Annotated in this window: 40 protein-coding genes and 1 pseudogene (1 of these 41 cut by a window edge); 24 read left to right on the top strand and 17 right to left on the bottom strand. The window is 47.1% G+C overall.

The genetic code is table 11. The annotated features are described in order from the left end of the window. Nucleotides 1–135 precede the first annotated feature (135 nt). A complete protein-coding gene (locus tag VV1_RS22185; protein ID WP_011082376.1) occupies nt 136–882 on the top strand; it encodes a flagellar brake protein in 747 nt (248 codons plus the stop codon). 71 nt (nt 883–953) lie between these two features. On the opposite strand, the gene VV1_RS22180 is transcribed toward VV1_RS22185, so the two are convergent. Then, a complete protein-coding gene (locus VV1_RS22180; protein ID WP_011082375.1) occupies nt 954–2,582 on the bottom strand; it encodes a methyl-accepting chemotaxis protein in 1,629 nt (542 codons plus the stop codon). Between the two features lie 208 nt (nt 2,583–2,790). Next, nucleotides 2,791–3,138, bottom strand: a complete 348-nt coding sequence (locus VV1_RS22175) for a hypothetical protein (RefSeq protein WP_011082374.1) — start codon at nt 3,136–3,138, stop codon at nt 2,791–2,793. Nucleotides 3,139–3,397: 259 nt separating this feature from the next. Between VV1_RS22175 and VV1_RS22170 the strand changes: the two genes are divergently transcribed. Further along, nucleotides 3,398–4,501 carry a mechanosensitive ion channel family protein gene (locus tag VV1_RS22170; protein ID WP_011082373.1) on the top strand — a complete coding sequence of 368 codons (1,104 nt, stop codon included), beginning with the start codon at nt 3,398–3,400 and terminating at the stop codon, nt 4,499–4,501. A 128-nt stretch (nt 4,502–4,629) separates the two neighbouring features. Here VV1_RS22170 and VV1_RS22165 read toward each other — a convergent pair whose 3' ends face one another. The 7 genes from VV1_RS22165 to VV1_RS22135 form a co-directional block, all read right to left on the bottom strand. Further along, nucleotides 4,630–5,352, bottom strand: coding sequence for a carbonic anhydrase (locus VV1_RS22165; RefSeq protein WP_011082372.1), 723 nt, complete (start codon nt 5,350–5,352; stop codon nt 4,630–4,632). A gap of 232 nt (nt 5,353–5,584) precedes the next feature. Continuing rightward, on the bottom strand, nt 5,585–6,493 hold the full coding sequence (locus tag VV1_RS22160; protein WP_011082371.1) for a PstS family phosphate ABC transporter substrate-binding protein: 909 nt from the start codon (nt 6,491–6,493) through the stop codon (nt 5,585–5,587). 27 nt (nt 6,494–6,520) lie between these two features. Further along, nucleotides 6,521–7,135 carry an OmpA family protein gene (locus VV1_RS22155; RefSeq protein WP_011082370.1) on the bottom strand — a complete coding sequence of 205 codons (615 nt, stop codon included), beginning with the start codon at nt 7,133–7,135 and terminating at the stop codon, nt 6,521–6,523. A 1-nt stretch (nt 7,136) separates the two neighbouring features. After that, entirely contained in the window at nt 7,137–8,447 is a 1,311-nt protein-coding gene (locus tag VV1_RS22150) for a TolC family outer membrane protein (RefSeq protein WP_011082369.1), read from the bottom strand. A gap of 17 nt (nt 8,448–8,464) precedes the next feature. After that, nucleotides 8,465–9,793, bottom strand: a complete 1,329-nt coding sequence (locus tag VV1_RS22145) for an HlyD family type I secretion periplasmic adaptor subunit (RefSeq protein WP_011082368.1) — start codon at nt 9,791–9,793, stop codon at nt 8,465–8,467. Then, complete coding sequence (locus VV1_RS22140; protein WP_011082367.1) at nt 9,790–11,943, bottom strand: type I secretion system permease/ATPase; 2,154 nt, start codon at nt 11,941–11,943, stop codon at nt 9,790–9,792. Before VV1_RS22140 ends, VV1_RS22145 begins: the two co-directional genes overlap by 4 nt. Before the next feature lie 11 nt (nt 11,944–11,954). Continuing rightward, nucleotides 11,955–25,919, bottom strand: coding sequence for a T1SS-143 repeat domain-containing protein (locus VV1_RS22135; protein ID WP_043921223.1), 13,965 nt, complete (start codon nt 25,917–25,919; stop codon nt 11,955–11,957). Between the two features lie 302 nt (nt 25,920–26,221). Between VV1_RS22135 and VV1_RS22130 the strand changes: the two genes are divergently transcribed. The 5 genes and pseudogenes from VV1_RS22130 to VV1_RS22110 all read left to right on the top strand — a co-directional run bounded on the left by VV1_RS22130 (nt 26,222) and on the right by VV1_RS22110 (nt 33,636). Continuing rightward, entirely contained in the window at nt 26,222–26,584 is a 363-nt protein-coding gene (locus VV1_RS22130; protein ID WP_040110539.1) for a YgiW/YdeI family stress tolerance OB fold protein, read from the top strand. Between the two features lie 360 nt (nt 26,585–26,944). Then, nucleotides 26,945–30,598, top strand: a complete 3,654-nt coding sequence (locus VV1_RS22125) for an ATP-binding protein (RefSeq protein WP_011082364.1) — start codon at nt 26,945–26,947, stop codon at nt 30,596–30,598. Continuing rightward, nucleotides 30,591–31,751: an EAL domain-containing response regulator gene (locus VV1_RS22120; RefSeq protein WP_011082363.1), complete on the top strand. Its 1,161-nt coding sequence runs from the start codon at nt 30,591–30,593 to the stop codon at nt 31,749–31,751. The genes VV1_RS22125 and VV1_RS22120 overlap by 8 nt, the downstream gene beginning before the upstream one ends. A 1-nt stretch (nt 31,752) precedes the next feature. Then, nucleotides 31,753–32,246: pseudogene (locus VV1_RS22115) on the top strand (LuxR C-terminal-related transcriptional regulator). A gap of 34 nt (nt 32,247–32,280) precedes the next feature. After that, nucleotides 32,281–33,636, top strand: coding sequence for a GGDEF domain-containing protein (locus VV1_RS22110; RefSeq protein ID WP_011082361.1), 1,356 nt, complete (start codon nt 32,281–32,283; stop codon nt 33,634–33,636). A gap of 83 nt (nt 33,637–33,719) precedes the next feature. Here the strand turns inward: VV1_RS22110 and VV1_RS22105 are convergent, their stop codons facing one another. Further along, the gene (locus VV1_RS22105; protein ID WP_011082360.1) at nt 33,720–34,307 is read right to left on the bottom strand and encodes a response regulator transcription factor; all 588 of its coding nucleotides are present in this window, start codon (nt 34,305–34,307) and stop codon (nt 33,720–33,722) included. 436 nt (nt 34,308–34,743) lie between these two features. On the opposite strand from VV1_RS22105, the gene VV1_RS22100 reads away from it, so the two are divergent. From VV1_RS22100 to VV1_RS22090, 3 genes are all read left to right on the top strand, one after another. Next, on the top strand, nt 34,744–35,166 hold the full coding sequence (locus VV1_RS22100) for a hypothetical protein (RefSeq protein WP_011082359.1): 423 nt from the start codon (nt 34,744–34,746) through the stop codon (nt 35,164–35,166). 234 nt (nt 35,167–35,400) lie between these two features. Next, nucleotides 35,401–36,927 (top strand): FAD-dependent oxidoreductase, encoded by a 1,527-nt coding sequence (locus VV1_RS22095; RefSeq protein WP_011082358.1) that lies wholly within the window; start codon nt 35,401–35,403, stop codon nt 36,925–36,927. After that, entirely contained in the window at nt 36,914–37,714 is an 801-nt protein-coding gene (locus VV1_RS22090) for a hypothetical protein (protein WP_043921222.1), read from the top strand. Before VV1_RS22095 ends, VV1_RS22090 begins: the two co-directional genes overlap by 14 nt. Nucleotides 37,715–37,827: 113 nt before the next feature. On the opposite strand, the gene VV1_RS22085 is transcribed toward VV1_RS22090, so the two are convergent. Next, nucleotides 37,828–38,760, bottom strand: a complete 933-nt coding sequence (locus VV1_RS22085; RefSeq protein WP_011082356.1) for a LysR family transcriptional regulator — start codon at nt 38,758–38,760, stop codon at nt 37,828–37,830. A 112-nt stretch (nt 38,761–38,872) separates the two neighbouring features. Here VV1_RS22085 and VV1_RS22080 point away from each other — a divergent pair, with 112 nt between their 5' ends. The 7 genes from VV1_RS22080 (at nt 38,873) to VV1_RS24785 (ending at nt 45,556) form a co-directional block, all read left to right on the top strand. Continuing rightward, a complete protein-coding gene (locus VV1_RS22080) occupies nt 38,873–40,003 on the top strand; it encodes a VarG family subclass B1-like metallo-beta-lactamase (protein ID WP_043921221.1) in 1,131 nt (376 codons plus the stop codon). 214 nt (nt 40,004–40,217) lie between these two features. Next, nucleotides 40,218–40,946, top strand: a complete 729-nt coding sequence (locus VV1_RS22075; protein ID WP_011082354.1) for a MipA/OmpV family protein — start codon at nt 40,218–40,220, stop codon at nt 40,944–40,946. Between the two features lie 217 nt (nt 40,947–41,163). Continuing rightward, on the top strand, nt 41,164–41,679 hold the full coding sequence (locus VV1_RS22070) for a lipocalin family protein (RefSeq protein ID WP_011082353.1): 516 nt from the start codon (nt 41,164–41,166) through the stop codon (nt 41,677–41,679). 890 nt (nt 41,680–42,569) lie between these two features. Beyond that, on the top strand, nt 42,570–44,216 hold the full coding sequence (locus VV1_RS22065; RefSeq protein ID WP_011082352.1) for a P-loop ATPase, Sll1717 family: 1,647 nt from the start codon (nt 42,570–42,572) through the stop codon (nt 44,214–44,216). Nucleotides 44,217–44,502: 286 nt separating this feature from the next. Further along, nucleotides 44,503–45,003, top strand: coding sequence for a hypothetical protein (locus VV1_RS22060; protein ID WP_038939959.1), 501 nt, complete (start codon nt 44,503–44,505; stop codon nt 45,001–45,003). Nucleotides 45,004–45,012: 9 nt separating this feature from the next. Next, nucleotides 45,013–45,270: a C40 family peptidase gene (locus tag VV1_RS22055; protein ID WP_011082350.1), complete on the top strand. Its 258-nt coding sequence runs from the start codon at nt 45,013–45,015 to the stop codon at nt 45,268–45,270. A gap of 4 nt (nt 45,271–45,274) precedes the next feature. Next, nucleotides 45,275–45,556, top strand: a complete 282-nt coding sequence (locus tag VV1_RS24785) for a C40 family peptidase (protein WP_133295540.1) — start codon at nt 45,275–45,277, stop codon at nt 45,554–45,556. 149 nt (nt 45,557–45,705) lie between these two features. On the opposite strand, the gene VV1_RS22050 is transcribed toward VV1_RS24785, so the two are convergent. Next, nucleotides 45,706–45,984, bottom strand: coding sequence for a type II toxin-antitoxin system RelE/ParE family toxin (locus tag VV1_RS22050; RefSeq protein WP_011082349.1), 279 nt, complete (start codon nt 45,982–45,984; stop codon nt 45,706–45,708). After that, nucleotides 45,981–46,265: a type II toxin-antitoxin system TacA family antitoxin gene (locus tag VV1_RS22045; protein WP_011082348.1), complete on the bottom strand. Its 285-nt coding sequence runs from the start codon at nt 46,263–46,265 to the stop codon at nt 45,981–45,983. The genes VV1_RS22050 and VV1_RS22045 overlap by 4 nt, the downstream gene beginning before the upstream one ends. Before the next feature lie 215 nt (nt 46,266–46,480). On the opposite strand from VV1_RS22045, the gene VV1_RS22040 reads away from it, so the two are divergent. The 5 genes from VV1_RS22040 to VV1_RS22020 all read left to right on the top strand — a co-directional run bounded on the left by VV1_RS22040 (nt 46,481) and on the right by VV1_RS22020 (nt 49,720). Next, the gene (locus tag VV1_RS22040; protein ID WP_225454766.1) at nt 46,481–47,308 is read left to right on the top strand and encodes a formylglycine-generating enzyme family protein; all 828 of its coding nucleotides are present in this window, start codon (nt 46,481–46,483) and stop codon (nt 47,306–47,308) included. A gap of 237 nt (nt 47,309–47,545) precedes the next feature. Then, entirely contained in the window at nt 47,546–47,809 is a 264-nt protein-coding gene (locus tag VV1_RS22035) for a hypothetical protein (RefSeq protein WP_011082346.1), read from the top strand. Between the two features lie 76 nt (nt 47,810–47,885). Further along, on the top strand, nt 47,886–48,395 hold the full coding sequence (locus VV1_RS22030) for an opioid growth factor receptor-related protein (RefSeq protein ID WP_011082345.1): 510 nt from the start codon (nt 47,886–47,888) through the stop codon (nt 48,393–48,395). A gap of 316 nt (nt 48,396–48,711) precedes the next feature. Next, nucleotides 48,712–49,197, top strand: coding sequence for a hypothetical protein (locus tag VV1_RS22025; protein WP_103186040.1), 486 nt, complete (start codon nt 48,712–48,714; stop codon nt 49,195–49,197). Nucleotides 49,198–49,264: 67 nt separating this feature from the next. Next, complete coding sequence (locus VV1_RS22020; protein ID WP_224635347.1) at nt 49,265–49,720, top strand: hypothetical protein; 456 nt, start codon at nt 49,265–49,267, stop codon at nt 49,718–49,720. A 71-nt stretch (nt 49,721–49,791) separates the two neighbouring features. Here the strand turns inward: VV1_RS22020 and tdh are convergent, their stop codons facing one another. The 3 genes from tdh to VV1_RS22005 form a co-directional block, all read right to left on the bottom strand. Further along, complete coding sequence (tdh, locus tag VV1_RS22015; RefSeq protein WP_011082342.1) at nt 49,792–50,823, bottom strand: L-threonine 3-dehydrogenase; 1,032 nt, start codon at nt 50,821–50,823, stop codon at nt 49,792–49,794. Nucleotides 50,824–50,874: 51 nt separating this feature from the next. Further along, nucleotides 50,875–52,068, bottom strand: a complete 1,194-nt coding sequence (locus tag VV1_RS22010) for a glycine C-acetyltransferase (RefSeq protein WP_011082341.1) — start codon at nt 52,066–52,068, stop codon at nt 50,875–50,877. 274 nt (nt 52,069–52,342) lie between these two features. Next, nucleotides 52,343–53,596: an SGNH/GDSL hydrolase family protein gene (locus VV1_RS22005; protein WP_011082340.1), complete on the bottom strand. Its 1,254-nt coding sequence runs from the start codon at nt 53,594–53,596 to the stop codon at nt 52,343–52,345. 440 nt (nt 53,597–54,036) lie between these two features. Here VV1_RS22005 and VV1_RS22000 point away from each other — a divergent pair, with 440 nt between their 5' ends. Both VV1_RS22000 and VV1_RS21995 read left to right on the top strand, forming a co-directional pair. After that, nucleotides 54,037–56,061 carry a S8 family serine peptidase gene (locus VV1_RS22000; protein WP_011082339.1) on the top strand — a complete coding sequence of 675 codons (2,025 nt, stop codon included), beginning with the start codon at nt 54,037–54,039 and terminating at the stop codon, nt 56,059–56,061. A gap of 6 nt (nt 56,062–56,067) precedes the next feature. Beyond that, nucleotides 56,068–56,415 carry a hypothetical protein gene (locus tag VV1_RS21995; protein ID WP_011082338.1) on the top strand — a complete coding sequence of 116 codons (348 nt, stop codon included), beginning with the start codon at nt 56,068–56,070 and terminating at the stop codon, nt 56,413–56,415. A gap of 50 nt (nt 56,416–56,465) precedes the next feature. On the opposite strand, the gene VV1_RS21990 is transcribed toward VV1_RS21995, so the two are convergent. Beyond that, nucleotides 56,466–57,671: the 3' portion of an IS4-like element ISVvu3 family transposase gene (locus tag VV1_RS21990; RefSeq protein WP_011080785.1), read on the bottom strand. The gene runs 132 nt beyond the window's last position; 1,206 of the gene's 1,338 nt are visible here — the last part of the coding sequence; the start codon falls outside the window, past its right edge — the gene reads right to left on this strand; it ends in the stop codon at nt 56,466–56,468.

Genomic DNA, 57,671 nt, shown 5'->3' with positions numbered 1-57,671 from the left:
AACAGCTAAATAAAATCTTTAACTGAACATATACACTAAACTTATTAAGCTAGATTCATTCAGTGTAGATGAACTTTTGCGCTATGAATCCGCACAATTACAACGTTGCAGGCCGTTTCATTAGGATAAGGAACAATGAATTTACCTATGGCTAAACTCCAAGGACGCAATCACGCATTAGCGCCAAATCATGCTCAGCGCTTAACGAGCACTTTCAACAGTACCGATGCGCTTGCAATGATTGAACATGGTAGTGAAATCACACTCAATGTAACGACGCCAGTTGGAACCAAATTTTTAACCACAAGCCTATTTGTTGGGTCACATTCTGGCAATGCCATGCTGGTTGAGATACCGCAGATTTCTGAAGACGATCTTAAGTTTTACTTCCAAGAAGGCTTTTGGATAAACGTTAAAGCCCTTTCTCACCGAGGTGAAGGCGCCATCATCCATTTTCGTAGTCAACTGACTCACCGTTTAGGCGACCCATTCCCCGTTCTCGTACTCAGCGTGCCAAGCACCATGCAAGTGGCTCAGCTTCGCAAAGAGACGCGCTACGAGGTTAACCTCCCGGCGAAAGCTTACGTTAATGACTATAAGGTGGAATGTGAAATTCGCGACCTCTCTCGTGGCGGGTGTCGCTTTGTCACGGCGCCAATGAGCCGAACTTTCACTGTGGGTGATGAAGTGTCATTGGAGATTCTACTCGGGAAAGCAGGTGGGCCAACCTTAGCGCCGCTGAAAGGAAAAGTCTGTAATTTACAGCGTTCAACGCATTACGCGCGTTACGGTGTCGAATTTGATGATTTCGGCAAGCACAATGCGAAAAACTTACTTGGTCATTTGAAGTTTGACGGAACCAAGCTCAAGCTCAAACGTTAGGCGTGCCGATAAGTTGCTTGTCGATAAAAGAAAACCGTCGCTAGGACGGTTTTCTTCGTTTTGAATGGTGATTACAGACGGAAGAAGCTCAATTGGGCTTTTTGTTTTTCCGCTAGATGAGAGAGTTCGTTACTTGCGCTGGCGCTTTGGCTGATACCCGCTACGTTTTGGTTCACCAGTTCAGACATGTTCACGACGTTGCGGTTGATGTCTTGTGTCACTTGTGATTGTTCTTCCGCTGCCGTTGCCACTTGTGCGTTCGAATCATTAATGTTCGCGACAGCTTCAGTAATACCAACCAAAGCATCATTTGCTCGTTGAGTCAGTTCGTTGTTGCGCTCTAGCATGTTCAAGCTCTCTTGCATGCTGTCATTGGCTAGGCCAGATTGCAGTTGAAGCTGCTCAATGATCTCTTGAATTTCTTTGGTTGAATCTTGCGTACGAGCCGCCAACATACGTACTTCGTCTGCCACTACCGCAAAACCACGGCCAGATTCACCAGCACGGGCAGCTTCAATTGCCGCATTCAGCGCTAGCAGGTTGGTTTGCTCAGAAACGCCACGAATCACTTCAATCACATCGTTGATCTGCACGGATTGCTCTTTCAAGCTCAATACCACGCGTGCGGCATCGTTCAGTGCCGATGACATCTGTTGGCTTGCTTCGGCACTCTCTTTAAAGATCGCCAAACCCGATTTCGCTAAACCGTCTGTTTCACGAGCAGTTGCATCCGCCGAGGTCGCGTTATCGCTAACGTTGTTCGCGGTACTTGCAAGCTCGTTCACGGCAGAAGCGACTTGTTCAATTTCCGCCAACTCTTGTTGCGCGTTTGCTTCAGATTGTGTCATGACAGCGGCAAGCTCTGTTGATGCCGATGCCACTTCTTCAGAAATACGGATCAGGTGTTCCACCGTGCTGTGCAACTGGCTCGCTGTGGTGTTCACGTCTTTGCTAAGGTGCGCAATTTCATTGTCGCCATCGACGTCCGCACGAACAGAAAGGTTACCTTGTGAGAGTTCACGCATCACCGCTTGTAGCTTGATCACGGGTGTCACAATCATGCCAGAGAGGAACCATGCCACCAACAAGGAGAGCGCCAACACACCAAGGACCGTAATGGTTGCCATGTTTTGTACATGAACGTTATCACGGTTACTTTTCGCCATTGTTTCAGAAGCAACACGGTTCACTTTCTGCGACATCGCGTTGATAGCTGATACCATGTCATCGCCCACTTTGCGGTAATCCGCGATAAAGCGGTTGTATTCTGCCGCCGAGACAGTGCCTTGATCATGGCGACCAAAGAAGCTCACTGCACTGGTCGAATAGTCGATGTAGTTGTTGATCGCTTTACGCACTTCAGCCGCTTCTGTGCGGAAGTCGCCCTGCTTCGCCATCTGATCCAAATCCAGATTGATCTCTTTCGCACCTTGCTTAAGTTGCGCTAGGAATGCATCACGACGGTTCGCATCGTAAATGGCGTAAACCGCGCTAATTCGCAACGGGTAAACCGCGTCGTCAATCTTTGCCAATGTGTCTTTGTAGAAAACCAGAGAATTGGTGTTATGAGTGATGATATCTTGCTCTGCTTGCAGCTTGTCTTTGGTGATCCAAAGAGAAATCAGCAAAGCCAGTGCAGTCAACATAACAGGAACTAAAACTTGGGTTCGAACGGACAAGTTTTTTAGAGAAAATTGCATTTAACGCCTCAATCTATCAAATGTTCGCTTCCGTGCTCTGGGAACAAAGCCAAAAGTTGGAAAGACGAAATTCTAGATCTTGGTCACGTTTTTGTCTATATAAAATGCTAATAATTTCATAAGGTTAACGCCATAAAAATGACAAACGCCAAATTTACGACCATATAAAAGCAAATGAAGAAATGTAGAAGAATATGCATTTACAGCATCAATTAATTGGATGCTCATATTCAATAATGACCTGATTACCTTCCACATACACGTTGCGGATCACCCCATCAACCGTGACCTTGTTTTGCAAAAAGATCGTCTGCGACGTTGAGAGGTCACGACGAGAAAGTGAAGGAATCACTTTGAAAGGTTGCACGTGGAGCTGCTCGCACAGTTGGTTGATAAAACCCAATGTCAGCGGCGTATCGCCACGTAAATAAGCAGAGAATTCGTGATGATTAAGGCCAAGACGTCGCGTCATTTCCATCTGCGTAATATGCATTTTTGCTTTTTGCGACATCCAGATATCGTAAAGCGCAATACGATCCTTCTCAGTAAATTCCATCACTTTTCCCCAATCATCCAATCTGAGTAGAAAACTCTCATGAATTAATAACTAAAGTGTTAGTTATAAGTCAAAAAACAGGCTGTTTTCTGCTTCAGAAACGGTACTTGTTGCACAAAACTCGATCATGTTCACACACAGCGGCTATAGGCAAAGCCAATCATTGACCCGCAAATCACTTTTTCTCATCGCTTTTTTGGGTTATTCATCGATTTTCTGATACCTTTCGGGTTTTGATTCAAACGATGAGTTTTTCAATATGAATGATTGGTTAATTGAGCTGCAACGAGCACTCTTTAGTAATCACAAGGATTGGTTCGGCAGTGTCCTGTTTATTACAGGTTGCAGCGCCATCGCATGGATCGTCTGGCGCGTCGTCGCATCGCGCTTGCATCAGTTGGCAGAGAAAACCCGACTTCACTGGGATGATCTTCTGCTGGAAGCTTTTAGAACCCCTATCAGCACTTTTATCTGGCTTTGGCCAGGAACCATCTCTCTTGGCATTATCGTCCAAAGCCAAACCGGCCAAAGCTTAGCTTGGCTTGGCACCGCGAAACTCATCATGGTGATTTCGCTGCTAGTTTGGATTGTCATGCGCTTTGTCAATCGCGCAGAAGAGTATGTTTTGGCTGCTCAAAGCTACGACGAGACCACAGTGCAAGCCACTGCTAAGGTGGCGAGGTTATTTATTCTTACCATCGGCACGCTGACCATGATGCAGGTGTTTGGCCTGAGTTTGTCTGGCTTGTTAACCTTCGGTGGCGTGGGTGGTTTGATCGTCGGTTTAGCGGCCAAAGACCTTCTTTCAAACTTCTTTGGTGGTTTGATGATCTACTTTGACCGTCCATTCAAAGTGGGAGATTGGGTACGATCTCCGGATCGCCAAATTGAAGGCACCGTCGAGCGCATCGGTTGGCGAATGACCATTATTCGCACCTTTGATAAACGCCCATTGTATGTACCCAATTCGGTGTTTAGCAATATTGTGGTGGAAAACCCTTCGCGCATGCTCAATCGTCGTATTTACGAAACCATTGGTGTGCGTTATGACGATTGTAATAAGCTACCTCAAATCATTGAGCAAGTGCGTGAGATGCTGAAACATCACCCCGATATCGATGCAAATCAGACCTTGATCGTGAATTTTAATAGCTTTGGTTCTTCGTCACTCAACTTCTTTGTCTACACGTTTACCAAAACGGTGAACTGGGTGGAATACCACGGTGTGAAGCAAGATGTACTACTCAAAGTGATGGAAATTATTCAGAAAAACGGTGCAGATATTGCCTTCCCGACTCAAACATTGAAGTTTGACCCCGTTCAAGCTGGGCTGATGGAATCCAACCGCTCTCAATCGGAGTAACGTTCACCTTAGAACAAAACACCAAATAAACAACAAAGCCCGTGCTTGATGATTCAGCGCGGGCTTTTTAATTAAATACGTGGCGCCAACTGACGGTGAATCACCAGTCAAAATGCCATCTTCAATCGTTACTCTTTGCTTAATACAACACGAGCATTAAGTGGCTGAACCGGGCGGTTATTTTGGCCCATAGCCTGCATCAATACGTGCGTCTGAGTGGGTGACAGCTCACTGGCTTCCTTAATCACGAGCCAACGAACGCCCTCGCTACAAGGAGGCGTAGTGAGTGAACCGTTAAAGCGATAGTACTCGGAGTGCGCAGGAATCAAGTCGTTAACGTCAAACGCTTGGGCTAGTTTTACTTCCTCACCCGCTTTTGGCACTTTTGCAATCAACGAGTTCAACGCTTGGTTTTGGCTACCCGACTCAAACATCACAGCCACCACCGCCAAGTTGCCCGCTTTGTCTGCATGCACAAAGTGCGCCTCTAGCGGATATTGCTTACCTTGGATCAAGTTTTCAGATGGCGTATGGAAGTGAAATTGTTTCAGTTCAAAGCTTTTACCGTCAATATCCAGTACATTCTCGCCAGATAGGCTTCCCTGCAATGTGTGGCCATTGTTACTCAGTGCAATCACTTGGCCTGAATAGTGCAGGTCTAAACCTTTGAGATCAGCTTGTGTTGGCTGACGGATATCAATCGGGCTTTGGTTTTTCCCCATCGCACACTCTTTGGCAATCTCTCCCCAGTGCTCTGGTCCATGTTTACCCTCATAACCCCATTCGGCGGCATGGCATCCCATCGCCGTTAGACCGGTCGCAAGCACTGCGGCTATCACTGTTTTTTTCATTTTCTTTCCTTGCTTTCGTTGTGTTTTATAGAACCGCGCCATGGTAATCACAAACGATCAGAATCGGGCAACGTGCAATCTTTGTTTGCTGTCGAGATTTGGAAGCAGACACAATCATGGTGTAACTGAGATGATGATTAATTGGTAAGCGAGTGAGTTCGATTCCATAAAATAAGCCGAGATTTCTCTCGGCTCATCGTGATCATGTTGCTTCTATCTGCACGTTTTAAGGCTACTTGTAGCCACCATACACAATTGGTGCGTCAAGCGAGAGGCGGACTCGATTACGATGAATTGCCTCTGGCGGCAAACTAATGAAGCCGTGCTCTGCAATGGTTTCCTGCCCCTCTTCTCCTAATGTTAAACCGACGAAATACTTCTCCGCATCGGTGAGGTAATTGCGATTGGGCGGCAAATTAAGGTAAAGATAATAGACGTTAGACAATGGATAGCGGCCAGACAAAATCGTCTCTTTGTTGAGGTCAAAACGTTCGCCATTGCGGTTGATGATATCAAGGCGGCGTACACCACTCTCAAGCTCTGCATAAACGGTGTAACCCATCAGGTTCTTGTCATCGGCGATGGCCTCAATAAGTTGCTCACGCTCAGGATAATACTGGGTAAGCGAGCTTTGAGGCGATTCACACTCCACCAGCTTAGAAAAGTTGAGATGCTTAGCCAGTTCGTTTTCTACTGCCACAGGTTTGATGGTTTGATACTCTTCACCAAGAATCTTATTCCACTGCATCTGTTCAGGTTGGTCATGACAACCGAAGATCAACTCCAACTCGTCAATGGTTACCCCACCAATCGGATTCTCCTCATTTACCAAGATGGTAATGACGTCTGAAGTGAAAAACAGTTCAGTCGGGCGATAACCATACTTGTGTTCAAACAAGGCGATTTCACTGTCGAGCCATTTACGTGAGCTGATACCCAGATGCGCTTGGTTGTCGATCATTGCGCCTTGCACATCGGCACTTTTTCGCGCGGTGATATCGAGCTCTGCCGATTGGATTAAATCGTTAGCAACCGCCATCAATTCTTGCTCAACCAAAATACGTGAACTTTCCTCAGCCCAAACTCCCGCACTCAACGACAACCCAGCCAATGTGGTGATACAACCATTGATTAATTTCATTTTTGCTCCCTTCATGATTGCCACCCGTTATTGACGAACAGTTCGTTTGAGATTGGACGATTCTTGCTCTGAGGTATAAATCGTCCACTTCGCTTCGGTTTTCATATCTGGCTGGGTGATCACCGCGATGGTACGGCGTTTGCGGTCTTTGAGTTTCTCCGTCAACGCGGTCACTTGGGTAAATTCCTGCTCAGAAATGCGCTCTGGTGCGATGCCGTTTTCGATTAACGCCTCTTTTAATACCGAGGTGCGCTTTTTCGCCAACACTTGGTTGTACTCGTCGCTGCCTTCAGGGCTGGTGTCGCCGACCAGAATGACTTTTGCTTCTGTGCCCTGATTTAAAAGTGCCAGCAACTCGTCAAACTCGCTCGATTGATCGAGACGAATATGGGCATCGTCAAAATTGAAGTAAACGGTTTTGATGTCCACTTTTTGATAAATCGTCCAACGAGTACAGCCTTTGCTGTCGACTTCAGTGCCCAATGGTGTGTCTGCACAAATGTCACGCTGGTTGATCACACCATCTTTATCGCTGTCGCGCAGATCATCGATTTGATGACGAGTCATGGTGGTATCCGGCATTTGCGCGCAAGCCGTAAGCAACATAGGCAACACTGCGCAGGCTAATAAATTCAGTCTCATATTATTTCTCCTTTGCCTGCCATTCTTGTGGATGTTCTACGCGTAACGCATAGGTAAGCAGCCCCATTGCATTGAGTAATCGATACGCAGACAAGGTGTGGTCATACTGTGCAGCCACGCAGTTTCTGCGGGCCAAGAACACTTCCACTTTCGCATCCAGCACATCCAGTAGACTGCGTCTTCCGACCGAAAATTGTTGAATGTAGCCCTGCTCAGCCACTTTGGCGGAATCCACGTTTTGTTGCAGCAGTTGCTTTTGCTTGGCCAGCATGTCGTAGGCGTGCCAAGCCAATTCCGTTCCTTCTCTCACTTGACGTTCTGTGCGAATGCGAATTGCACGAGCTTGCTCTGCTCGCCATGCCGAAGACTCCACCCGTGCATTAGTTGAACCGCCATTAAACAGATCGTAATCGAGGGTCAACATGATGCGCGCATCTTCATCACGCCCTTCCGCACCACCGATGTTCTCGTTTTTGTTGGCTTGCAGCTCCAGTTTGATCTCTGGGTAATAGCCACTTTTCTCGCGCTTGATCTCTTTACGCGCCGCTTCAATATCTTGAATGGCGGCGCGAATTTCCGGATGGTTGTCTACCGCTTGTTGCACCGCTACCTCACGACTAGGTGGCAGTAGCGCAAGATCAAATACCGGATCCACCAACTCACGAGCGGGTTTGCCAACCAAACGAATAAACTGGGTTTCTAAATCATAAAGGTTGTTCTGCGCGGCAATCATGGACGATTTACTGGTCGCCACTCGTGCTGAAATCTGCGCCAAATCAGAATGGCTACTCAAGCCTTTGCCCGTTCTTTCCAGAATATCTTGATAGATCTCTTCATGTTCGCTGACATTACGCTCGGCCAGATCCAGCATGGTTTGTGCTTTAAGGTATTCTAAATAAACCTTCACCACATCCAAGGCAACGTTTTCTGCATCGGAGAGTAATGCCAAACGTTCAGATTCCGCTTCAAAGCTGAGACGGTCGACATTGGCGGTGGTTTTCATTCCATCAAACAACAGCTGCGACACTTTCACCCCAAGCTCACTGCGCGTGAGACCACGATCTTCGTCATCGATTTTTCGACCACTGTTGTAGTAGGTTTCCTCGTAGCCGATCGCGCCGTAGAGCTTCACTTGTGGCAGATAAAAGCCCTCGGCACCGTCCATATCTCGGATGACCGATTGATAGCGCGAGTACTGGGCAAGCACTTCTGGGCTGTAATCAATGGCCGATGCCACCGACTCCTCCAGTGAGATTGCATGCGCATGTGGCAGCGCCAGTGCCCATGACACCATGAGTAATTTTGAACGCATTCCCTTTCCTTTTCTGTTTATGGCTCTCTTAACGCCGTCTCTTTGGCTCTGAGAAGCGGCTTAAGCCAATAGCTCAATACGGTTTTCTCTCCCGACAATATGTCGACCATCGCCTGCATACCGGGGATAATCCTAAAATTCTGTTGTGATGCGTCATCGGTCATCAATTCAATATGAGCACGATAATACGGGTCGCCTTCTTCGGTTTTGAGTGAGTCAGCACTCACATACACCACTTTGCCTTTCTGCCCACCATAGATAACGAAGTCATAAGCGGTAAACTTGACCGTGGCTTCTAAACCAACTTTGACGTACGCAATATCTTGTGGCGCAATTCTCGCTTCCACAATTAAGCGGCTATCGAGCGGCACCAACTCCATAATCGGTTCACCCGGGCGCACCACACCACCAATCGAGCGGATCAAGACATCTTTTACCGTGCCATCCACCGGTGACAAAATTTCCGTGCGGCGCAATTGGTCGGCTATCGCCGATTGGCTCTCCTGCAAGCGCGCGAGCTCTGCCACCACTTCATTCAACTGACCCCGCGCTTTGGTGCGAAAATCGAGCGCAATGCCGCGATAATCCGCAATCGACTCGGAATAGGCCGCTTTTTGTTTCTGTGCCAGCACTTTTGCACTAGAAATATCGCCTTGCAGCTTGACGTAGTCGCGCTTGAGTTTAAGCAGCTCCACTTCGGCCACTGCCCCTGTTTTCACGACATCTTCCAGCATGTTGAGCTCTTTCTGTACAATCGCCATGCTGTTTTCCAAGGTGCGAATGTTGTTTAACGTATCTTGATAGGCTTGAGACTGCTGCTCAATACGCAGGGCGGATTCTTCCAGTTCCGAGTCCAACTGTTCCAAACGTTGATGGTAGTTTTCTCGCGCATTAAACTCGGCGCGAGTGACTTCATCTTGCCCACTTGGGTAAGGTTGCTTGGCAATGCGCACTTGTTGCTGCCAATCCGTGGCTCGCCCGTCAACCACAATGCTTTGCAGCTCGAGATCCAAACGCTTTTTCTGCGCGAGCAAGGTTTGCAATTGTTGATCCGACTCTTGGTAAGAAGCGCGAAAGCGGGTGTCATCGAGAACCATCAACGGCTGCCCTTTCACCACTTGTTCCCCTTGCGACACCAGCACTTGCTTAATGATGCCGCCTTCCAAACTTTGTATGGTTTGAATCGACAAGCTTGGCACCACTTTGCCGTCGCCTACCACTACCTCATCTAGGGTCGCCCATGAGGCCCAAACCCCTATCGCCAACACCAACGCAGCGCAAAGCCAAATGAGACGACGAGAACGGTAAGCAATGCGGTTATTCGACCACATGATCTGACTGCTCATGATTGCCCTCCTTTGACCACACTCACTGATTTCACTCGGCTGCGCACTCTTGCCGAACCTTGTTGCGTGAAGATCTCATGCGGGGTGCCTTGTGCCACCAATTTACCTTTATCGAGCACTAAAATGCGATCGCAAAGGGTAAGAAAACTCTGCTTATGTGAACTGATGACCAAGGTTTTGTCCGCTGGCAAACGCTGTAAAGCGTGGAAAAAACACTCTTCTGCCGCTTTGTCTAATGCACTGGTGGGTTCGTCCAAAAGCAACATTGCAGGATCGCGATAGATCGCGCGAGCGATCGCCACCGCCTGACGCTGCCCCCCAGAGAGAAAACGCCCCTGCTCACCCACCTGAGTTTCTAAGCCATTCGCTAAGCGAGGCATGTAATCATTGAGGCCAGAGAGCATCACCGCGTTGAGTAATCTTTGCTCATCAATGCTTTGGTCGCCAAAGGTGATGTTTTCATAGATGGTGCCATAAATCAGCCCAGGGTTTTGACCAACCCAGCCAATCCCCGCACGAATAACGCTGGGCGGCCATAACTGCGCATCAATGGTTTCGTAATACATTTGCCCAGCGGTTGGCAGCAACTGACGAGCAAGCAACGCCATTAAAGTAGACTTTCCTGAGCCAGCATTGCCGATAACACCGATTTTCTCTCCCGCTTTGATATCTAGTGAGATCGCTTCCAACGCGTGGATCTGCATCTCTGGGTAGGCGAAGCTGACGTTTCGCAAAGCGACATTCCCGTGGAACTCGCCTCTGTCCATCACTTGATGTGACGTAGATTCTTGAGGCGTGGCCATGATCTGGTTGAGCCCTTCCATTGCGGTTTGCGTCTGCTGGTAACGCAGCATCAGCATAGAAAGCTGGTTAATCGAAGACGCTGCACGCCCGCTGAGCATCACAATGGCAATCAAGCCTCCCATGCTCAATAGCCCTTCGGCAATCTGATACACGCCGAAAATGATCAAGGCGATCGTCACCACTTGCTGGCTCGACATAATGGAGTGAGAAACGATGTTGGAATAAAAACGCGAACGGGTTTGCCATTCCGACAACGCAGAAACCGTCTGTTCCCAGCGTTTTTGTGTCATCCCTTCAGCATTGTTTTGCTTGATGTCCGTCAGCGCTGACAGGCTATCGTAGACATGGGCTTGGCGTTGCGTAGAAAGACGCGCCGATTCAGTAAAGGTTTGTGCAAGGCGACCTTTCATCACAAAACTGAGCAGCAATAACGCCGCCATGACCGCCAGCGGGATCAACATCATCGCGCCGCCTAACCAGCCAATCAGCAGGAGGAAGAACAGCGTAAACGGTAGATCCACTAAAGTAACCAGTGACACTGAGGTGAGGAAATCTTTGACGCTATCGAAATCTTGCAACTGGCGGGCAAATGCCCCCACCGACTGAGGTCGCTGCTCAAGGCGCATCCCCAACACTTTTTGGAACAATTGCGCTGACAGTTTGTTTTCGACATAGCGACCCGCCATATCGGTCACTGAGCTGCGCGCTTCTCGTAATACCCAATCAAACACCACCACGATGATGACACCGACAGAAAGCACCCAAAGGGTATGGAAGGCTTGATTCGGCACCACGCGGTCGTACACATTCATAGTAAACAGCGGCACGACCATCGCCAGTAGGTTAATGACAAACGAGGCCAGTAAGAGATCACGATACCAAGGCCGCACTTCCATCAGCACTTGGCGAAACCAATGAACGGGCTTTTCTTCAATCAAACTTTCAACACGGCCATCAGCGGCAACCTGTGTCGAAAGCTGCCATATGCCCTCTTTCACTTGCGTTTTCAGCTCATCCAAGCTCAAGGTCACATCACTATTGGCCTGATGCGGCGATAAACAGCGGTAATGCTCGCCTTCTCGCCCCAAAATCAGCAGCGGGCTACCTTGCTTCTCCACGGCTAAACAAGGGAAAGTGGCCTGTTCCAGCAGTGACAAGCTGGTGAGGCCGACCTCTAGCTGCGCTTGCTCTGCCGCTCGTTGAAACAAAGCTTCACTTAATTGGCCATTTTCAAGGGGCAAGCCATTGACCACCTTCAAGGCGTGACAACGAATACCAAAATGTTGGCATGCCCAAAGAATGGCCGTTAACCAGTGATCTTGTCTCTCTTCCACGATTGTGTTCATACCACTCCCAACTACTGAACAATCAGATTTTGATCATCGATCATTTGCTGAAGCACCTGTGCTTCGGTCAACCCTGCGCCGTAGTAATCCTCAAGATTGAGGTCACTCAGCACAATGGTTTGCACCGCATTCACGCCATCAGTCTTGATGTTGATATGCAGATCCGCACCGGTTTGCACCAAGTCGACAAACTGATCGGCGCTCGCGCCGTCACTCACACCCAGACCAGACAAAATCGCACTGAGATCAATGGTGTCGCTGTTGGCAGACATATCAAACCCTGCGATGGTATCGACCGTCGCATCCCCCACCGCCCCTAAACTGTCTGAGTTGAAGACAAACAGATCATCGCCACTGGTGGCAGTTAAGCTGCTGTCCCCGGTTGCCAGTAACTGCACATCCAACTCTTGGCTAATTCCTGTCGCCGTCTGACCACCCAACTGCGCACTTGGCGTCAGTGTGAGGGTGAAACTCTCGGCGCCGGTGTAACCGGAGACAATACTGAGGTTGGCCACATCGTTAACCGGAACGAGCCATTCGCCCGACTCTTTGCTGCCAGCCGACAGGGCCAAACCATCGGGTAATCCCGAAATGGTCAGATACCCTTCTTCTCCATCGGCTGGGTTAACCATGCTCATATCAAGATTGAGTGGAATGGCACCACTCGCTTCCGCCACGATGGTGACGTAATCCAGCGTCAAAATGGGCTCATCGGGTACCGGAGCTAATTCAACAACAATAGTTTGTGTTTGCGCCTCACCCAAATCTGTCGCCAGAGAACCCAACACAATGTTCTTGTCGAAGGTTTGCGCGGTCATGGTCAAGTTGAGTGTGCCAAAGGCATTGCCTGAGTAGAGTTCGATATTGCCGACCTCACTGGCTCGCACAATCACTCTCGCCACCCAACTACCATCACCGAGCTGAGTGAATGACGCTTCATGACCATCGACGATGATCTTATCCAGCCCGCTCAATGCGGAAGGATCGGAGGTCAATTCGGCATGCAAGGTCAGCACAATAAACTCATCGCTATTGGTTTCATTGCTGCTGATGGTCACAGGGATAGAGAGCGCTTCTCCTTCCGTGCCTGTGTATTGGCTATCCAATCCAAAGAACTGTACATCATCACCCACCGGCAGCACGCCCACTGTCATCGTGCCAGAAGTGTGGACAATATCGGTGGTGCCGATTTCTTGCGTAATGGCATCAATAGTCAACAAAATATCGCCACTGAAATCCAGCGGAGGCAGAAGATAGAGTTCACCCAGTCGGCTTGGATCTAGCTGCCATTCACTGGTTGGCTTGCCGGCAAACGTGCCGCCATCGAGACCATTATTTGGCAACAGTTCATAGCTCTCACCCACTTTGTAGACCAGCACAGCGCCATCAGGCACGCCCTTAATCATCGCCGATAAGGTCTCGGAACCATCTTGGTCTATCAAACTGACATCCAATCCAGACAGGGCGATATAGCTATCTTCATCACCTTGAACATTGTTGGCCACGATGTTGGCTGCATCCGTTATCGGTTCAATGTGAATGGTGACGATCGATACCTTGTCTTGCGTGTCGGTTTGCGTGACGCAATCCGCAGCATCGGTAATGTTCGCGTGCACTTCCAAGGTAATATCACCACTGTAATGCGCCGGAGGGACAAGGCTGATATCGGTCAGTCGCGTCGCGTCGTTAATGGTGTACGTTCCATCACCGTTGTCGGTGAGCAAGCCAGTGTCCGCTGGAGTTTCCACTAACGTGACGCCACTTGGCACTTTGATCATCAGGCTATTGATGGTCTCTTTACCCGTTGCACTGTTACCCTCACCACTGATGGTTTGTCCCGCCTCAACGCTGTCTCCCAGTACAACACTGAGGTCTAACTGAGTGACCACATCTTCATCCATCGACGTGATCGAGGAGACCACTAAGTCGTCAACCACTGGCAGAATTTCGATATCAATGGTTTGCGTCGTAGTGACGCTGTCACCATTGCAGCCAGAGGTTTCTTTGATTTCCACTTCGAGAGAAAGGCAACCCGCAAAGTCTTCATCCAAACCGGTGATTTTTAAACTCGCCATTGCTTCAGGCGGAATAACAAAGCCGACGATGTTACCGGCGCTGTCATACTCAATGGTGACCCCTTCTCCTTCAATCATTACGCCGTCTGGCAGTTTATCGGCGCTAATAAAGAATGAGAGTTCGTTATTTGGATCACTGCCAATATTACCATCGAGCAGACCAGACAAATCGAGGTCTTCTCCTTCGTTAAACTGCAACGCGTCATCACCCGGAGTCAGATCGCCAGGAGGCCCCACCGGATCACAGCTGCCGCCACCATCATCATGGCCGGTAAATTGCACTCGGATCGGCGCGTCGATAAAGCGGGCATCCTCCCCATCAATCACACGTGCTGAAATCACCAGATTAATAATCTCAGTATTTTGTGTCGACGAAATCGTCGCATCCTTGAGGATCAGCGCCGCCATCTCTCGCACGCTATCACTGGTTAGGCCATGCGCTGGGATCACCCAGTTTCCGTCACCGTCTTGAGTGGCCCCATTCGGGTGGTCGACAATCAAGGTTAAACCTGCCGGGACTTTGATGACGATATAATCAAGATACTCTGAGCCATCCACATCCATATCAACAAAACGCACCGCGTAAGTGAGATCGACGGGTCCGCCTTCGGTGTTAGCCAATACTCTTGGATTGCCTTCTAAGCGTGTGTCGAGTTCAACGCGGGCATCAAAATTCACTGCGATGGTCGCATCAACATATTTCTGGTCAATGGCGCCTGTACCAGAGGTATCCTGCACCAAATAAGTCACTGGAATATCGAGCGTACCACTGAAATCCATCGGTCCTTTGGCGGTTAAACGGCCACTGGTTAACAACGATTCCAGATCGGGGGAAAGAGAGTCCGTCAAGCTTGAGACATCTAATCCACCCGTAGGAATCGTTATTTCAACGCCATCAAAATAGAGCGTGATTCCCTGCTCTGGTGCATGAATCACGTAGCCAATCACCTCTTCGCTGCCATCGTTATCGGCTCCCAGCGAAGGCCATAAAGTAAGAGGAACGGCGTTGTCTTCCACACCCAAGGAGCTGAGCGTTGAGCCAGAGTTCTCATCCACTTGCGGCTTGATTTCAATATCTACCGTCATGGGAAACTCGCCCGAGTCACCATCTGGCTCAGTGGAGATCACTTTAAGCGAGAGTTGCAATTGACCACTGTAATCCTCAGGTACTTTGAGATACAAGTTGGCCAAATCGCTATTAGTCACTTGATAAATGATCCCTGTGATTGGGTCTTCACCCGAGATCGGCAAACTCACCGGCTGCCCAGCAGCATCCACGAGCATTACGCCATCAGGAATGCCCGTGATCAAAATGTTGATCACTTCGGAGCCATCGTCATCTGAGGTCACCAAGACAAAATCAAGCGGGATCAATTGATCTTCGATGAAATCGACTTGGTTACTGATCACTTTTGTTTCTGCGTCATAACGCCAGTGGCCCTCTCCACCATCGACCGCCAACGGTTCATCAACCACGCCAGTGAGACGAATGGTAATGGTCTCTGTCACACTGTTCGCGCTTGGGTTTACAGGCACTAATCCATCAACATTGGACTCCACCGCAACTGCGGTGACTTTGACGCTCAACGTTTCGGTCACCGAACTGATATCCTCTTTCGGCACCAGATAGATGTGACCAGCCACCAGCTCAGCATCCGAGAACCAATAGGTCCCATCTTCGAGCCTTGAGGAAGTGCCCCCTTCGACGCTCCAACCCTCTGCCACTTCAAGCTTGTAGTAGAGCGTTTCAGAACCATCCGTATCGTTAAGATGTCCTTTAATAGCATCGTGGAGGTTCAACGGCTGATCTTCTAAGCCCGCAATGTTTTTCACAGATAGCGACGGCGTATCGGCATCCGGTCGGACATTGATGGTCACTTGCTGAGAAGCGACTGCGGTTTGATCGCTTGGACTGGCGAAGCTACTACCCGCTTCCGTTGCTATGGCGGTGACCGTAAAGGTGAATTGTCCAGAAATATTGGTGTCAGATCGAATCGTCATGCGATTCAATTCTTCTTCGCTATAGGCGGTGGTTTCGTTGACTTGGCTGCCATCGAGCCAAACGGTAATTCCCGCTGGAATGCCGGAGATCAGATAACTGAGGCTCTCAGAGCTGTCGCTGTCGACAAGATCGGCGTTCAACGTCAACGTTAATGGCTCTGAACTGTCTTCAACAAGGGTGTAGTCATACTGTAAATCAGCTTGCCATGTCGGTACATCCGCAACGGGGAACACATTGACATCAATGGTGTCCGCCAAGGTTTCACTGCCTGTGGTACTGGCGATGATTGCGCTGACCGCCAAAACAATCGTAGCGGTATTGCTGGCTAAATGGGTTGCAGGTTGATAGGTCAGTGCGCCTGCCACCGTCACTTGGTTGCCAATCATCAACAACTGACTACCCGAGAGAATAACTTTGCCACCCACCGCATTAAGCGCGACGCCATCGAGATATAAGGTGCCTCCTTGCAGAGAGTTGGCATCAATCTCTATCGAGTCCACCACCTCTCCTTGATCGCGATCGCCCAGTGCAACGACGATGGAAAGTGTCCCTTGTTCATCTTCCCGCATCTCGAGATCTTCAACGCGCAAGATTCCCGCCGTATCATCCAAGACCAGCGTTGCGGTGCTGGTCACTTGGTCGCCGTCGCCATCAATAACGACATAACTTACCGTGTCCGAAATCGCAGGAACCGTGGTCACACTTGGGTTGGTGGTTAATTCAAATGTGCCATCTTGATGCACGACTAATGTGCCGTACACCTCGCTTGGTACATTCGGGTTAACGAGCTGAATGGTCACTGGTGAGCCATCCGCCGAGAGCGGATAGGTTGTACCGCGATACGTAACGCTGCTGATTTCAGCGCCATCGGCACCCATCACTGATTCAGGCAGCAAGTTGGTGGTGTAACTGTCTCCTTCCACCAGCTCGACACTGGTGTTTTGTGCAATGGGCACATCATCGGTCACCGTCACAGTTAAAGTTTCGGTGGAAGAGATGTCGCCATCGGCATCGATGACCCACATTTCAAAAGGCAAATCGAGTAAGTTGGTGCCGTTACCATCAGGGTGATCAAGCGCTCCTTGTAATGAAAAATCAACCTTACCATTGTTGTTTGGACGGATTTTAAACACCACTTCCCCAGCACTGTTTTTAGCAATAAACCAGCCGTTGCTGTTTTGCGCGTGCAGTGTGATGGCTAAGCCACCGCTGGTGAACCCGTGTGCATTAAACGCCGCGACATCAATTTGAATGTCGGCAACGTCATCGCTGCCACCATCGATGCTCAAAACGTGTTTAACGCTTTCTATCCCATTCTCGGTTCCGTCACCGACAATGCCATGTTCATCGACAGTCACGTTGCCTGCCACCGTCAGCACTGGCGTTTCGCCATCGTAGATAATCAAGGTGCTGTCACTGGTGACAAACGTGCCATCAGAATCCGTTGCGGTGACTGGCAGAGAGAGAGAAAGCTGGTTGTCTGCCTCCGGTTTATGGTGATCGACAGGTAAATAGAGATGAACAGAAAGCTCAACGTTGATCGCGGTATCCGCCTCAACATTCACATCATCAGGCAACGTCACGGTCAGCACTCGTGTACCATCGGCTAGAACCGCATCGTAGCTACCATCACCGTTGACTCGCCAGACAATCGCTTCACCATTGTGCGTCAGTGCCACGCCATTGCCATCAATCACTGCTTGACCATTGGCCACGGCTAATGTCACCGCCACAATGGGGTCGGTATCGGCGGTGACCACCAGATTCACACTCGCTTCAGCGGTGATACCCGACGGGGTTAAATCATCTTTCGGCAGCTCGGTAATCACCAGCGTGCCTGAGCTCAATTCACCTTGATGGCCGTCTTGGATTTCAATGTCAAGAGGCAAGCGTTGAACATCACCATCCGTATCCCTCACGCTGATCACCAGCGGAATCGTGTCGATTTCATCTGCATCGTGTTGGTCGAGTGCTTGATACAAGGTGAACTGATAGTTGATCACAGAATCATTTTCTGAACTCGGCTCTTCAATCACCACTTGGAAAATCACATTGCTGATATCGCCCACATACGCTTGCAATACATTGCCGTTTGGCGAGATGGTATACGCGATCTCCTCACCACCACTGGTTAACGTTGGCTGACCAGCCAAATCGAAATACAGCTCAGCGATCGGATCACTGCCCACGGTGACGTTCACCGTACCGTTGTCGACAAGACTGGATTGGGTTAGCAGCCCTTCTTCATTAAGGAACACCCCATCACCATTGGCGAGCGTAGGGTTAGCGCCATCGTTGATATGCCATACAAAATCACCGGAAATCAACGTGGTACCATCGCTGTCGGTGCCTGTGATGGTGACTGGTAAACGAGTCACATCGTCACCATTCGCTTGATTGATCGGACGATTCAACGTCAGTGTTAAGCTGGCTTGTACGTCGCTGCCACTGAGCACCGCGCCGCTGATGGCAAGGGTAAAAATCACCTCACCGCCCGTCGAACTGGCGGTAATGGTTTTCCCATCAGTGCTCAGTTGGTAGCTCAACTCGAGTAAACTTTCCCCACTGGTCAGGTTCAATGCATCAAAATCCAGCAGCGCAGATTCATCAAAACGCAGCGAGTCCGGATCAGGATTATCCGAACCGCCCGTCACATGAATAGTGCTGTTCAACACCTGCGCATCCGCCGTGATTAGAGACTCGGTCACCGTTTGATTGCTCGATTCAATGCGCCCAGCTTCCCCATCACGAATATCGATCACCACATTGGCGGAGTCGTAATCGTAGCTTTTATCCCCTGCGATGTAGGAAAACGTCACTTGCTGGCTTTGGTTATGGTCGAGATCTCGGCTGACGGCCATGGTCCAACGACCATCGGAATAGATAGTAAGGATGCCCTCTGGCAGCGTTAAGCTCAGTGGTGTGCTTTGCGAAACCACATGCGTTTCACCGTTAATCAAAATACTTTTCACCAGCAGTGGCGCATCAAGGTCAAAATCGTTGGCAAGCAGGTTACCAAACTCATTGTGCCCTTCTGTTGCCAGGTAATGGTCATCAAACGAAATCGGTTGAGAGTCGAGCACGACAATGGAAACGGGGGCAACGACGGTTTCACTGGTGCCATCGGCATCCGTTTGTGTCGCTTGAATCAACAACGAGGTGTGCGTTGCATCCAAGTCGCGAATTTCATCGATCGGCTTTTTCAGGCTGATCTTCACTTGGTCACCTACTATCTCGGCCGTCAACACCTGCTGACCATCCGTGCGAGTGGCCGTCAATGTTTGACCATCGGGCGAAATGACCACGGTTAATGCCAAGCCTTGCGAAGTCAAAGAAGCAAACGCACTTTGATCGCTGTGGAACGTAAATTCACCAAATTGGATATTGAGATCAACCGTCGCATTTTGCTCACCTAGAATGCCGACGAGCGCCTCAACAAACACGGCGCCGTCTGGGTAGATCACCGTTGGCATGCCGTCGTTAGCTGGGTTACCAGCCAAATCTGTTACGTCAGCTTGAATTTGCCACTCACGGTTTTGATCTAAAGTCGCAATATCCACGCCTTCAACCTGCCATGAGCCGCTGGCGCTGACTAAGGTGGTGTAAGTCAGCGTGTTCACCCCATCGCTGATCGTCACCGTGACGGTTTGATTTTCTTCCGCTGTGGTCGTGCCCTGAAGGGTTGTTAAGCTGCCAGAACGAAAATCTACCACGCTCAAGCCATCAAGCGTATCGATGTCAATTTGTGGTGGCAAAGTATCAATCACATGCACCGAATCACTGGCCGTCGCCACGTTGCCCGCCACATCACTGACCGACGCTGTCACCGCAATCGGCCCGTCAGCAAGGCTAGAGAGATCCGCGTCGGCAACTTCCCAGCGTCCGTTTACCACCGTGGTGCTAAACGTCAGCACTTTGCCCGCGTGATCCGTCACCGTGACGGAAACCGTTTGTCCCTCTTCGACAAAAAAGACGCGACCAAACAGATCGGTGGCGGTCACTTCAGTTGCGTTGAGCAGCGCATCACTGCCTGAGGCGATATTCACGCTGATCAGTGCGCGCGTGTCTTTGACAATGGTATCGGTGTCCGTGGTGGGATTGCCTGCGACGTCAATTGTCTGCGTATGCACGGTGAGCTCACCTTCAGCAAGAGCAGAGAGATCTTCGTTAATTGACCAACTGTTGCCACTCACGGTCGCTGTGAAGGTTAAGCGATTACCGAGATGATCCACCACTTCAATATCTATGCGCTGGCCATCTTCCACATTGCTCACTGTCCCAGTGATACCACTGGTGGTGATTTCGGCTTTATTGAAGAACTCATCGCCATTGCCTTGGAAATCGGTGCTGATCTCCGCCAAGGTGTCTTTGATGGTGGAATCACTGGCCGACACGGAATGGCCATAGACGTCGTGAATTTCCGCTTCCACCGTCAGTGGCCCTTCCGCCAATGAGCTGAGATCAACCGGACTCACTTGATAGGCGTTATCGGAAACGCGGGTGGTAAAGGTCAGCACCTTTCCATCCACATCCGTGACGGTAATGGTAACGAGGCGTAAATCCTCAACATCCACTGTGTTACCGTGAATACGCACTGCGGGGACTTCAAACTGGTTTTCGTAGCCATCGCCACCATCGTCAATCACCACGGTGATCTCTGCGCTATCAACCAACGGAGGAAAGACAATCGCGTCTTCAATCACGATGGGCAGTGGCGTTAGCACCGTTTCAGTGGTGCCATCGGCATCGGTTTGCGTTCCCGCAATCATCAGGTCCGTGAGTAGGCGCTGTGCATCGCCGTGGTCCACCGGCAGGAAGAGTTGCAACTGAACTTGCGCATTGGAGGCAATATGCGCCGTCAGTAAAATTTCACCATCGGCACGGGTGGCGGTTAAGGTCAGCCCATCGGCTGAAAGCGTGCTCGTAATGCTTTGACCAAACGAAGTCAGACTTTCTAGATCCGTTTGAACCTCATGGAATCGGAATTGCGCTTGTTCCACATTGATATCGGATGTTGCGCCGCTGCTGCCAATCGCCACCGTCAAATCTTCATACACGGTCACCACATCAGGGAAAGTGAGCGTGGGCATGTCATCCACCGCACTGTTTCCTGCGGCATCGGTCACCGTGGCGGTGAGTGTCCATGTCGCGCGGTTGTTCAAGGCGCTTACATCAATGGTTGCAAATTGCCAGCTCCCCGCGGCGTCCACGCTCGTGGTAACACGAATACTTTGAGTGCCATCGCTGATGGTGACCACCACTGGTTGGCCAGCTTCTGCTCCCGTTGTGGTGCCTTGCAACGCGGTATTGGTCCCTAATTTAAACTGCAGAATGTTGAGACCATCGAACGTATCAATATCAATGGTTGGAGCCGTGGTATCTACCGTCGCACTATCCGTTGCCGTTGCGGGGTTGCCTGCCACATCGACGGTCGAGACGGTGGCAGATATCTCGCCATCCACAAAGCCTGAAAGATCGAGATTATCGATTGCCCATGCCCCACCCACAATCGTGGTTTGCACTGTCATGGTGTTGCCTGCCGAGTCCGACAGCACCACATTCACGCTTTGGCCATCTTCGATATGACTAACCAAACCGCTGACTTTTACCGAAGTCAACTCTGCTGGATTCAATAAGTCGTCATCACCACTGTCAATCTCAACCGTAATGGACGCTTGAGTATCTTTCACTATGGTGTTGTGTGAGGTGGTAGGGTTGCCCGCGATATCAATGGTTTGAGCGTGTACCGTCAGTTCACCATCACTTAACGTGCTCAAATCAACATCCAAAGACCATTGGTCGCCCGATACCACAGTGGTAAACGTCAGTCGTCCGCCTTGTCCATCTATGATTTCAATGTTGATGGTTTGTCCATCTTCCACGTTGGCCACGTGGCCATTGAGCGTGGTGGTGGCCACTTCAAACTGATTTAAAAATGCATCCCCTTGACCATCAAAGGCAACATCAATTTCAGCCAATGTGTCTTTGATGGTGGTGTCGTTGGCGGTGATGACTTTGCCGTAGGCGTCATGAATTTCTGCCTCGACCGTGAGCGGCCCTTCGGCAAGCGAGCTCAAATCGACAAGGAAAATCTGATATTGGTTGTTCTCCACTCGGGTGGTGAAAGTGAGTGTCGCACCCAACGAATCGGTCACGGTAATGGTGACTAAACGCAGATCCTGAACATCCACCGTGTTGCCGTGAATCCGCGTGCCAGGTACTTCGAGAGCATTTTCGTAGCCATCGCCGCCATCGTCGATAGTGACCGTCAACGACGCACTGTCCACCAACGGCGGGAAGACTATCGCGTCCTCAATCACAATCGGCAACGGTGCAATCACCGTTTCCGTGGTGCCGTCGGCATCCGTTTGGGTACCTTCCAACAAAATTTGCGTCAGCAAGCGTTGTGCTTCGCCATGATCAACCGGCAAAAAGAGGGACAACTTAACTTGGCTATTGGTTTCAATTGCAGCGGTCAATACCGTTGCCCCATCGCCACGAACAAGGCTCAAGGATAGGCCATCGGTTGAAATCACCACTGACACGGATTGACCAAGGGAGGTCAGTGCGGCGAGATCGGACTGCGTGCCGTGAAAAGTAAACTGGGCGTTTTCAATATTGATCTCCGACAGCGCCTCGCTGCTGTCGAGAATCACGGCTAAGTCTTCCCACAACGCCACGGTGTCTGGAATATCCAGCGTTGGCGTCTCATCGGTGGCGCTATTGCCTGCAGCATCGGTCACCGTGGCGGTTAAGCTCCAACTTTTCGCAGCATCCAGCGCACTGACATCGATGGAGGAAAACGACCACACGCCAGCCGCATCCACGGTTGTTGTCACCGAAATGGTCTGAGTGCCGTCGCTGATGGTCACCACGACTGGCTGTCCGGGTTCTGCCCCAGTGGTACTGCCTTGCAGTGCAGTTTCTGTGCCTTGCTTAAATTGAACAATCTCAAGGCCAGTTAAGGTATCAATGTCGATCGTGGGCGCGGTGGTATCCACGATCGCTGTATCTTCTGCTGTGGCAGGGTTACCCGCCACATCGATGGTACTGGCGGTGGCACGGATTTCGCCATCCGTAAGAGACGAAAGATCGAGATCTTTGAGTGACCACGCACCCGAGACGACAACGGTAGTGAACACTAACTTCGCACCAGAGGTATCCGTCACCACCACTTGCACCGCTTGGCCATCTTCAACATGGCTGACGACGCCAGAGAGCGTCACAGCACTCAGTTCGGTCGGATTCAGTGCCTCATCCTCGCCACTGTCGATGGCGATGGTAATCGCCGCTTGCGTATCTTTAACAATGGTGTCACTTGCGGTGGTCACATTACCGGCAACATCGATGGTCTGCGTATTGAGCGTCAATTCGCCATCCACCAGCGATGAAAGATCGGCTTCGATTGTCCACGTATTGCCCGCCACAAGCGTCGAGAACGTTAAGGTGTTCCCTAGAGCATCGATCACCTCGATATCAATGCGCTGACCATCTTCTACCTCGGTGACTCGGCCTGTCAGTACGGTTTTGCTCACTTCAAACTGATTGAGAAACTCATCGCCATTGCCTTCAAACTCCGCGGTGATGTCTGCCAAGGTATCTTTGATGGTGCTATCGGTGGCTTGAATGGTCTTACCATAGACATCGTCGATATGAGCCTCGACGCTCAACGGCCCTTCGGCTAAGCCCGTCAAATCAACTGGTGAGATTTGGTAACGGTTGTTTTCTACTCGAGTGGTGAATGTCAGCGTATTGCCATCCACATCGGTCACAGTGATCGTTACTAATCGGAGATTTTCCACATCGGTTGTGGTGCCATGAATGACGACGGCGGGGACTTCTTGCGCATTCTCGTAGCCATCGCCACCGTCGTCGATGGTGACGGTGATCGCCGCGCTGTCAACCAGTGGAGGAAAAACGATCGCATCGCCAATCACCACCGCCACCGGCGCAACCACCGTTTCGGTTGTACCATCACTGTCGGTTTGCGTACCTTGAATCATCAGCTCCGTCAGTAAGCGTTGGGAGTCACCGTGATCGACTGGCAAAAAGAGTTGAATTTTGACTTCTTGATTATTGAGAATGCTGGCCGACAACACCACTTGACCATCGGCTCGCACCGCCGACAAAGAAAGACCATCGGCAGAGATGACCACAGAGATGGACTGACCAAGTGAGGTCAGCGAAGACAAGCTGCTTTGCTCGTCGATGAAAGTGAAATCGGCATTATCAATATTGATTGGCGAAAGCGCGTCACTGCTGCCAAGAACAACGGCAATATCTTCATTGACGCTGACCACATCAGGCACAATCAGACTAGGCATATCGTCGCTTGCGCGGTTGCCAGCGAGATCCGTCACCGTTGCGTTCAATTGCCATTCCAAATTGGCATCCAACGTCGAAAGATCAATGCTGTCGAACGACCAATTGCCAGCCGCATCAACTTGGGTGAGCGCTTCAACCGTATTCACCCCATCGGTGATGGTGACTAAAACCGGCTGCCCAGCTTCTGCGCCCGTGGTGGTGCCTTGCAAGGCCGTGTCTGCACCGGATTTAAAATCGATGATCTGCAGACCAGTTAAGGTATCAATATCGATGGTAGGAAAAGTGGTATCTAGCCCTGCGCTATCGGTCGCAACAGCGGGGTTACCCGCAACATCTTTCGTCACCGCCAACACGCGAAAATCACCATCGGCAAACTGAGAAACATCGATATTATCGATCGACCATTGATTGCCCGACACCGAGGTAATAAACCACTGGGCATGGCCTGCCGAGTCTACTAGGACAACTCGAATCGCTTGTCCATCTTCAACATTGGCCACCTCGCCGTAGACACGAACGTTGCCACTCTCAGCATCGCTCACCAACTCATCATCGCCAGAGTCAATGCTTACCGTAATGGAAGCTTGCGTATCTTTGACGATGGTATCGCTTGCACTGGCAGGATTGCCTGCTATGTCGATGGTTTGAGCATGAATCGTCAGTGGGCCTTCCGCAAGGCTGCTTAAATCTTCATTGATCGACCAGGTTCCACCATTGACCGTAGTGGTAAAACGTAAGGTTTGGCCCAAGCTATCAATCACTTCGATATCGATGCGCTGCCCATCTTCAACATGGCTAACAGTGCCTGTCAGCCCCGAGGAAGAGATTTCAAAACGGTTAAAGAACTCGTCGCCTCGGCCATCAAACTCGGTGGTGATCTCCGCTAAGGTATCTTTGATTGTGGTGTCAGAGGCTTGAATAAAGTTGTCGAGTTCATCGGTAATGGTTGCGGTGACAGTCAAGGTGCCTTCATCAAACCCACTGGCATCAATGCCTTCAACGCGGTACTCACCTTGAAAAACCGTGGCGCTAAACACTTGCTGTTGACCGGAAGCATCGGACAAAACCAACTGAACGAGGCGGCCATCTTCAACATCTGTCGTGGTACCGAAAATCGCAATGCTCGGCACTTCCTGCGCATTTTCGTAACCATCGCCACCGTCGGCAATCGTCACCGTGATCGTGGCGTCGTCATCCAAGAGATAAAATTGCGCGTCTGGGCTTTCACGCTCAGGCGTGTTTTCATAATCTGTCGGCAGCGTGTCATAACCGGATTGAGCCAACACCTCACGCAGTTCAGGGCGAATGAAACCGAATAAGCTCGCGCTTTCAGAAGAAAGGTCCTGATCCGAAGATGGCGCATCGTTTGGCGTTGTAGGGCGTTGGTATACTGGCTCTGCGTCAATAGGATCGTCAATGTTAACGGCATCACTATCATTGATGGGTAGCGGTGTTTCTTTAACGTACTTCACCGTTGGGTCAACCACCTCATCGGCTTGTACGGCAACCCACTGACCGTCCGGCATAATTTTCCAAACTACGCCATCAATTTCGATATAAAGTACCGGTTTCATTGTCATTTCCCTATGCCACTGCGCTTACTGCTATAAATTTAATGCATGCCAAACAAACTCACAAGGTTTGACCTATCATTTAAGCTTATGTTTTTTAAATTAAATCCACACTTCATTAACAGATTCACATGCCAAATGAGCCTCTCTCAATTATTGAACAAATTGATACCATTCAATTCAGTTCGTTTCATAACCAAATTCATCACTCAATATTCATCTAACTCTTTGTCTTCGCAAAAAACTTCACGATTACTTCACATTTGATGATGAATAATCAACACCATCAAAAAGAGGAAGTCATTATGAAAAAAATCCTATTAGTGCCATTTGTTTTGCTTGCATCTCACTCCGCTTTTGCTGCTTTCGACGCTCAACAGCAGCAAGGTGGTTTTACGGGTCCAAAAGTGGGCGGCGTCAACACGGTAGCCAATGCACTGACCGCACGCGATGATACGGCCGTTGAACTGACAGGGAACATCGTTCAATCCCTAGGAAATGAAATCTACCTATTTAAAGATGCGACTGGCGAAATTCAGGTGGAAATCGATCACGAAGATTGGCGTGGGCAGAATGTCGCTCCAAAAGATAAAGTGCTCATTATTGGTGAAGTAGACAGTGAACTCGTGTCGACAAAAATCGATGTGGACTCTATCCAAAAACTGTAAATAACATCTGCCTCTGTGTTGCTCTGCGTACCAAACGACGTTGAAACGCCATTACTCAACTCGTTTGGTATTCTTCAAATTCACAAACGTTTATTTTGAACAACATTGACATACACACTTACTTTCATTATTTTCTTTCGCCGACTTTCCCACGTTCATTAAACGTAAATAAAATTCAAATTAATATAATCCTCACCTATCTCCATTTGTAATCCTATTACGATTCCTCTGTAGGAACATTCTTACACAATCAAAATTTATTTTTAAAATTCAAAAGGTTATGTGAATTTATTAAAATCTCAAAATTTGACAAATTCTCACATAATTTTAATCTTATATTCCATATTTGAGGAATATAAGATGTTGAACGCCCACATTAGATTCGTTTCATTTCTAATTTTACTATCCGGACTGTTATTTTCGGGTAATGCACTGCCACAAGAAGAAAACTCTGAACAAGAAACGAATCCTCCATCAACAATAGTGATCGGCATCACCTCAAAATCGATCAACCCATCACTGGATAGTGAATCGTTGGGCGTTTATTGGGGCGTCAATGTTGAATACCTAAGAAATATCGCCAAAATTCTCAACATCAATATTCAACTGAAACATTATTCAAACGTCGTTGAGCTGCTGCATGACGTTGAAACCGGTGCAATTGATGGCACAGTAGGTTTTGCAAAAACACCAGAAAGGATGAACCGTTTTCTCTTTTCTAAACCTCTATTTAAAAGCAGTGTTTCCATTTGGTTCAAAGAAAGTTTTTATCAAACAAGGCCATTTAGCACGCTCAATTGGACGTGTGTTCAGGGCACTTCTTACTGCGAATATTTAAGAATCAAAGGCATTAAAAACATTCATTATGCTCTGAATTTTACTGACGCCGTTGCGATCATGAATAAAGGGCAAGCGAATGCGTTTATCTCGTCATTTGTCACGATTAACGAATATCTCGACAAGCATGATGTTGTACGTGGCGCCGTTGAAATACCCGATTGGATAGAACCAGAAGAGATCAGTTTTATTACCGCGAAGAACAACGTCGCATTAATGGAGAGTATTGACAAAGTTTTAGAATGGGAAGTGAAAGGCAAGAATATTCGCTCGGTTGCATCGAATAATCTTTACCATCTTAATGACAGGCTTCTTTCTGAATATCGCAGGGAGCATCATGACGATTCTGTCATCACATTCAGCACCAGCAATAACGCCTACCCATTTTTTGAAATATCAGACAATGGTGAACAAAGAGGGTTATTAGCCGATTTTCTCGATTTGATCCAGTCACGTTCTGGTTTAGATTTTGAATATAAGAGCCCTATATTTGAATACAATCAAGAGCTTGCTACGTTCAATGCCAATATTATTCCTGTTGCCTACATTGATCGTGTGGAATCACCTAATTGGCTCCTCACTAAGCCCTTTATGCAGATAAAGTTTCACAAAGTGGAGTTGGCTTCAGCTAAAGCCATTAATAATAGAAAACCGATCTCTGGCATTTTACTCAGCTTACAAAAGCAAGGGCTGATCCATATCAACGCTTGGAATAATGAAAACTTCAGAGAATATTCTGACATTAAAAAGCTGATGAAGGATTTGGAAGACGGAAAAATTCAATCGGCATATTTATCTGATGATGTGCTTTACAGCCTTTTATCTCAGTTCAATAAAGGGCAATTGAAAATCGACAAATCTCAAGAGAAACGTTTTTCAATCGCATTTTCTGTGTCTAATCATGACATTAAGTTAAATAAACTGCTCGATAGCATTATCGACACCATCGATAGTAAAGAAATCGAGAAAATAAACAAAAGTTATCGAGACTTTAATCTCACGTATGGCTACGACTCAGAAACCGTTATTTTTTCTGCCATTATCATATCGGTTTTATTAATCATTATTGCGATCATTATTTATTTCGTGATTACCAATATGAAGCTCAAAGTGAGCTTAGCGGAAATTAACGCCGACAATGAAGAGAAAGAGAAACAGTGGTTAACCCAAATCATTCAAGAACTGAATAACAAGGTTTTTATTCATGATGATAAGGGACAACTGGTTCTTAGCAACTGCTCTGAGTATCTCAAAGGCCACTGCACGAATTGCCAAATTAAGAACGCCGCAACACAAATCTCACTCGTTGGTGATTTCGAGGAAGTGCAGCAAGTCCTGAGCGGTAAACGAATCAAAGAGTACAGCCAGACCGTCAATTGTGATTTGCAAATTGAGCACATTTATCGCGAGCGCAAAGCCATTCGCTCTTTAGATCATCGCAAGCAGTTCGTTTTAACCGTATTGCAAGATGTGACGGCGCAAAAAGAGCGCGAGGCCGCACTGATCGCCGCTCAGCATGAAGCACAAAGTGCAGTGAAAGCACGCGAGCGATTCTTGGCAACCATGAGCCATGAATTGAGGACGCCACTCGCCGCGACTTATGGCTTGCTCGATTTGGTGGCAACCCACTCCACCAGCGAACGAGACAAAGAGTTGGTGTTACGAGCCAAGCAGTCGCTAAACCACCTCAATCTGTTGGTGGATGAGGTACTTGATTACTCAAAACTGGAAGCGGGCGAGTTGCAGATTCATCCAGCGAAAAATGAACTGTTGCGTCTGTTGAGCCAAACCTTGCGCGGGTTTGAAGCCAAAGCCAACAGCAAAGGGCTGGACTACACGGTGAACATCATTCCGTTCTCATTGAGGTGGGCGATGATTGATGATCTCAGATTTAACCAGATCGTCAGTAATTTGATTTCCAATGCCATCAAGTTTACTGAACAAGGAGACATTACGCTGACAGCGCAAGTGGTCGACGAGCGATTACTTCTGACCATCAAAGACACTGGTATTGGTATGACGCAAGAGCAACTGGCCAATATCTTCAAGCCCTTTGTTCAAGCTGATGACTCCATCACCAGACAATTTGGCGGGACAGGATTGGGATTGGCCATTGTTGAACAACTGTTGAAGCAAATGGGTGGTCACATCGCGTTGCACAGTGCGTTGAATGTCGGGACCCAAGTTGACATTGAACTGCCACTGACCCTGTGTGAAGGCGCTTATCCTGAGCTGAACGCCTTAAGCTATTCGTCACAATTACCTACGGTCATTCAGGATTGGTGTCAATGCTGGGGGCTGGTCAAAAACGACGCTAACCCAAGCGTAAACAAGGGGCTAAGCGGTGAATGCAACACGCTCAGTTGCCAGCCAAGCGGCTGTCAGAGAAACAGCGCACTGGAATGCACGCAATACCCAGATGCGTTATTGGATTGCTTACTAAAGATGACCAGTGCAGAGCAAGAACGCCACATCGAGGATATCCCGATGGACACACTGGCAGGCAAGGTGCTCGTGGCGGAGGACAACAAGATCAACCAGCACATTGTCAAAATGCAATTTGCCGAGTTGGGGCTCACCCCCATTGTGGTCAACAACGGCGTCGAAGCGCTGAACTACATGAAACAGCACGGCGATGTTGCCCTGTTACTAACCGACTTCCATATGCCAGAAATGGATGGCTATGAGTTAGTGAGAACATTACGTGCGAACGAGCGCTTTGCCACGCTTCCGGTTGTCGGCGTGACCGCTGAAGACTCGAGAATCGCCAATGAGAAATCGATGCAAAGTGGCATCAATGAAATTTTGTATAAACCCTATGACCTGAAACAACTCGGCGCATTATTGGCGCGCTACCTCGCCAAACCAAAGGCTCGAGAAAACTGGCTCGATAAGTTCTCGGAAAACGACGCCCAAGAAGTGGCGAAAGTCTTCATTGTCGAAATGGCCAAAGACTTAACGCAACTGAAACAAGCGGAGAGTGGCCACCAAATGAGAGCGGCAGTGCACAAGGTAAAAGGCGCATGTGGCGCGCTGGGCATTCAGCACATTGTCGCCCTTTGTGAAGACGCTGAATCAGTGGACATGGCGCACAAACCCGCGTTGGTGGAGAAAGTGATCTCTGAACTGGATGCGGAAATTAACCGAACAATCATGTGGATGGAAAGCTATGCGTAATGATTTGAAAATATTGGTTGTTGATGATCATCCGATCCATCTGACTTTGATGAAACAACAACTGGCAAAAATACCCAATACCCGTGTTGCCACCGAGCAAACCGTGGCGAGTGCCTTGAGCACCTTGTCTGATGATCACTACGATTTCGTCTTCTGTGATTTAGACATGCCACACAGCGATGGCATTGACTTGTTGATCTCACTGAATGAACAGAAATACACAGGCAATGTCGCGTTGATCAGTGCGCTGGACCGCCCGATTATTTCTGCCGTTTCAGCCATGTGTGAAAACTTTTCGTTTCAAGTGTTAGGCAAGATTAGCAAGCCTTACTCCAATAACGACATTCAGCAGTTACTGGACAACGCCGCCAACGCCCTAAAGCCTGCACGAAAATTGCGTCGAAGAATCGATGTGAGCGATCAAGAGTTCTTGTTCGATTTGGCCAATGGCCGTGTAAAAAACTACTACCAACCGTTAGTGGATTGCCGCACTGGTGACGTGGTTGGTTATGAAGCCCTGGCAAGATGGTTGCACCCTATCCACGGCATGCTCTCTCCTGCGCACTTTTTGCCCATCGTCGAGCGATGCAATCTCTCACATGAGCTGTTTGATATTGTCACGGATAACGCCATTCGCGACGCAAGGCACATCAACCAAGGCCAGCGTATCTCAATCAATGCGGATCAAATCAATATCGAAGATGGCAACTTCAGCGAGCGTTTTATCGCTAAGTGCCTAGAAAATCAGGTGGAGCCAAGCGTTTTTACTATTGAAATTACGGAAAACACGTCGTTTAGCAACAGCGTGGCACTGTATAAAAACTTGGCAAAACTGCGCCTCAACGGCGTCAATGTCTCTATTGATGATTTTGGAACAGGGCACTCCTCTCTCGAGAAACTTTCCCTGCTGCCTTTTAACGAACTGAAAATCGATCGCTCGTTTGTCTCCGAAATGGAAATAGACAGCAAAAAGCAGAAAATTGTCAATTCCATTTGCGGACTGGCGAAAAGTTTAAATTTAAAAATCGTCGCCGAAGGCGTTGAAAAACAATCCACTTGGAACATGTTGAAAAAATACAATATCGACGTTTGCCAAGGTTATCTCTTTAACAAACCGATGCCGATTGAGGCAATCAATATATTGAGCGCATAGCATGATAAATAAAGTCAACTGCCTGATCTTTGATGATCACCCAATGGTCTGTTTCGCTATCAAGACGTTAATCTTTCAGACTGTGATGGATTTGACTTCTTAAGACGCATCAAATCCCACGGTTATAAAGGCAAAGTGATCTTCTTTTCCGCGGAAACCAGCCAGCTGTTTAGCGAAATAGCCTTTCGCTTAGGCGCGGATGGTTATGTGTGCAAATCCGAAGATCAACGCATTTTGAAAGACGCTATCGACGCGGTGATCAACGGTTACACCTTTTTCAAATTCAAGCCTAATTCTGCGGTCAACCAAGCTCAACCAGAACTTTCAGACCGAGAAGCGGCCGTAATGAATTACCTTTTAAAAGGAAAAACCAACCGTGAAATAGCCAAAATTTTGTCGATCAGCGATAAAACCATTAGTACCTACAAACGGCGATTGCTGAATAAATTCAATGTCGAAAACATCGTTGATTTAGCAAAACTCGTTTCACTATAAAAATAACAATCACCACCATCAGCCGAGAAAGAAAATGAAAAAAAGTTTAAGCCTGGCCTTTTTGTTTGCCACACTTTCTTTTTTATCGTGTTTAATTGCACTGGCTATTTATGCCGTTTCCATTGAAGTGGAGCGATTTGATAGGCACGCAGACCGTTTAGAAAGTATTAAAAACTACGTGGTAACCATGGGCTTATTAACCCAATCCAACATCAATGCCTCTGAGAAAAAGGATAGGAAGAACATCATTCAATCCACTCAACGTTCGTTTGAAGAGTATATTTACGCCATAGACAATTCAGAATTGGATTATTATGAAGCGGTTGCCTATAAAACCATGCATGAAACAAGAAACTATTTCATGAGCTTGTTTAATAATAAAAATTCCGTTTTTTATTACCGCTCTTACTCCGGTAAAAAGTATCTGCTTGATCGCAAAGTCAACGGCTTCAAAGTCGATGCGCGCAAGTTCAGCGAAAACTGGTGTAAAACACAATTTGTCTGCACTCAGTACGCATGGCCAGATCAACTGTTGGATCGCGCAGTGGTGTCCACCATCTACCACGACAGCGATCTAGGAGAAAACTTAATTTCTGTCTCTAGCCCTGTCTATTCAAGCGAAGAGGAAAATGAAATTGTCGGCGAATACGTCTTTAGCCTTTTTTACGACCTCAAAGACAGAAATGTGGAAACTATCTACAACCAAGGGTTTAAAACCACGCTGTTAACCTACAATGGCTATCCTTTAGCTAAGTTTGCCTACACCAAAACCTACATTGCGGATAACAAAACCATTTTCTTATTTTCCTACCCACTTTCAAAATTGGTGATTGATTATTCGTATTTGTTTTTCGTTTTTCTGCTGTTGTTTTTTGTCTACTTGAGTCTGTATGAACAATCCAAAACCAGAAAACAGCAGTTAGATGAAGTCTCTTCCGAGGTGATCAAAGACGAGCTAACCGGGCTGCACAATCGAAAGATCTTCAATGACACTCTGTTTAAAGACACGCTGGAAGATTCTCAATACACGGTGATCGCCATTGATGGCGACGGTTTTAAAAACATCAACGACACCTTTGGCCATCACGTCGGTGATGAAGTGATTTGCCAAGTCGGTAAATCCATGAAGGCCACATTTCGCCGTGGTGATTTCCTCATTCGAACCGGAGGAGATGAATTTTTGGCGATATTGCCAGATTGTGACCACAGGAAAGCCAGTGAACTGGTTGGAAAGCTCAAGCAGCATTTAAAAAACAGCACTCTACCTTATAAAGATCTTACGATTGCAGTAAGCGCAGGGGTTGCCACGCGAGCACAAGGCGAAACATTGCAAGAATTGATGATGCAAGCAGATGAAGCGCTCTATAAAGCCAAGGAGAGCCGCCGATAGTGGTTTGCTTCACCATCCCCATCGTTTATCGACGTTATCTGCACGAATGGGGATTGGCAATTCGCAAACATCTAAAACAGAACTTAGGAGCGATGGATTTCCGCGATTTCGACAATGGACTTCGCGTTGTACTTCTTCAAAATTCGAGCTTTGTAGGTGCTGATGGTTTTGTTGCTCAGCATCAAAAGCTCGGAGATCTTCTGATTACTGTAGCCTTGCATTAGGTAACTCAGCACCGTGACTTCGCGTTCAGATAACGCTTGTTGATCAGACTGAGCAGGTTGAGCTTTAAACATCGTATACCCTTTCAGCACGTTAACAATGGCATTGCTAAGTGTTGATTGACTCGCGTACTTGGTCAAATACCCATGCGCGCCGATGGTATACGCTACGTTGGACAGGCTGTCATAGTCATTGGAAGAGACAAAAAGCAGTTTTCCAACATAACCGTTGGCAAAAATTGACTTCGCTAAACTGATGCCATCTCGGCCTTCAATTAAAACGTCCATGATGATCAGGTCCACATTTTCCTCGCGCACACAGTCGAGGATCTGCTTAGTGTTTGTCGTAATGGTCACTTCAAGGGGATTAATCACCTCTTTGACCAATGAGGAGAGCGCTCTTGCGTAAAGGGGTTGTGAGTCGATAATCAATACTTTTTCTACTGTCATGTTTACTTTCTCTTTTTATCAACAACACTCCTTGTCTGTTTTGTAAGACACACAGCTTAATTGCTTGTAGGAAAATTCTGTTATTGCCACGTCATAAATTATTTTCTGCCCTGACACTTACATAACATACCACTAAATTAGCCAGCTCTAATTTAGGATAAATTTGGCATAACATACTGTTTTAAAAACATTTCGCTGTTTTCTCTCGGTCTATTTTTCAAAAATGGAAAATGACATTTTGTAAAAAAGAACAAAAAACAACCAATCCGAAATCAGAAAAGCCCTCACTGCGTTAAAACTATCAATAATCAACCACACATAAAAAAATAATATGTGACACTCTGCCAAAATAAATACAATTGATATTCATTCTCATTTACTTGTGCTATACATTTCCATCTGGGAATGTTCCCAAACTAAAAAAATAGGAAGTATCATGAAAACGATAAAATTACTTGGCCTACTGACACTTATTGCTTCATCTGTTGCCTCTGCAAACACAGCCATTACTTTTCCTGGTGAAGGCAGTTCGGTGCCAGACGCACCAGTCACTTTCCCAACCTCTTCAAAAACACCAATCACTTTTTACAATGGCTATACCATCAAAGATGGGATTTTCCGTTCAGAAGTAAATACATGTGTTGTTGAAGTCGATAATCCTGAATACGAAGCAAAACTCATTTGGGAAGGAAAAACACCGAAGCTGCTTATTGTGGGTAACACCGACCCATTCCCATGCCGCGCTGGCTTTACCGAGGCAATGGAAGTCGATCTAACCGCATTTTTGCAAAACATTCCCACCCATATCTTTGAATATTTGGAAGTGGCGAACCGCGTAAATATGCAACGTAGCTTCTAACTTCCACACGAACGCCTACCAAATCAGCCGCCAGATCTTCGGATCTGGCGATTTGCATAGAGTCACCGTTTCAACGTACGTCTTTACGCCCTCACTCAAGTCCTAGATTGAGAAAGGGGGGAGAAGTCGAAAGAGCAGTGACCCACCCATTTCATATAAAGCTTGGATTTATATGTCATTTAACCGCCACAACGGACAGGGACGAACAGCGCAACACACATCACCGAGATTACAATGAATAACAAATCAAACACTCCCCCACACATTGCGATTTTAGGGGCCGGTATTTCAGGTTTAGCGGCTGCACACGAATGTATTAAGAAAGGTTATCGCGTCACGGTTTACGATAAATTGCCCTTTAGCGGAGGAAAATGCATTGGTGCGGTGCATCACGGCAAAGTGCATGAGCTGACACATCGGCAGTTCTTCGCCAAAAACATCCATTTACTGTCGTTCTTGCAAGAAATACCAACCGAAAACGGCACTTGCTTTGACTTCGTCTACCCCCAGCAGAAAGTACAGTTTCATTGGGGGCAATCGGATAAAACAATGCAGTTCAAACGCAGCTATTTTTCACCGATAGACAAGCTTATTGACGACATGAAATCTGCCTATGCCATGCACTACGCAGGGGTTCCACTCATTGATATTTATTGGTTTAAAACGCGTTTACAGAACTTGCCTGACAGCGCAGAGTTACTCAAAACCCCTCTTGAGCGCTATTTCGAGTACAACCAAAGACCCAAATTGGCGGCCTTTTTGCGCCCAGTCCTACTGGGTTGGATCGGCGCAACAGACCACAGCCCCGCCCTCTCTGTTTTGGATTTGCTCAACAACAAAGAAGGGCCGTTTCACTCCGATGCACCCGATGCCTACAGTTTGGGCTATCGACGCCCGATCTCAGAATCGGTGATAAATCCATTAACCGAACACTTACGCCAACAGTCGGTGCAGTTTAGGCTCGGCTGTGAGATAGAACGGCTGATAGAAGATAGCGAGCAAGGTAAGATTACCCATGTGCTTTCGTCCCAAGGTGAGGTGATTGAGGCGGACTACTTTATTTTGGCGCTGCCGATTCATGTCACCCAATCGCTGCTCTCTGCGACCGCTGTGCAGTTCAGCTACCGATACGTTCTTAGCCACGGTTTTCAGTTTCACTTCGCCACCTTGCCCGACATCTTACGCGATAAAACCGTGGGAATTGTTATTGATTCGCCGTGGGGCTTAAGTTATCACCTGACTCAGCCAGAACCCAACGGGCTGTACTGCCTCTCAGTCACTGCCACCGATCTCAATATCGCTGCAGGCACCGCATTTAACAAGCCGCTGCTCGCCTGCACGCCACAGCAGATTGAACAAGAGATCGTGACTCAGATTTTTGGCAATAGCGCATTACTCACCACCTTCGGATATCAGGGTTTTCATGTCGGGCCTGGCTTGTATTGGAAGGAAAAACACGCCGATGAGGCAACGTCGAATCGATTCGTCGGCCCTACTGTCATCGGCGAAAACGGTGTGGCGCACTGCTGGGTGGCTGATCACGCACTCACCCACCCCGATGCCAATTGCCAAATTCCTATCGAGATCGATAGCTACCAAAACGTCTTTCTGGCTGGGGAATATCTGACCGATCCGCGCCAAACCTGGCGAGTACCTGTGACCATGGAACGATGTGTAGAAACCGCCAAACTGGCAGTGGAATCGCTTGAAAAACGCATTACCGTCCATCGCCACGAGGAGCCTTATCATGCCGATGCGTAATCACCTTTCTGCGCTTTTGTTTTTCCTGCTGGTGCTGCTCTATTTCAGCGGTTTCTACCAAGCGGTGCAGTCGTCGGTGATTTCCGCCGTGATCTTAACACTACTGTTACCCGTGCTATTTTGGCGCTTAGTCAAACCAGTTGATAACCAAGCCGAAATCACTCGGATATTGCTGTTAGAAAGTGGCTTCAACCTGCTTTGTGTGGTCGCTCTACTTCATCTGCTTCCTTTGGCACTGATGGATAAAGCGTTTATGGTGTTTTTTGTTTTACAGGCGGGTGGCTTTTTATTGGTGCAGAGGCGCAAGAAAGCGTGGTTATCTTTCGCTGTCTCTGTCTGTTTGTCTTTTGCCATCTTGGTCTGGATCAGCCAAGCCGGGCAAACCCAAGTACTCGACTCCGGGCAATTGCAGTTGTTTAGCACCGCCGTGCCGTGGCAACTAAAGGCGATTTACACCCTGTGGCTGTTGCAACTGTTGTTGGTGGAATATCGCTATATTTTGCCCAAAGTGACGATACTGCTGGCGCATTTGGCCTCGCTGACCATTGCGTTGCAGGCGGAGGATTTCTTCCACGCTCGCATTGTTACCGCCAGTCATTTCTTGTTTTTGAGCCTCTGTTTTGACTTCAAAAACCGAGATTGGGGAGGCAGGGAGTTCGCCGTGCTGCCATCGCTGGTCGCCATTCAAAAACCCAATATTGCCAAGTGGATTAACTACACCGGCCTGGGTTTGGCGCTGTTGTGTGCTTTGCACCTCGCCAGCGGTTTAGTGATCTTCCCCCAGTGAAGCAGGCAAGCCAACATTAAGCATCAGAGGTACAAATTATTGTGCCTCTTTTTTATCATTGCCTTGAGACATTACTTTGAAATTTTACAGAGCTAAGCATGCGACTTTGCCGCTTAGCACCTTGCTTCTATCTCTTCATCCACCATGTTTTTGATTTCTTGCCGAACCCACTGGTGCGCAGGGTTGCTGTGGTGAATCAAATGCCAAAATTGTTCAACCTGGAAATCCGCGGTGTAAAACGGCAATTCAGCAACGGTTATTTCATAACGATGGCTTAAATGGCTGACCAAGCGCCTTGGCAACGTTGCGATCAGATCGGTGTTGATCAACAACTCTGGCACCATTGAAAAATGCGGCAGTGACGCCACCACTTCGCGCTGCTGGTTCAGCCTTTTTAGCTCATGGTCAATATCGGTTTTTCCCAACCCATTACCAGAGACGATCACGTGTCGGCTTTGGCAGTAACGCTCCAACGTCATGGGTTGATTGGCAAGCACGTGATTTTGGCACATCACCACCGCGTAGTTATCATTGAAGAGTCGCTGCTTAAACACATTGGTGGGGGAATCATCGGTCGAATACAGCAGCAGATCCGCCACTTTCTCCAAGTAATCGTGCAATGGCATGTACGCGTTATACGGCACAATTTGCAATTTCAACTTGGGAGCACGCTGCTGAAAACGTGCCAACAGCTTTGGCACAATCATCATCATTTCAAAATCCAGTGCGCCTATGGTGAACACACCTGCGTACTGCAACGGATCAAACGCATCATCCACCAGCATCTGCCGAATCGTATTCAATGAGCTTTCTAATTCGCGCCGAAGGTATTCCCCCTTAGCGGTTAAGCGGTACTCACGGTTGACCTTCACCAACAGCGGATCGCCAAATTGTTCGCGCAGACGCATCAATGCTCGACTCACCGCAGGCTGGCTCATGTTCAACGCTTGAGCTGCTTGGCTAATATGCTTATGAATCAACAGCTTTTCTAAAATAGTTAACAGATTTAGGTCAATACTGCGCAAATTGATCTCGGGAGCGACCATCAAAACACCTAATAATTTCGTGCGTAAGTGATATACATACTATAACAATCATGCATTTTTGATATATGTGATTCTCATTTATCTTTTTCCTCACCTGATGAGGAGAGAAAAAATGAAACGATTCACCTTTGCTTTAGCCCCAATCACTGCCGCACTGCTGTCTTTCAATGCTGGCGCTGCAAACCATAACCACAGCCACGATCAACAACGTGCGATTGTTTTCCCTGGCGAAACAGTGCAAAGCACGCTGCCTAGCGAAGTCGAACCATCCGCCACTCAAGCGCTTAAAGTGGGCCAGAAAATCAACAATCTCTATGAGCGCCAGTTTGACGACAGCAAAGCCACCGTGCAAAAGCTGGGCAAAAACACCTATTGGATTGGCGTCAACTATTACAATTCCACGGTAATCGTCAACGAAGATTCGGTGATGCTGATTGACCCATTAGGCGATGGCCGCATCGATGCGCTTTTCAAAGGCGTGCAATCCATCACCAACAAGCCGATTACCACCATTATGTACTCACACTACCACCTTGATCATGTTGGCGGTGGCAACCAATTGGTCGAACTGATCAAGCAAAACTATCCGAGCGTGAACAAAGTACGCGTGATTGCCAGCCAAGCGGTGGCCAACAAAATCGCCCAGCATGCAGAAACCAATGAAAACGGCGTAAAAACAACGAAAGTGCCAGCACCAACTGATGTCTACGACCTGAGAAAACCGAAGGTGGTGAAGTTTGGTTCCGTCAAAGTGCATTTGATCGCGCCAGCAGGCTCTGGCCATACCCCAGATAACACCATGATTCTGATTCCAAGTGATCGCGTACTGCATTTCGCTGACATGATTAACCCTGACCAATTGCCGTTTTACAACTTTGCTGGCGCAGAGCACTTCCACGGCTATGAAGACGATCTCAAAAACTTGCTCGGCAAACACCTTGGCTGGCAATGGGACTTCATTAATGGTGGCCACGGCAACATCGGCTCAAAACAGGATGTGAAAGATCTACTGCAATACATCGCCGATGTAAGAGCGGAAGTGGGCAAACAACTTGAAGTGGTGCCTTACACGCCAATGCTCAGCGATGGGAACCATTTCGTTTGGTTTAAACGTTGGCAAGAAGAGATCACCCGCAACGTACAAACGGCTCTGGCGAGCAAATATGGCCACATGTACGGCTTCAACGCTGGTGTCGTAGAAACCCACGCAGCAATGATTCTTGCGGACATGATTGATCATTAATTCATCGTCACACCACATCAAAAACACCGCCCTGCCCATCGCTGCAGGGTGGATGTATAAACAGTAAGCATTTGTTTTAACTCTATTTTATTGGCCATTAATACAACGTCCTTCTGCGAATAAACCCAAAAACAATGAATTAAGCCCACCCTGATGTAAGAAAACCGCCACTTAGCCGTTCTTTTATAAAACGAAAAGAAAAAGGAAGTTAGCCATGAAAAATCTTATGCGCGGCATGCGCGTGTCCATTCCCCTGCTGGTACTGTCTGCTCCTGTGTTGGCACAAGAACAATACCAAGATTACGCGTTTGTTGGCGCGGGTATCACCTACGGCGAATCCGCATTTTCAACGGATGGGGCCAAAGCTGGCATTGAGCCCTCTTTGTTTTACAACGGAAAATACGGCTTTATTGATGGCAGCTTAGCCAATTACTCACTCACCCCTTGGTTGGGTTTGTCGGGCAACCTGCGTTTTGCTGAAGTGTCGGACGATTTCGATGACATTCCTCGCGGCATCAAAAACCGTGATGGTAACGCCGATCTTGGTATCACCGTGGGAACAGTTGGCGCACGCCTCACCTACCTGCAAGATGTCACCAATGTTCACGACGGTTATGAGATTCAACTTCACCTTGGTCGCGCTTTTGATACCCCGTTTGATCAGTGGGTGCTCTCCCCATATGTTGAAGTGGATTACCGCTCCAAAAAACTCTCGCAGCATCTTTACAACGTCTCTGCGCAAGAATCTGCCGCGTCCGGTTTAGCACAATTTGATGCTGATGAGACTTGGGTTTACAAGGCTGGTTTGATTTCACTCTACGATATCACCGAGCAGTGGCTAGCCATTGCCAAAGTGGAGTTTGAACACCATGATTCGAATAGCCCGCTGATTCAAAACGACCTTGCTTGGCAAATCAGCTTAGGCGGGGCGTATAAGTTTTAATAACTCGAATTCCCACAAAACTCCCCCTCTAGGGAATAAGCAAAGCGCTCGATCAACGAGCGCTTTTTATTTTTACCTTCTAACACTTTTCCGCTGAGATGCTACTTACTATTGCTCCCAAACGCCTTCACATAATCTACCCATATGTCGCTTCTGTTTTTTAGTTCAACCGCTTAGACTTGAAGGCAATGTGAGACTCATTTTTCAGGAGCGAATTGTGAGAAAAATTCTACTGTTGGCACTTTCCATCACACTGAGTGGCTGCCTTGGCATGCCAGAAACCGTCAAACCCGTCGACGAGTTCAACCTACAAAATTACTTAGGGAAATGGTACGAAATCGCCCGTCTAGACCACTCTTTTGAAGCGGGATTAACTCAAGTTACCGCCGAATACACCTTAAAAGACGATGGCGGTGTCGCGGTACTCAACAAAGGCTTTTTGGCCGATGAAAACCAATGGAAAGAAGCCGAAGGAAAAGCCTACTTCGTCAATGGCGACTCTGAAGGTTACTTGAAAGTCTCGTTCTTTGGCCCGTTTTACGGATCTTACGTGGTGTTTGCGCTCGACAAAACCGACTACCAATACGCCTTTGTCTCTGGTCCTAATACCGACTATTTATGGCTTTTAGCACGCACCCCGACCGTCGACCAATCGCTCATCGATACCTTCGTCGCCATGGCCAAAGAACGTGGATTTGATACTGAGCGTCTTATCTTTGTCGAGCAGAAATAACACCAGAGATAAGAACGCTTAACGATCGTGCTTTCTCTAGAAGGTACTCTTTAAGCTCGTCATTCTGGATAGCGAGGAACGAGCGTGATTCAGAATCCATTGCGCAGAGTGCGCTGAAAGTTCGGTGAGAAAACCACAGCTCTAACGCTCGTCGATGAATGGATCCTAGTCGCGCTTAGGCTTGCTGGAATGACAGGCGGTGGTTTCTGTGTGTTTATCGGCCTCTTCACAGACAACTGCCGCTTAAAGCCCTTTCCCAAACATCACTCTTTAAACTCGTCATTCTGGACAGCGAGGCACGAGCGTGATGCAGAATCCATTCCGCAGAGTGCGCTGAAAGTTCAGTGAGCAAACCGCCGCTCTAGCGCTCGTCGATGAATGGATCCCTAGTCGCGCCTAGGCTTGCTGGGATGACAGATGGTAGGCTCTGTGTGTTTATCGGCCTCTTCACAGACAACTGCCGCTTAAAGTCCCCCCAAACACCGCTCTCTACGCTCGTCATTCTGGATAGCGGGGCACGAGCGTGATGCAGAATCCATTGCGCAGAGTGCGCTGGAAGTTTGTTGAGAAAACCATAGTGTCAGCGCTCATTACAAGACGGTCTAAACCTTCAGTTCTTTATAAGTTTTTTCTATATATATCAAATCATTAACTTGCGATAAAAGCATGAGTATAACCACTTAAAGAGTAATGACTTTATTGAGTGCTATGCCAGTATTTGCACATTAATTTGGCATTCATGGTGACGCCTAAAACACAATTACAAAGGTTAGATAAACACAGTGATTGCTAGCAGCAGTTATGTCACTTATTCAACTCAATAACTTGCTCACAGAATGAATATGAGTCTCGGTGTATATTTAAGTGAGTGTGCACATAGGAAGGCTTAGATGAGTGATTCAGGAATAAAAATTACACGAAACTTGAAGGTCGGAGCTTTAGATGCTGAAACAGATAGTTCTTTACTAGACAAGTGTTTTGTAGATAAGGGAGATCTTGACGAATTATTGGACGTCAGTAACCCCGCAGCAGTTATTCTTGGGAGAACTGGCTCAGGGAAAAGCGCTTTAATTCATAAAATTGAAACAAGTACAGACCACTGTGCGAGGCTAGACCCTAATGATATTTCAGTCCGATTTTTGGAGTACTCGGATATAATCAAGTTTTTCGATGCTTTAGATATAAAATTAGATTTATTTTACAAGCTGCTATGGCGTCATCTACTTGTTGTAGAAATACTAAAACTCAGATACGACATTAAAAATGAGCAGGATGGACAGCGTTTTACTGATGGCATTTTTTCTTGGCTTCGAAGAGATAAGGCAAAGAAAAAAGCTATAGAGTACTTCAACGAGTGGGGGGATAAGTTCTGGTTAGATACAGATGAACACCTTCGCGAAATCACGTCGAAGCTAGAAAATGATACTAAAGCTTCAATTGGAGCAAAATATTCGGGTGTGTCTTTAAGTCTCGATGGTGTCGAAAAACTATCAGAGCAAGAAAGAACGGAGATTAAGCAACGAGCAAGTCAGGTTGTTAATGGCTTACAAATAAAAAAATTAAATGAAGTTCTGGAATTGCTCGCACAGTATTCCTTTGATGATACACAAAAGAAATTTTATATCGTAATTGACCAGTTGGATGAAAATTGGGCCAATACTTCTACAAGGTGTCGATTTATTAGAGCTTTAATCGAAGAAGTAAAGTCATTCCGTAAGATCGAAACGGTTAAAATTATAGCTGCATTACGAAAAGACCTATTAGATTTGGTTTATGATCAAACTAGAGACTCTGGGTTTCAAGAAGAAAAATACGAATCTTACATGCTTGAACTCAAGTGGAGTAACGAAGAATTAACTAAACTGGTTGAATTGAGGATAAACGAGGTCTTTAAAAGCCAATATACCAAAGACACAGTTAAGTTAGAGCATATATTCCCTAAACCAAAGAAAGGCGGCGGACAAACCGCTATGGACTTCATATTAGAACGTACGCTCAGAAGACCACGGGATGTTCTCCAGTTTGTAAATGAAACCTTTAATATTGCTTCAGAACGAGACCGTGTATCTTGGAGGGCGCTAATAGCTGCTGAAGCCAACTATTCAGAGAAACGTTTAAAGTCCTTAAAAGAAGAATGGGGTGAAATGTATCCATCTTTTGAAGAGACTGCTGAGCTACTCAGAGGGTTACCTGCAACATTTTCTCGTTCTTCTATAAACCAAGAACGTTTAAATGATGTTGTCATGTCGTTGAGTGATACAAAAAACACTGATCCTTGCGTGAAAATCGTACATTCTTACTTCGAAGGTAAGGCTGTAAAAGAATCTGATGTGCTATATGCGTTACTTCAGTGTTTATATCGTGTTGGCGCTGTTGGTGTTAAGGTCAGTTCTTTGGATACATTCCTATGGTCTTACATAGATCAGTCTAGTGTTAGTAAGGGTGAAGTTAAGAGGTCTAGTCATTTAAAGGTACACAAGATGTTATATAGAGCCCTAGATATTGAAACTGAAGACAAAGTAGTTTTTGTAAACTAAGTGACATAACAATCTGTTTAAGAGTGATTCCCAACGCTTGGCATTTTTCGTTCCATCGTTGGGTTTTGTGTTTATGGTGGTATGGTTAGGTTTCGTGGTAGCGTTGCTCACACCTTAATGCGGCGTTAGAATATTTCACTAACATTCGTTGCTTATAAAACTAAAAATTCTCGCTGATGATTTTTTGACGTTAGTCGAGATTTGTTGAAAAAGTATGCTTTTATATTGAAAAACTCACTGACCATATAAAAATAACTGCTATTAAATCGTAATTTTTGGAGTTGGCGTGAGGTTTAAATTAATTATTTTTATCTGTTTCCCATTTATTCTTCTAGGGTGTGACAATCATCTATTTTCACAGTTTTTCCGCAATCCGCACATTGTAGACATGTTTAGCGCAAAGAAAATTAAATCTGTGGGGTGGTCAAAATTTAATGTTGATGTTACTGCTTTGAATCGAAATCAAATGATAAGGTTGATTTTTGACGGAAGTGAACCAGAGAATTTAACTTTTTCAACAGAAATGATTGCATCAGATTCAGCGTATGATAGGGATGTATTTGTATCGTCTAAATGGCCAAATTTTGAAATTGAAATCGAAATAGTAGCTACCTCTAATGAGGGAAAAAAATACCAATTTCGGCCAAAGGGACAATCTACGGGTATATTGTTCTTTCCTGAAAGCGACATAGATTTAATGGGCCTAAAATTTACCACAATTGATATTAGGTCTAATGTCTCGTTGGATAATGTCAATGCTACATGGATCTCGTATACATCTAAGTAAGGGAATAAAATGTCAACTAAAGTTATCACACTTGGGCAACTCCAAAAAGGTGATGTCATTCTATCGACAACAAATGAAGCAGTTTCAAAGGTCGTAAAATTGGCAACAATTTCAAATTACAGTCATGCTCGACTTTATGTGGGTGGTGAGCATATTATTGAAGCTATTGATCCCGAAGTAGTCAAAGTCAAATTAGTCGATGTTATGAAAGGCGATCTTTATACAGTCGTATATAGATACCCTGGCCTATCTGAAGCTCAAAAATAAGATTATGACCTATGCCAGAAAACAACTTGGTAAACAATACGATCTTTCAGGTGCTATTGGTTCGAGTGGTGCTGGTAGAGCAGCACTTGGAATGCTACCAACAATGGCTAACCTAATTTCACCAGAGAGCGACTTTTATTGTTCTGAGCTAGTAGCATTTTCTTATAAAAAGGCAGGAGTACCATTGGAGTGGTTTTCAAGCCAAACAACACCGAAAGATCTAGCAAATAACTCCAAGCTCATATATGTAGGCCATCTTAAAGTGTCAGGTATGAATGCTCCCTAAAGGCAATATTCTAACAAACTGTTTAAGAGTGATTCGCAATGCGTGGCATTTTTACTATGCGTTGGTTTTAGTGTTTAAGGTGGTATGCGGCGGCTTAGGTATTGCGTTGCTCACCCCTTAACAGGGCGTTAATTCCCCAGAGGAAGCAATCAATCCGTAGGGAATTTTTGTTTCTGGTGGAGGACACGCATAACTCGGATGATATCGCCCTCGACCCAGTAAGAGATAACCATCGAAATCTCAGGAATAATGAGTAATCGACCGAGGATGCTATCTCGTTGTACACCCATTAAAGGTTGTTCAAGCAAGTTTTCTACTTTTGCTTCAATGAGGTTGTCAGTTTTTTCTGGCACATCAGGGTTGAAGTCATAGAGAAACTCGAAGATCTTTTCACGATCATTAAGTGACTCTTCTTCCCATAAAATCATTGCTTACCTCGATTACGGATTCTGGCTTTGCGCTCTTCCATTCGAGATTTAGCAGTTTGGTGCTCAATGAAAACGGATTTTCCTGAGTCAAACTTCTCAAATGCTAGATTTACTTGTTCAGTTAGCCATGCATCGTGAGACAATGTTTTTCTTTGTTGTTCAGCGAGTTGCTCAGTAAGTTCACGGCATGCGTCACTAAGAGTGCGACCTTGGCTCTCAGCCATTTGTTGAGCTAGGCGTTTTGTTTCTTCATCAACACGAAATTGAATTCTAGTGTCCATGATGTATTCCTTTGTTGGTGTGTGTACAAATGTTAGCACTAGGCTTTGAGATGGGCAACTAACAAACAATTTAAAAGTGATTCCCAACGCGTGGCATTTTTCATTCCATCGTTGGGTTTTGTATTTGCGGTGGTCTGGTTAGGTTTCGTGGTGGCGCCACCCACACCTTAACGCGGTGTTAACTGGCAATTGGTCGTTATTTAAGAGAGGGTAATGTGGTAAGAGTTGTTAGTCTGTTTTTTTGGATTGTAAGTATCAGCTGTATCTCTTTGAAAGTGTATGCAGAGAGTCAACTTACTATTTTAGAAATGATAGATGTTCCAAAGGGTAACGTTGATCTTTATACATGTCCTGATGATGCGAGAATTTGCAGCGAACCAGAGTTTATATTACGCAATATTGCAGTTCCTTCTTTTCGCATCGGTAAATTTGAAGTCACAATGGAACAATGGGACGCCTGTGTTTCTGATGGAGGCTGTCAAAAGCCTAAATCTGACTGGGCATATAAAAATCGTCCTATAAAAGCGCCATGTGTAGAAGGGGAAGTCTGTCAATACCCTGATGATATGGGTTGGGGTAGAGGAACTCGTCCCGTTATCAATGTAAGTTATTCTGATGTGCAAGGTTATATAGACTGGGCTAATGCCAAGTTTGGTAAAAAATACCGCTTACCTACGCGTGCTGAGTGGGAGTATGTTGCGAGAGCAGGTATGTCGGAGAGTTATGATTGGGGAAACCCACCTAAGGCCAGCAACGCTAACTGCAATAACTGTGGCACAGCTTGGAGTAATAAACAAACCGCACAAGTAGGCTCTTTTCCTCCAAATCGGTTTGGCGTTTTTGACATGCTAGGAAATGTAGGAGAGTGGGTAGAGCAATGTTTACCTAAACGAGAAAAAGGAAGTCAAGAATGTGCAGTTTACTTGTTTGTCGGCGGAGGGTGGTTTTTACCGGGACAAGATTTAGTTCCTCATACCTACTGGGCAAGGCATATTGATATTCGAGAGCCATATGTAGGTTTTCGACTTGTTGAAGAAAAATAATATGATCATGCGCTCTTGCCATTCGTGAGCGTGAATAGTGACGCGCTCAGTTAACAAAGCATTTAAGAATCCCCAACGCATCCCCACATGCGTTGGGCTTAGAACTCAAATCGGCCCCCCACATCACTACATACCCGCCCTGCGGCGTGGTCTCTGTCGCTTTCATGTGACCAAGCAATCACTATGCGCAACTGAGAACTTATAAAATGGCTAAAATTCCCAATATTAGAGTGCGTTATGGTTTTTACTAGCAAAGTTAAAGTCGTGATTTCTGCCATTGCTATCGTCTTGTCTTCCATTTTGATTTCGATTGATATGTTTGGTGTGATCCCGTTTTTGGTGCTTGTTGTGTCGCTTTTTACCTTGATCATTCAAGGCGGTTTATGCTTATTAGGCTACAAAAATGGCGATGCTTTTGACGCATACCAAGATCTTGAGCGGACGGAAGCAACGGCACTTACAAACTTATTCAAAGATAAAAAAGAGTGTGAAAAACGTTAACCACCGCTTCACTGTGGCGTTGTGAAGGCTTCACTCAAAACACATTCCCCCACTACAGAGTTTTACAGGATTTACAATGAGTGAGATTGCTCGTTTCATCTCTGGCGAAGCGCCAGACAAGTTCGGTCGCAACATAGAACAGTTGCTGGCTTACAACCACTTTTGGTTGGAGCACGACCACAAATACATACAAGTGCTGTTTCCGATTGACGAGGGAACCAAGTTCAATCAACACGCTCCTCTTGTAACAGCGCAAGACAGAGAGCAATTTGCCAACTCTTTAGCCCTTCGCACCGCACATTTGAAGGCTCTCGATCTTATGCTCGAATTTTGGGGCATGGTGAGAAATGGCGATGAAATCTCATCGTTACTGCCGCTCACCCCTACTAATCATGTCTGGCTTAAACACCACGACCACAACCAACTACGATTAACGCGAGCAATTCGCAGCTTGTATCTATTGGGTAATGAGCGCATTGCACGCAACCTGTGTGATTTCCTCCTCTCTGCCACCAAGCAAGTGGGCAGTGTCTCGGAGAAAACGCAGCAGTATTGGTGCTATGCTCTAGAAGAGAGAGAAAAATAGAAAGCAAGAAGTAAGCATCTGATCAAGTTGGCTTGTATACCCTAGCGACTTAGAGTTGCAAGCCAGAGGTAAGTGAGTGAGCCCCATAAACGCTGACTCACTATCTGGTTAGCTCGAAATCGCGTGACATTGAACAATGTGCAATCAACACCGTTAAAGATCCAATTCGGACAGGGATAACTTATAAAAATGAAGTTAATCCTTTCTAGTAATTTGATATCTGCCTAATGAACGGCAGAAATACTCCTATCACTATTGAAATACGCAATCCTTGTTTAAAAATGTCCCTAAACCTACTAGCTTGTCAGAAATAAACATGCGGCACTTTTTAATCACAATATTTTTATCAACATTTTCCTTTTATTCATACTCTTGTGATAAATCACCAATCATGCCTTTGGTTGAAAGCTCTTCGGTCTCCTACGTTTTTGAAGGTATAGATACAGAAAGTGGTGAAAACATATTGAGGTACTACTACATTTTTTCAGATGGCGACCAACTGATCTTCGAGAATCAATATTGTCTGATGAACAACTACGACATCCACTATTCTTCAAGTTCTTTATCGTTCAATAAGGTCAAATCGAGAACCAATACAATAATCAACGAAATAAAGAACAAGCATAATTTGGTCATTAATACCGATTTCTTCCCAACATGGTTCAAAAACAGCAATGAACTCGACGGAATGATTGAAGCTAAATTTGATACTTTAGAGGTGCAAGGAACAAAGGAACGTTACGAAAATGCCATATTAGATGAAACCATCAACTTATACATAGGTATCGGCGGTCAGCATTGATGCTTAAAAACTTAGATTTAACTCATTGCTTAAGCACAAGACTCTATATAACCATATGAAAAGTAATATGAACCTTCTTATATTGGTTGTTTTGATGGCGAGTAGCACTTCAGCTAAAAGTGACACAGATAGCGAAGTGTTCGAGACACAAGCACCATTTTTAATAGAAGCCATTGTCAACACACCTTATTCAGCGGTTGTTAGACACACTAATGTCGACGTTATCAACGAATCTGATACTGGCTCTATAACCCAGTTTGTTTATGAAGCTGAAGTTATTGAGACACTTCGCGGCAAACAACATAAACGGATTCGATATACGCTCTATGTTGAACAAGATGAGGATGTGACTTTAGATACCACTCCCGTCATCATTACCCTGTGTTCTGACAATGATGAATATTACTGGCCAGGAGTAGGTGCACAATTTAGCGCTGCCATCTCCTTCGTTCAGGCAGCCAAAAACAGTGCGTCACAAGTGGACAAGCATCAATCGCATTTTGCTTTCTGCGACGTCAACTGATGGTTTTCGCCTTTATGAAATACAAAAAGCGCCCCTTTCGGAGCGCTTTCGTTATTTTTGGCTAGGGCCGATTATTCCCAATCAAGGATCACTTTGCCTGACATGCCGCTGCGCATGATGTCGAAGCCTTGCTGGAAATCATCCACTTTGAAGTGGTGAGTGATAATTGGTGTTAGGTCAAGGCCAGATTGAATCAAGCTTGCCATCTTGTACCAAGTTTCAAACATTTCACGGCCATAGATACCTTTGATCACCAAGCCTTTGAAGATCACTTGGTTCCAATCGATGCCCATGTCTGATGGTGGAATGCCAAGCAGTGCAATGCGGCCACCGTGGTTCATGGTTTTCAGCATTGAGTTGAATGCTGATGGGTTGCCCGACATTTCCAGGCCCACATCGAAGCCTTCTGTCATGCCTAGCTCTGCCATCACATCGTCAAGTTTCTGCTCGGCAACGTTCACCGCGCGAGTCACACCCATTTTGCGTGCGAGGTCTAGACGGTATTCGTTCACATCGGTGATCACGACGTGGCGCGCACCAACGTGCTTCGCGACCGCAGCCGCCATAATGCCGATTGGGCCAGCGCCGGTGATCAGTACATCTTCACCAACCAGATCGAACGACAGTGCAGTGTGTACTGCGTTGCCAAACGGGTCGAAGATAGACGCAAGATCATCAGAGATGTTTGCAGGGATTTTAAAGGCGTTGAACGCTGGGATCACAAGGTATTCAGAGAAACAACCTGTGCGGTTTACGCCCACACCAATGGTGTTGCGGCACAAGTGCGTGCGGCCACCACGGCAGTTACGACAGTGGCCACAAGTGATGTGACCTTCGCCAGAAACGCGGTCACCGATCTCAAAACCACGAACTTCTTGGCCAATGCCAACCACTTCACCCACGTATTCATGGCCAACCACCATAGGTACTGGGATGGTTTTTTGTGACCATTCGTCCCAGTTGTAGATGTGTACGTCGGTACCACAAATCGCGGTTTTCTTAATTTTGATCAGCAGATCGTTGTGGCCAAGAACAGGCTTGTCCACTTCGGTCATCCAAATGCCTTCTTCTGGCTTTAGCTTTGATAGTGCTTTGATTTTCATAATTTAGCCTTAAATAAAGGTACTAGGTACTAGGTACTAGGTACTAGAATCCTAGATGATACCCATGTCTTTGCCCACTTCGATGAAGGCATCGATCGCGCGGTCTAGTTGCTCGCGTGAGTGCGCCGCAGACATTTGCGTACGAATACGTGCTTGGCCTTTTGGTACCACAGGGAAAGAGAAACCAATGACGTAGATGCCTTTTGCAAGGGCACGCTCAGCAAACTCTGCGGCCACTTTGGCATCGCCTAGCATGATTGGAATGATAGCGTGATCGGCACCACCCATGGTGAAGCCAGCCGCTTCCATACGCGTGCGGAAGTGCGCTGCGTTTTCCCATAGACGCTCACGTAGATCGCCACTTTCTTGTAGCAAATCCAATACGCGAATTGAGGCGGCAACAATGGCAGGTGCCACTGAGTTTGAGAATAGGTATGGACGAGAACGCTGACGTAACCAGTCGATCACTTCTGCTTTTGCGGATGTGTAACCGCCTGATGCGCCACCCATCGCTTTGCCAAGCGTACCAGTGATGATGTCGATGCGATCCATCACGTTATGATACTCGTGCGTGCCTGCGCCGTTTTTGCCCATAAAACCGACGGCGTGAGAGTCATCCACCATCACAAGCGCGTTGTATTTGTCCGCAAGGTCACAAATTGCTGGTAGGTTCGCAACCACACCATCCATTGAGAACACGCCGTCAGTGACGATCAATTTGTGGCGAGCGCCAGCGGCATCCGCTGCGATCAATTGCTCTTCTAGCTCGGCCATGTTGTTGTTTGAGTAGCGGAAACGCATTGCTTTACATAGGCGCACACCGTCGATGATAGAAGCGTGGTTTAGTGCGTCAGAGATGATCGCGTCTTCTTTGTCCAGCAAGGTTTCAAATAGGCCCGCGTTGGCATCGAAACAAGAGGTGTAAAGGATGGTGTCTTCTTTACCTAGGAATTGAGAAAGCTTTTGCTCTAGCTCTTTATGGATGTCTTGTGTACCACAGATAAAGCGCACAGACGCCATACCAAAACCGTGGCCGTCCATGCCCTCTTTTGCCGCTTCAATCAGCGCAGGGTGGTTCGCCAAACCTAGGTAGTTGTTGGCACAGAAGTTCAACACTTCTTCGCCACTGGCAATCTTAACGGCTGCTTGCTGGTGAGAAGTAATAATACGTTCAGATTTGTAGAGACCTTCCGCTTTCACATCTTCAAGTTGATCGCGAATTTGCTGGTAAAATGCAGACGACATGGAGAATTTCCTTCCAGTTTGATTGGCCAACCTTGAGGTCGGCTGATTATAGGGCAGCCTTTATGTGACAAGGGTCACAGGCGAATGCGCGTTATTACTTTCAAGTGTAATCCATGGCAGAGAAAACGATTATCCCAGTATTTGGAAAAGCATTAGTGAATTTCAGGCACAAATGAAATTTGTCCCCCCTCCTCCATTCCATCCTAAATAGAAAACGGAAGCACTTGGCTTCCGTTTTCATTGTTAACGCTAAGAGGTATTAGGTTCTGTTGACCTAAAAATTAAAGCGTTGCATGCCTGCCCCTGGTGCGAGCATTTTCTCGGCGATGTATTTGTGCACTGCCGTGGTGGGATGCGTCACGCCCCAGAATACGTATTTGTCTGAGCTGTGAGTGGCACAATCGTTGGTCAAGCTGTGGCTGTATAGGTAGTCCGCAGAAGAGGCACGATTGATGTTCAAACAAGCGTCGCTGGCGTTTACAAAACCATGTTGCTGTGGGTTTTGCGTCAGTTGTTCAAACAGGCCATGTGTATCGTAAAGGGTGATGTTGTAACCCTGAATGATGTAGAAGGCCGCTTGTGCTTTGATGAACTCGTTGAACTCGACGATCTTCGCGCGCACTTTCTCTATTTCCGCTTGAGTGGAGTATTTGAACTGTGGCGCTTTGGTTGCATCAGGCAAGGTCATCAGCATGATGTTCTTCGCCCCTGCGTCAGTGAGTTTGATCAGCGCGGTGCTGAAATCGGCTTTCACATCCACCACTTCGCGGTTGTAGTTCATGAAGTCGTTCAAGCCAAACTCCAGTGTGAACAAGGTGTTTTCTGGCTTGTAGTTTTTCGCCATTTTGGCGTACGTGAGGTAAGAAAGAACCTGATCTTTCACGCCAGTTAGCGCCACGTATTGGTTGGAACCGGCCGCGCCACCCACTGCCCAGTTATAGAGAGGCAGTTTCTTCGCCTGCGCGATGTATTCCGTCCAAACAAAACCGTTAGAGAAATGGCCAAGGAACCAGGTATCTGGGTTCGGGAAGCGCCACTGCGCCGCGTTGAAGATGTTGCCGGTATCAGAGAGGCTGTCACCGAATGCGACAATCTTGTTGATTTGATCGGCTTGCATCACCGGATCATTGGTCCAAATGGTGTGGTTGTATGACCAACGGTTGTCCGCAGCAAAATAAGTAATGTCTGCGGCATCGTGCGTGACGCCTAGCGTCTCTTCACAACGTTGCTTAATCACGTTTTGTGATGTGTTGGTGTAGAACATGTTTTTCAGGCGAACCGAGCTCCACCAGTAACCGTCGATGGTAAAGTAGCTACCGTCCGGATTTTCAGCCCATTCCCAATCGGTCGCCGATTCGTCATGAGAGTTGCCCGTTCGATACCAACAACGTACATAAGTATACGTTTCTTTGCTTTGCGTACTGAACACCTGTGCTGAAGTGATCGCTTCAGGAGAGAGAGCTGGCTCATCCGCCACTGCAGATGTGAAGGGCAACAGAGCACCCAACAGAATAGTTATCTTCTTCATAGAACTATCTTCTTATGTTTTGATTATTAATCACCAGTTGAGAGAATTTCTCACTGGGAACCTTCTCATTTTGAGTACAAACTCTACCAAGTCAACTAACTAAGTATTCAATTTTACAAAACTGGTACCAAAGTCAAAAAGCATTCATGGGATTTATAGCGCCATAATTTATAAATTTAGAATAATTACTCACTCACAATAATTTAACATTCACTTTCTTGTAATTAAGTTTTTGCTTTATAAGCATTTTGACCGAACAAATCATGTTCACTCGTTCTGTTTAATCGGTGACAACCTGTTCATTATCTGTTCTATATGATGCGATTTTTTTGGCATTTTATAACCAAGCGTTATAGCTAAGTAACGCAATTGAAAACACACAAAGTGACTTTTCATTGCGCATTTACGCATAAATAACCAGCTCAAAAGGAATAGAGCAAATGCATTACACAACAACAAAAGCTTCCGGGATTTTATCCCTCACTGCCCTTGCTGCAGCCATCATGACGTCCACATCGGCGCACGCAGTTCCGCCGATGGCCTTCGACGAAAGTGATCTTCCCACCAAATACATTGTGAAATTTAAGGAAGGCAGTAACGCTCGCTCAGCAATGACTCATAACCGCTTCTTTGCGCCAAACATGGTTCGTGAAGCGGTGTTGGATAAAGTCAAAGCACGAAAAGTCGAAAGGCTTGGCAATCAAGCCATTTATAGCGTTGAAATCGACAACTCAGAACTCAGTGAACTGAGAAGCCACACGGATGTGGAATATGTCGAAGTGGATCCACCACGCTATTTACTCAGTGAAACGACGCCTTGGGGTTATGGCGCGGTCAACGCCCAATTGTTGATGGACAGTGACGCTGGCAATCGCACCGTTTGTATCATCGATTCAGGCTACGATTTAAGCCACAATGACTTAAGCGGTAACCGCGTCAATGGCAGCAACGACAGTGGCACAGGATCATGGAGCGATCCGGGTAACAACAACGCCCACGGCACCCACGTTGCTGGCACCATCGCAGCGATTGCCAACAATGAAGGCGTGAAAGGCATTATGCCGAATCAAAACGTCAATCTGCACATTGTGAAGGTGTTTAACGAATCAGGCTGGGGATACTCTTCGAGCTTGGTGAAGGCGATTCAAACTTGTGCTGACAACGGCGCGAATGTTGTGAACATGAGCCTTGGTGGTAGCCAATCTAGCCGCACGGAAGAAAATGCCCTGAAGACGATTTACGATCAAGGCGTATTATTGATTGCTGCGGCAGGTAACTCGGGCAATACCGCTCACAGCTACCCGGCTTCTTACGATTCTGTCATGTCCGTTGCGGCGGTGGACAGCAACAACGACCACGCGGCGTTTTCTCAAGCCACTAACCAAGTAGAAATTGCTGCGCCAGGTGTGGCGATTCTTTCAACTGTCACCGTGGGTGAAGGGGTGCTTTCCGATATTTCACTCAATGGCAGCAGCTACTTTGACCGTGGTGTGGTGCCACATAATCGCCTCATTGTTAGCGGCAGCAATTATGTGCCAGCCCCCGTGGCAGGCAATGTTACCGCAGCGCTCGCCTCTTGTGACATCTCTTCCGGCCAATATGTGTGTGGCGATATGAGTGGCAAAATCTGTTTGACTGAGCGTATCGACAATCAAACCGCTTCCGCTCGTCCAGAAATCAACGCAGTGAAAGCGTGTCACGATGCAGGGGCCAGCGCGGCGATTGTCTACAGTAATTCAGCATTGCCGGGCTTGCAGAATCCATTTGTGCTCGATAACAACGACAGCTACCGCATGGTCTCGATGACGGTTGATCGCACATTGGGTCTGGAGCTGGCGAACGTGGTTGGTCAAGCGGTGACGGTTTCCACCACCACAGGCCGCGATTACGAGTACTACAATGGCACGTCAATGGCGACGCCACACGTGACCGGCGTTGCGGGCTTGGTTTGGAGCTTCCACCCAACTTGTACTGCGCAGCAAGTGCGTAAGGCGTTAACTGCAACGGCAACCGATATCGATGTCGCAGGACGTGACAACCGCACAGGCTATGGCTTGATCAATGCAGATGCAGCCAAAGCGTACCTAGATGCCGGCTGTAATGGCCCAGTAGGTACAGATGGAGATACATACACCAACAGCAATGTGGTGTCGATCCCTGACAATTCGCGTGCGGGTGTCATCAGCGTTTTGGATGTAGCGCGCTCTGGCGATGCTGGTGTGGTTAGCATCGATTTGGATATCAGCCACACTTACATTGGCGATCTTAAGGTCACACTCACCTCACCAACTGGTGGAGAAGTGGTGCTGCACAACAACTCTGGCGGTTCAGCGAATGATATTCGTCAAAGCTACCAAGTGGATTTCAGCGGTTTTGAATCTCAAGGTGTTTGGGAACTAAAAGCAGTAGACAGTGCCAGAAGAGACACAGGGACGATTAATAGCTGGACATTAACCTTCCAGTAAGGAGTCATGATGAAGAAGTTCACCGCAAAAACGACCGCGATGACGACAACGATTCTCGCCCTCTCCATTGCCGCAGGGTATTCCTTCGCCAATAACAAGGGGTTTCCTGTCGATGGTCAAAACGAAGCGTTCTCCACTCAACAACCGCCAAGGTACTTTGTTAAGTATCAGGCAGGCAAAGAGAGCGAGGTCCGTGAGCTTCTTCGCTCGCTCAAGATCGAAGTGGTGGATGCCTTGGTCAAACAACGTGTGTTGGTGGTGTCCGGTAGTCAAGAGCAAATGGATCAACTGGCTCAAAGCGAATGGATAGACTACACCGAACAAGAGCCTGTTAGGCAGTTGTATACCCAGTAATCGAGCTCATTGAGCCAAACAAAAACGCCCCAGCATGTTGGCAATGTAGTTCACTTAAGAGGAGCTGCTTTGCGATTAACAGGATATCGGGTCTTTGATATTTTTACCGCCCTAGGCCGATTTGGCTTAGGGCGTTTGTCTATAAAAAGGATGGATAAGTCTCCGCGCAGACTTTTTAGACGCTTCGGTGTATTACCTGGAGATACCGCTTTGCTCATTACTTTCAGTTGACTAGCGATGAACTGACAAGCGTATTTAAAACTGATTTCATTGGCCATTCGACCATGTGCTACGGCCGCTTGACTGGCTTCTCGTCTTACCAAGTTATAACCAAGCAACAGCCCCCATAACTCTTGATAGACAAGCTCGACCGTCTTACTCCTCAGCACTAACGCGTTGTGCTGCATCGAACTTTTTATGTCTCTGTACCCTAACTCAATTTCCCATCTCTCATGGTAAAGCTCGGCTACTGATTCCGCATCGTACTCTTCCCTAGGCAAAGACGTAAACACTGTTTTGTGCTTACCTTGTACTTGATAAGTAACGGCTCTGACTTGCCATTTTTCAGGTAGGTTAGGATTTTTCTTGCGAGCCTGTGGAGAGACTTTCATTTCTACCAACATGTCGTCGCTCTCTTCATCGTCCAGAAGTCTGAATTTCACCCCTTTCTTCGCTGGTAACAACCAATGCCTGTTGGAGCCACTATTTTGGAGAGAAAGAAGTAAGTCTGCGCCATAAAACCCCTTATCTAGTAAAGTCAATGAGTTATCAGGTAGAGAGTCAATAAAGGGCATTGCAAGCGGTATTTCACCACGACGATAGGGGCTTATAGCTGCGTCTACAATGACATGTGAGCGAACATTCATCATGGTCACCACCCTGAGTACTGGATGAGGTGTCTGCCTCTCGCTGGATGTATTACCTGACCCAAAATGTTCTCTTAGTTCTGATGTATCAGCGGTTCGAAAAAGAGCCCCATCAATAGCGAAGACTTGTAAGCCTTGCCAAGTATCCTCGGGGTAACGCTCTAGACCCCATGTGTGACTGCATTGTCTAAACAACCATTCTGGAGCAGCTTTACCAAGGCGTTGCCTTGCTTGCGTTAAAGCACTTTTAGCTAGCAGTTCCTCATCGGCTAAGCCCTCGGCACAGACATTCATTCGCCGTGCGACTTCTGCAATAGACTCATTGCGGAAAAACGCCATTCCAACAATAAGCCAAAGAACCATATCACTAGGTAAACGACGTCGACGAAT

The organism is Vibrio vulnificus CMCP6 (genome assembly GCF_000039765.1).
In the GTDB taxonomy this organism is placed as follows: Bacteria; Pseudomonadota; Gammaproteobacteria; order Enterobacterales; family Vibrionaceae; genus Vibrio; species Vibrio vulnificus_B.
This window is presented reverse-complemented; position numbering and strand designations above follow the sequence as displayed.

Bases quoted from the DNA above. Each gene is read 5' to 3' on its own strand.
- VV1_RS22100 (WP_011082359.1), top strand. From the start codon at position 34,744: ATGAAAACGATAAAATTACTTGGCCTACTGACACTTATTGCTTCATCT.
- VV1_RS22005 (WP_011082340.1), bottom strand. From the start codon at position 53,596: ATGAAGAAGATAACTATTCTGTTGGGTGCTCTGTTGCCCTTCACATCT.
- VV1_RS22170 (WP_011082373.1), top strand. From the start codon at position 3,398: ATGAATGATTGGTTAATTGAGCTGCAACGAGCACTCTTTAGTAATCAC.
- VV1_RS22180 (WP_011082375.1), bottom strand. From the start codon at position 2,582: ATGCAATTTTCTCTAAAAAACTTGTCCGTTCGAACCCAAGTTTTAGTT.
- VV1_RS22065 (WP_011082352.1), top strand. From the start codon at position 42,570: ATGAGTGATTCAGGAATAAAAATTACACGAAACTTGAAGGTCGGAGCT.
- VV1_RS22105 (WP_011082360.1), bottom strand. From the start codon at position 34,307: ATGACAGTAGAAAAAGTATTGATTATCGACTCACAACCCCTTTACGCA.
- VV1_RS21995 (WP_011082338.1), top strand. From the start codon at position 56,068: ATGATGAAGAAGTTCACCGCAAAAACGACCGCGATGACGACAACGATT.
- VV1_RS22025 (WP_103186040.1), top strand. From the start codon at position 48,712: ATGCGGCACTTTTTAATCACAATATTTTTATCAACATTTTCCTTTTAT.
- VV1_RS22150 (WP_011082369.1), bottom strand. From the start codon at position 8,447: ATGCGTTCAAAATTACTCATGGTGTCATGGGCACTGGCGCTGCCACAT.
- VV1_RS22175 (WP_011082374.1), bottom strand. From the start codon at position 3,138: ATGGAATTTACTGAGAAGGATCGTATTGCGCTTTACGATATCTGGATG.
- VV1_RS22080 (WP_043921221.1), top strand. From the start codon at position 38,873: ATGAAACGATTCACCTTTGCTTTAGCCCCAATCACTGCCGCACTGCTG.
- VV1_RS22160 (WP_011082371.1), bottom strand. From the start codon at position 6,493: ATGAAATTAATCAATGGTTGTATCACCACATTGGCTGGGTTGTCGTTG.
- VV1_RS22075 (WP_011082354.1), top strand. From the start codon at position 40,218: ATGAAAAATCTTATGCGCGGCATGCGCGTGTCCATTCCCCTGCTGGTA.
- VV1_RS22090 (WP_043921222.1), top strand. From the start codon at position 36,914: ATGCCGATGCGTAATCACCTTTCTGCGCTTTTGTTTTTCCTGCTGGTG.
- VV1_RS22045 (WP_011082348.1), bottom strand. From the start codon at position 46,265: ATGGACACTAGAATTCAATTTCGTGTTGATGAAGAAACAAAACGCCTA.
- VV1_RS22135 (WP_043921223.1), bottom strand. From the start codon at position 25,919: ATGAAACCGGTACTTTATATCGAAATTGATGGCGTAGTTTGGAAAATT.
- VV1_RS22010 (WP_011082341.1), bottom strand. From the start codon at position 52,068: ATGTCGTCTGCATTTTACCAGCAAATTCGCGATCAACTTGAAGATGTG.
- VV1_RS22185 (WP_011082376.1), top strand. From the start codon at position 136: ATGAATTTACCTATGGCTAAACTCCAAGGACGCAATCACGCATTAGCG.
- VV1_RS24785 (WP_133295540.1), top strand. From the start codon at position 45,275: ATGACCTATGCCAGAAAACAACTTGGTAAACAATACGATCTTTCAGGT.
- VV1_RS22145 (WP_011082368.1), bottom strand. From the start codon at position 9,793: ATGAGCAGTCAGATCATGTGGTCGAATAACCGCATTGCTTACCGTTCT.
- VV1_RS22120 (WP_011082363.1), top strand. From the start codon at position 30,591: ATGCGTAATGATTTGAAAATATTGGTTGTTGATGATCATCCGATCCAT.
- VV1_RS22000 (WP_011082339.1), top strand. From the start codon at position 54,037: ATGCATTACACAACAACAAAAGCTTCCGGGATTTTATCCCTCACTGCC.
- tdh (WP_011082342.1), bottom strand. From the start codon at position 50,823: ATGAAAATCAAAGCACTATCAAAGCTAAAGCCAGAAGAAGGCATTTGG.
- VV1_RS22035 (WP_011082346.1), top strand. From the start codon at position 47,546: ATGGTTTTTACTAGCAAAGTTAAAGTCGTGATTTCTGCCATTGCTATC.
- VV1_RS22030 (WP_011082345.1), top strand. From the start codon at position 47,886: ATGAGTGAGATTGCTCGTTTCATCTCTGGCGAAGCGCCAGACAAGTTC.
- VV1_RS22095 (WP_011082358.1), top strand. From the start codon at position 35,401: ATGAATAACAAATCAAACACTCCCCCACACATTGCGATTTTAGGGGCC.
- VV1_RS22050 (WP_011082349.1), bottom strand. From the start codon at position 45,984: ATGATTTTATGGGAAGAAGAGTCACTTAATGATCGTGAAAAGATCTTC.
- VV1_RS22130 (WP_040110539.1), top strand. From the start codon at position 26,222: ATGAAAAAAATCCTATTAGTGCCATTTGTTTTGCTTGCATCTCACTCC.
- VV1_RS22110 (WP_011082361.1), top strand. From the start codon at position 32,281: ATGAAAAAAAGTTTAAGCCTGGCCTTTTTGTTTGCCACACTTTCTTTT.
- VV1_RS22165 (WP_011082372.1), bottom strand. From the start codon at position 5,352: ATGAAAAAAACAGTGATAGCCGCAGTGCTTGCGACCGGTCTAACGGCG.
- VV1_RS22020 (WP_224635347.1), top strand. From the start codon at position 49,265: ATGAACCTTCTTATATTGGTTGTTTTGATGGCGAGTAGCACTTCAGCT.
- VV1_RS22125 (WP_011082364.1), top strand. From the start codon at position 26,945: ATGTTGAACGCCCACATTAGATTCGTTTCATTTCTAATTTTACTATCC.
- VV1_RS22055 (WP_011082350.1), top strand. From the start codon at position 45,013: ATGTCAACTAAAGTTATCACACTTGGGCAACTCCAAAAAGGTGATGTC.
- VV1_RS22155 (WP_011082370.1), bottom strand. From the start codon at position 7,135: ATGAGACTGAATTTATTAGCCTGCGCAGTGTTGCCTATGTTGCTTACG.
- VV1_RS22140 (WP_011082367.1), bottom strand. From the start codon at position 11,943: ATGAACACAATCGTGGAAGAGAGACAAGATCACTGGTTAACGGCCATT.
- VV1_RS22085 (WP_011082356.1), bottom strand. From the start codon at position 38,760: ATGGTCGCTCCCGAGATCAATTTGCGCAGTATTGACCTAAATCTGTTA.